Origin of the sequence: Brevibacterium sp. ZH18 (assembly GCF_022748595.1) — a bacterium.
Taxonomy (GTDB): Bacteria; Actinomycetota; Actinomycetes; order Actinomycetales; family Brevibacteriaceae; genus Brevibacterium.
Genome location: NZ_JALDSX010000024.1, coordinates 1 through 54,043, shown reverse-complemented (window position 1 = coordinate 54,043; position 54,043 = coordinate 1). Strand labels below are relative to the sequence as shown.

At 64.5% G+C, this 54,043-nt stretch carries 47 protein-coding genes; 6 read left to right on the top strand and 41 right to left on the bottom strand.

Features of this window, described 5'->3' with window-relative positions:
* Window positions 1-135 precede the first annotated feature (135 nt).
* Entirely contained in the window at window positions 136-2,103 is a 1,968-nt protein-coding gene (locus tag MPN20_RS10380) for an ATP-dependent DNA helicase (protein ID WP_242781821.1), read from the bottom strand.
* Window positions 2,100-3,575 carry a GTPase HflX gene (hflX, locus tag MPN20_RS10375; RefSeq protein ID WP_242781819.1) on the bottom strand — a complete coding sequence of 492 codons (1,476 nt, stop codon included), beginning with the start codon at window positions 3,573-3,575 and terminating at the stop codon, window positions 2,100-2,102. The genes MPN20_RS10380 and hflX overlap by 4 nt, the downstream gene beginning before the upstream one ends.
* Before the next feature lie 110 nt (window positions 3,576-3,685).
* On the opposite strand from hflX, the gene MPN20_RS10370 reads away from it, so the two are divergent.
* Window positions 3,686-4,300, top strand: a complete 615-nt coding sequence (locus tag MPN20_RS10370) for a methyltransferase (RefSeq protein WP_242781811.1) — start codon at window positions 3,686-3,688, stop codon at window positions 4,298-4,300.
* A 43-nt stretch (window positions 4,301-4,343) separates the two neighbouring features.
* Here the strand turns inward: MPN20_RS10370 and dapF are convergent, their stop codons facing one another.
* The 19 genes from dapF to MPN20_RS10275 all read right to left on the bottom strand — a co-directional run bounded on the left by dapF (window position 4,344) and on the right by MPN20_RS10275 (window position 27,565).
* The gene (gene dapF / locus MPN20_RS10365; protein ID WP_242781809.1) at window positions 4,344-5,330 is read right to left on the bottom strand and encodes a diaminopimelate epimerase; all 987 of its coding nucleotides are present in this window, start codon (window positions 5,328-5,330) and stop codon (window positions 4,344-4,346) included.
* 9 nt (window positions 5,331-5,339) lie between these two features.
* Window positions 5,340-6,257 (bottom strand): tRNA (adenosine(37)-N6)-dimethylallyltransferase MiaA, encoded by a 918-nt coding sequence (gene miaA, locus MPN20_RS10360; RefSeq protein WP_242781807.1) that lies wholly within the window; start codon window positions 6,255-6,257, stop codon window positions 5,340-5,342.
* Between the two features lie 12 nt (window positions 6,258-6,269).
* Entirely contained in the window at window positions 6,270-6,923 is a 654-nt protein-coding gene (locus MPN20_RS10355) for a hypothetical protein (protein WP_242781805.1), read from the bottom strand.
* Between the two features lies 1 nt (window position 6,924).
* Window positions 6,925-8,421 (bottom strand): tRNA (N6-isopentenyl adenosine(37)-C2)-methylthiotransferase MiaB, encoded by a 1,497-nt coding sequence (gene miaB, locus MPN20_RS10350; protein WP_242781803.1) that lies wholly within the window; start codon window positions 8,419-8,421, stop codon window positions 6,925-6,927.
* Window positions 8,422-8,460: 39 nt separating this feature from the next.
* A complete protein-coding gene (locus MPN20_RS10345; RefSeq protein WP_242781802.1) occupies window positions 8,461-9,243 on the bottom strand; it encodes a regulatory protein RecX in 783 nt (260 codons plus the stop codon).
* A gap of 34 nt (window positions 9,244-9,277) precedes the next feature.
* On the bottom strand, window positions 9,278-10,384 hold the full coding sequence (gene recA, locus MPN20_RS10340; RefSeq protein WP_242781801.1) for a recombinase RecA: 1,107 nt from the start codon (window positions 10,382-10,384) through the stop codon (window positions 9,278-9,280).
* A gap of 238 nt (window positions 10,385-10,622) precedes the next feature.
* Complete coding sequence (locus MPN20_RS10335) at window positions 10,623-10,850, bottom strand: DUF3046 domain-containing protein (protein ID WP_242781793.1); 228 nt, start codon at window positions 10,848-10,850, stop codon at window positions 10,623-10,625.
* Entirely contained in the window at window positions 10,850-11,182 is a 333-nt protein-coding gene (locus MPN20_RS10330; protein ID WP_347566822.1) for a helix-turn-helix transcriptional regulator, read from the bottom strand. The genes MPN20_RS10335 and MPN20_RS10330 overlap by 1 nt, the downstream gene beginning before the upstream one ends.
* 174 nt (window positions 11,183-11,356) lie before the next feature.
* A complete protein-coding gene (locus tag MPN20_RS10325; protein ID WP_242781789.1) occupies window positions 11,357-11,893 on the bottom strand; it encodes a CinA family protein in 537 nt (178 codons plus the stop codon).
* Between the two features lie 4 nt (window positions 11,894-11,897).
* Window positions 11,898-12,620, bottom strand: coding sequence for a CDP-diacylglycerol--glycerol-3-phosphate 3-phosphatidyltransferase (gene pgsA, locus MPN20_RS10320; RefSeq protein WP_242781787.1), 723 nt, complete (start codon window positions 12,618-12,620; stop codon window positions 11,898-11,900).
* 124 nt (window positions 12,621-12,744) lie between these two features.
* On the bottom strand, window positions 12,745-15,555 hold the full coding sequence (locus tag MPN20_RS10315) for a DNA translocase FtsK (protein ID WP_347566821.1): 2,811 nt from the start codon (window positions 15,553-15,555) through the stop codon (window positions 12,745-12,747).
* A 226-nt stretch (window positions 15,556-15,781) separates the two neighbouring features.
* On the bottom strand, window positions 15,782-17,269 hold the full coding sequence (locus tag MPN20_RS10310; RefSeq protein ID WP_242781783.1) for a heterodisulfide reductase-related iron-sulfur binding cluster: 1,488 nt from the start codon (window positions 17,267-17,269) through the stop codon (window positions 15,782-15,784).
* The gene (locus MPN20_RS10305) at window positions 17,269-18,420 is read right to left on the bottom strand and encodes an FAD-binding oxidoreductase (RefSeq protein WP_242781781.1); all 1,152 of its coding nucleotides are present in this window, start codon (window positions 18,418-18,420) and stop codon (window positions 17,269-17,271) included. The genes MPN20_RS10310 and MPN20_RS10305 overlap by 1 nt, the downstream gene beginning before the upstream one ends.
* Window positions 18,417-19,877 (bottom strand): FAD-linked oxidase C-terminal domain-containing protein, encoded by a 1,461-nt coding sequence (locus MPN20_RS10300; protein WP_242781779.1) that lies wholly within the window; start codon window positions 19,875-19,877, stop codon window positions 18,417-18,419. The genes MPN20_RS10305 and MPN20_RS10300 overlap by 4 nt, the downstream gene beginning before the upstream one ends.
* 154 nt (window positions 19,878-20,031) lie before the next feature.
* Window positions 20,032-21,636 (bottom strand): malate synthase A, encoded by a 1,605-nt coding sequence (aceB, locus tag MPN20_RS10295; protein WP_242781777.1) that lies wholly within the window; start codon window positions 21,634-21,636, stop codon window positions 20,032-20,034.
* A 238-nt stretch (window positions 21,637-21,874) separates the two neighbouring features.
* Complete coding sequence (locus tag MPN20_RS10290) at window positions 21,875-23,521, bottom strand: ribonuclease J (protein WP_242781824.1); 1,647 nt, start codon at window positions 23,519-23,521, stop codon at window positions 21,875-21,877.
* A gap of 34 nt (window positions 23,522-23,555) precedes the next feature.
* Window positions 23,556-24,479 carry a 4-hydroxy-tetrahydrodipicolinate synthase gene (dapA, locus tag MPN20_RS10285; protein ID WP_242781775.1) on the bottom strand — a complete coding sequence of 308 codons (924 nt, stop codon included), beginning with the start codon at window positions 24,477-24,479 and terminating at the stop codon, window positions 23,556-23,558.
* Between the two features lie 130 nt (window positions 24,480-24,609).
* Window positions 24,610-26,592: an FAD-dependent oxidoreductase gene (locus MPN20_RS10280; RefSeq protein WP_242781773.1), complete on the bottom strand. Its 1,983-nt coding sequence runs from the start codon at window positions 26,590-26,592 to the stop codon at window positions 24,610-24,612.
* A gap of 91 nt (window positions 26,593-26,683) precedes the next feature.
* Complete coding sequence (locus MPN20_RS10275; protein ID WP_242781771.1) at window positions 26,684-27,565, bottom strand: neutral zinc metallopeptidase; 882 nt, start codon at window positions 27,563-27,565, stop codon at window positions 26,684-26,686.
* Between the two features lie 104 nt (window positions 27,566-27,669).
* On the opposite strand from MPN20_RS10275, the gene MPN20_RS10270 reads away from it, so the two are divergent.
* Window positions 27,670-28,947: a heparan-alpha-glucosaminide N-acetyltransferase domain-containing protein gene (locus MPN20_RS10270; protein WP_242781769.1), complete on the top strand. Its 1,278-nt coding sequence runs from the start codon at window positions 27,670-27,672 to the stop codon at window positions 28,945-28,947.
* A 33-nt stretch (window positions 28,948-28,980) separates the two neighbouring features.
* Here MPN20_RS10270 and MPN20_RS10265 read toward each other — a convergent pair whose 3' ends face one another.
* From MPN20_RS10265 to MPN20_RS10190, 16 genes are all read right to left on the bottom strand, one after another.
* Window positions 28,981-29,439: a tetratricopeptide repeat protein gene (locus MPN20_RS10265; RefSeq protein WP_242781768.1), complete on the bottom strand. Its 459-nt coding sequence runs from the start codon at window positions 29,437-29,439 to the stop codon at window positions 28,981-28,983.
* Complete coding sequence (gene dapB, locus MPN20_RS10260) at window positions 29,439-30,185, bottom strand: 4-hydroxy-tetrahydrodipicolinate reductase (RefSeq protein WP_242781766.1); 747 nt, start codon at window positions 30,183-30,185, stop codon at window positions 29,439-29,441. Before dapB ends, MPN20_RS10265 begins: the two co-directional genes overlap by 1 nt.
* Before the next feature lie 285 nt (window positions 30,186-30,470).
* Window positions 30,471-31,097 carry a superoxide dismutase gene (locus tag MPN20_RS10255; protein ID WP_242781761.1) on the bottom strand — a complete coding sequence of 209 codons (627 nt, stop codon included), beginning with the start codon at window positions 31,095-31,097 and terminating at the stop codon, window positions 30,471-30,473.
* 289 nt (window positions 31,098-31,386) lie between these two features.
* Entirely contained in the window at window positions 31,387-32,727 is a 1,341-nt protein-coding gene (locus MPN20_RS10250) for a pitrilysin family protein (RefSeq protein ID WP_242781759.1), read from the bottom strand.
* Window positions 32,728-32,795: 68 nt separating this feature from the next.
* The gene (locus MPN20_RS10245; protein WP_242781757.1) at window positions 32,796-35,024 is read right to left on the bottom strand and encodes a polyribonucleotide nucleotidyltransferase; all 2,229 of its coding nucleotides are present in this window, start codon (window positions 35,022-35,024) and stop codon (window positions 32,796-32,798) included.
* A 378-nt stretch (window positions 35,025-35,402) separates the two neighbouring features.
* The gene (rpsO, locus tag MPN20_RS10240) at window positions 35,403-35,672 is read right to left on the bottom strand and encodes a 30S ribosomal protein S15 (RefSeq protein ID WP_242781755.1); all 270 of its coding nucleotides are present in this window, start codon (window positions 35,670-35,672) and stop codon (window positions 35,403-35,405) included.
* A 92-nt stretch (window positions 35,673-35,764) separates the two neighbouring features.
* Window positions 35,765-36,703, bottom strand: a complete 939-nt coding sequence (locus MPN20_RS10235) for a bifunctional riboflavin kinase/FAD synthetase (RefSeq protein ID WP_242781753.1) — start codon at window positions 36,701-36,703, stop codon at window positions 35,765-35,767.
* A 73-nt stretch (window positions 36,704-36,776) separates the two neighbouring features.
* The gene (locus MPN20_RS10230; RefSeq protein ID WP_242781751.1) at window positions 36,777-37,148 is read right to left on the bottom strand and encodes a hypothetical protein; all 372 of its coding nucleotides are present in this window, start codon (window positions 37,146-37,148) and stop codon (window positions 36,777-36,779) included.
* Entirely contained in the window at window positions 37,138-37,803 is a 666-nt protein-coding gene (locus tag MPN20_RS10225; protein WP_242781749.1) for a hypothetical protein, read from the bottom strand. Before MPN20_RS10225 ends, MPN20_RS10230 begins: the two co-directional genes overlap by 11 nt.
* A gap of 88 nt (window positions 37,804-37,891) precedes the next feature.
* On the bottom strand, window positions 37,892-38,857 hold the full coding sequence (gene truB, locus MPN20_RS10220) for a tRNA pseudouridine(55) synthase TruB (RefSeq protein ID WP_242781745.1): 966 nt from the start codon (window positions 38,855-38,857) through the stop codon (window positions 37,892-37,894).
* Between the two features lie 13 nt (window positions 38,858-38,870).
* A complete protein-coding gene (locus tag MPN20_RS10215; RefSeq protein WP_242781744.1) occupies window positions 38,871-39,767 on the bottom strand; it encodes a ligand-binding protein SH3 in 897 nt (298 codons plus the stop codon).
* A gap of 127 nt (window positions 39,768-39,894) precedes the next feature.
* On the bottom strand, window positions 39,895-40,323 hold the full coding sequence (gene rbfA, locus MPN20_RS10210) for a 30S ribosome-binding factor RbfA (protein WP_242781743.1): 429 nt from the start codon (window positions 40,321-40,323) through the stop codon (window positions 39,895-39,897).
* A gap of 364 nt (window positions 40,324-40,687) precedes the next feature.
* Window positions 40,688-43,678 carry a translation initiation factor IF-2 gene (gene infB / locus MPN20_RS10205; RefSeq protein ID WP_242781742.1) on the bottom strand — a complete coding sequence of 997 codons (2,991 nt, stop codon included), beginning with the start codon at window positions 43,676-43,678 and terminating at the stop codon, window positions 40,688-40,690.
* A 131-nt stretch (window positions 43,679-43,809) separates the two neighbouring features.
* Window positions 43,810-44,085 carry a YlxR family protein gene (locus tag MPN20_RS10200; protein ID WP_347566820.1) on the bottom strand — a complete coding sequence of 92 codons (276 nt, stop codon included), beginning with the start codon at window positions 44,083-44,085 and terminating at the stop codon, window positions 43,810-43,812.
* Window positions 44,086-44,156: 71 nt separating this feature from the next.
* Window positions 44,157-45,119 (bottom strand): transcription termination factor NusA, encoded by a 963-nt coding sequence (gene nusA, locus MPN20_RS10195; protein ID WP_242781738.1) that lies wholly within the window; start codon window positions 45,117-45,119, stop codon window positions 44,157-44,159.
* 102 nt (window positions 45,120-45,221) lie between these two features.
* The gene (locus tag MPN20_RS10190; protein ID WP_242781736.1) at window positions 45,222-45,686 is read right to left on the bottom strand and encodes a ribosome assembly cofactor RimP; all 465 of its coding nucleotides are present in this window, start codon (window positions 45,684-45,686) and stop codon (window positions 45,222-45,224) included.
* A 144-nt stretch (window positions 45,687-45,830) separates the two neighbouring features.
* On the opposite strand from MPN20_RS10190, the gene MPN20_RS10185 reads away from it, so the two are divergent.
* Both MPN20_RS10185 and MPN20_RS10180 read left to right on the top strand, forming a co-directional pair.
* Entirely contained in the window at window positions 45,831-46,829 is a 999-nt protein-coding gene (locus tag MPN20_RS10185; RefSeq protein WP_242781734.1) for a hypothetical protein, read from the top strand.
* The gene (locus MPN20_RS10180) at window positions 46,826-47,845 is read left to right on the top strand and encodes an aminoglycoside phosphotransferase family protein (RefSeq protein WP_242781733.1); all 1,020 of its coding nucleotides are present in this window, start codon (window positions 46,826-46,828) and stop codon (window positions 47,843-47,845) included. The genes MPN20_RS10185 and MPN20_RS10180 overlap by 4 nt, the downstream gene beginning before the upstream one ends.
* A 178-nt stretch (window positions 47,846-48,023) precedes the next feature.
* Here MPN20_RS10180 and MPN20_RS10175 read toward each other — a convergent pair whose 3' ends face one another.
* From MPN20_RS10175 to MPN20_RS10160, 4 genes are all read right to left on the bottom strand, one after another.
* Window positions 48,024-48,737 carry a DDE-type integrase/transposase/recombinase gene (locus tag MPN20_RS10175; RefSeq protein ID WP_242781731.1) on the bottom strand — a complete coding sequence of 238 codons (714 nt, stop codon included), beginning with the start codon at window positions 48,735-48,737 and terminating at the stop codon, window positions 48,024-48,026.
* Window positions 48,738-49,060: 323 nt separating this feature from the next.
* Entirely contained in the window at window positions 49,061-49,513 is a 453-nt protein-coding gene (locus MPN20_RS10170; RefSeq protein WP_242781729.1) for a hypothetical protein, read from the bottom strand.
* Between the two features lie 313 nt (window positions 49,514-49,826).
* The gene (locus MPN20_RS10165; protein ID WP_242781823.1) at window positions 49,827-50,633 is read right to left on the bottom strand and encodes a TSUP family transporter; all 807 of its coding nucleotides are present in this window, start codon (window positions 50,631-50,633) and stop codon (window positions 49,827-49,829) included.
* Between the two features lie 13 nt (window positions 50,634-50,646).
* Window positions 50,647-52,581: a proline--tRNA ligase gene (locus tag MPN20_RS10160; protein ID WP_242781727.1), complete on the bottom strand. Its 1,935-nt coding sequence runs from the start codon at window positions 52,579-52,581 to the stop codon at window positions 50,647-50,649.
* Window positions 52,582-52,743: 162 nt separating this feature from the next.
* Here MPN20_RS10160 and MPN20_RS10155 point away from each other — a divergent pair, with 162 nt between their 5' ends.
* A complete protein-coding gene (locus MPN20_RS10155; RefSeq protein WP_242781725.1) occupies window positions 52,744-53,523 on the top strand; it encodes an NUDIX hydrolase in 780 nt (259 codons plus the stop codon).
* A complete protein-coding gene (locus tag MPN20_RS10150) occupies window positions 53,513-53,941 on the top strand; it encodes an RNA-binding S4 domain-containing protein (protein WP_242781723.1) in 429 nt (142 codons plus the stop codon). Before MPN20_RS10155 ends, MPN20_RS10150 begins: the two co-directional genes overlap by 11 nt.
* Window positions 53,942-54,043: the final 102 nt, after the last annotated feature.

Here is a 54,043-nt window from a genome sequence, read left to right as displayed (position 1 = left end):
GCCCACGATCGTTGTCGATCGTGGGCACACTGTTTTTCTGCTGGTGGATCGTTGCGGCCGACATCTCACTCCGGCCGACGTCACACTCCGCCCTACGTCTCGGTCCTGGCTAATGTCTCGGTCCTGCCCGGTGACTCACTCCGGCTTGGTGGCCAACCGTCCGAGGCTGGCCTTCACAAGAGCCGAATCCGTGGTCGGCCACATGTTCGGCATGGAGTTCACGAGGTACCCGGCATAACGAGCCGAGCGCAGCCGGGAGTCGAGCACGGCAACGACTCCCCTATCCGACGTTGTTCGAATCAGGCGACCGGCTCCCTGCGCCAACCGCAGCGCGGCGTGTGTGGCACTCACGGCCATGAATCCATTGACACCCCGGTTGTCGGCGTCGCGTGACCGAGCCTGCATCAGAGGATCATCGGGACGCGGGAACGGGAGTCTGTCGATGATGACGAGGCGATTCGTCCTTCCCGGCACGTCGACTCCCTGCCACAACGACATGGTTCCGAACAGGCATGCTTCGTCATCGGCGGTGAACTGAGAGACCAGGGACGGCAGTCCGTCATCTCCCTGCAGGAGGATCGGAAGGTTGAGTTTCGTGCGCAGATGCTCGGCCGCTGCAGTCGCGGCAGCACGGGAGGAGAACAGTCCGAGTGCTCCCCCGCCGGAGGCTGTGACCAGCTCCACGAGTTCGTCGAGGGCCTGTTCGCTCAAACCGCTGCGACCGGGCCGCGGCAGGTGGGCTGCCACGTAGAGAATGCCCTGCTTGCCGTAATCGAACGGCGATCCGACATCGAGGCTGTCCCATTTCGGCGCATCGGGTCCGAAGAGTCCCAGCGAAGCGGCGACAGCGTCGAAGTTTCCGCCCAACGACAGCGTCGCCGAGGTGGCCACGACTGTCGACTCCACGAAGATACCCGAACGCATTGTCCCGGCCACGCTCAAGGGAGCGACGACGAGGTTCGTCGTCTCCTTCTCCCGAAACGTATTCCGGCTCACCCAGATGACGTCGTTCTTGCCCGGATCACAGAACCGCTCGGCGAGTTCGAAGATCTCCTGACAGCGAGCCTTCGCCATCTGTCGCCCGGCGTCCGAGTCCTCAGTCTTGCCGCCGATGTCGTTGATGATCTGCCGGGACGAGTCACGGATCTGTGCCACAGCCAGCCCCAGTGTCTCGCTCATCGTCAGGATGAGACCCTCACTGATGCCGCTGAGCGCGCGCTCCAGTGCGGCGCCGGCGGAATCGAGGAGCGCAACGACACCGTCTTGGACGATCGTGTGTTTGCGCACCGAGCTGGTGGCCGCAGACAGCATGCTGGTGTTGAGCTGGCCCGACAGCGCACTCGTGACTCTGTCCTTGAGCTCGTGGGCCTCGTCGATGATGATGACGTCGTGTTCGGGCAGCACGTTGCTCTCCCCGAAGGCGTCGATGGCCAGGAGCGCGTGGTTGGTCACGACGATGTCGGCCTCGGCCGCGTTGTTGCGCGCCAACTCTGCGAAGCATTCGGTGTAGAGCGGACAGTTCGATCCCAGGCAGTCGAAGGAGTTCACTGAGACGTGCGACCAGGCTCGGTCGCTGACACCGGGCAGCAAGTCATCGCGGTCGCCGGTCTCCGTCGTCTTCTCCCACGTGCGGATTCGTTGGATCTCATCGCCCAGCCCCGAGCGGTCAGTGGGCTTTCGTCCCGCTTCCGCATCGGCCCCGAGGTCGAAGAGCATGCCCTCCCCCTCGTCGGGATACCCGCCGGAGAGCTTGTGCTTGCAGACATAGTTGCGTCGCCCCTTGAGCAGAGCGGCACGTGGAAGTGGATCCAGGGTCTTCTTCACGGCTTTGAACAGGCGTGGAAGGTCTCGATGGATGATCTGCGTCTGCAGTGCCAAGGTGGCTGTCGAGACGATCACCCGCCCGCCGGTACGGCTGGCGTACTCGGCGGCCGGGACCAGGTAGGCCAACGACTTTCCGGTGCCCGTTCCCGCCTGGACGAGCAGATGGATCTTCTTGTCCACCGCCGAGGCGACCGCTTGGGCCATGTCCGACTGACCTTGTCTGGTCGAACCGCCGATGGCACCGACGGCGGATTCGAGCAGGTCTTCGACCGAGCTCACTCGTCGAAAACCAGGTCCGGACGTCGGAATTCCTCAAGTTCTGCCGCCAGGTCCGCTGGGACCTTCGCCTGCATACCTGTGCCACCGAGGCTGTGCTCTTCGTGTTCGACCGTGCCCAGGGCATAGATCTTCGACACCAGGTCGCCGCGTTCGTAGGGAACGAGCACCGTGATCTCGATATTCGGCGACGGGAGCATGTCTTCGATGGTCTCGACGAGACCGGTGATGCCGTCCTTGGTGTACGCCGAGACGAACGCCGCATGGGGGTACTCGGCGCGCAGACCGGTGACCACAGCTTCCTCGGCGATGTCCGTCTTGTTGAAGACGAGCAGCTCGGGGATATCTCCGGTCTCGACCTCTTTGAGCACTTCCCTGACCGCAGCGATCTGTCCGTGCGGATCGGGGTGAGAGGCATCGACGACGTGGAGAAGCAGATCCGAATCCGAGGCCTCTTCCAAGGTCGAACGGAAGGCTTCGACCAGCTGGTGCGGAAGGTTGCGCACGAAACCGACGGTGTCGGTATAGGTGAAGGTGATGCCGTCAGCGGTCCGGGACTGCCTGACCGTGGGGTCAAGGGTCGCGAACAGCGCATTCTGAACCATCACCTCGGCGTCGGTGAGCCGGTTGAGGAGGGAGGACTTGCCCGCGTTCGTGTACCCGACGATCGCCACCGACGGGATGTGGTTGCGGGCGCGGTTCTTCCGTTTCGTCGTGCGCGAGGGTGCCATCGCGGTGATCTGCTTGCGCAGCTTCGACATTCTCGCGCGGATTCGCCGCCGATCGAGTTCGATCTTCGTCTCGCCTGGACCGCGTGAGCCGATTCCGGCACCGCCGGCGACGCGGCCGCCAGCCTGACGGGACAACGATTCGCCCCAGCCGCGCAGGCGCGGGAGCAGATATTCGAGCTGGGCCAGCTCGACCTGAGCTTTGCCCTCTCGTGACTTCGCATGCTGGGCGAAGATATCAAGGATGAGCGCCACGCGATCGACGACCTTGACCTTGATGACGTCCTCGAGCCCGCGTCGCTGGCTGGGCGCGAGTTCGGAGTCGATGATCACGGTGTCCGCGCCGACGGACGCGACGATCTCAGCAAGCTCTGCCGCTTTGCCCTTGCCCAGGTACGTTCCGGGGTCCGGGTTCTCGCGACGTTGCACGATGGCGTCGAGGACCTCAGAGCCGGCGGTCTCAGCGAGTGCCGCGAGCTCCCTGATCGAGTTCTCGGCTTCAGCCAAAGTGGTGTTCCACAGACCGGCGAGGACGACTCTCTCGAGCCTGATCTGGCGGTATTCGACCTCGGTGACATCTTCGAGCTCAGTGGACAGACCGGCGACTCGAGTGAGAGCCGCTCGCTCTGCCAGATCGAACTGTGAGTCGTCATCGACTTGTGAATCGTTGGTACCCAAGGCCTGGGCACCTCGTGCGAGGACGCGGTCGAGCATTGCGTCCCGACGCTCTTTATCAGTGGACGTCATTCATTCCTTTGTTCGCTTTCACCCGCCGCGGCATTCCTGTCAAGCGGCGAGTTTCCGCTCAGATTTGAGCGGTGTCCATCAATTCTCCCACAGCCGTCTAAACTGTAACGGTGTCAGAGCACTATTTCACCGAATCCCCGACCAGCGACGCGAAGACCCGTGAACTCTCACTCGAGCTCGCCGGCCATCAGGTCACCGTCGAAACCGCGTCGGGCACGTTTTCGCCCACTCGCCTGGACCTGGGAACCGCGGTCCTCCTGCGACATCTGCCAGCTCCCGAGCCCGGCGATCTCCTCGATCTGGGGTGCGGCTGGGGTCCGATCGCTTTGGACGCTGCACTCGAGGCCAAGGACACCGAGGTGGATGTGCGGGTCTGGGCACTCGACGTCAACTCCCGGTCCCTGGACACCACCCGTAAGAATGCCCAGCGACTGGGTCTGTCGTCGATTAGCCCAGTCACCGCGGCAGAGATTCCTGCTGACCTCGAATTCCAAACGATTCGTTCGAACCCGCCGATCCGCGTGGGCAAAGAAGCCCTCCACGACCTGCTGACCACCTGGATTCCCCGGCTGGCTCCTGGAGGCCGAGCCGATCTGGTGGTATCGAAGAACCTCGGCGCCGATTCGCTGCACACGTGGCTGATCGACACCCTCGGCGAGGGCTTCGACGTGGTCCGCACCGGATCGTCGAAGGGCTACCGAGTACTCACCGTCCACCGCGACTGACGACTGAGTCGGGCAGCTCAGCTGATCGTGCGCGAGAGCCCGCTTAGCTGATTGTGCCGGCAGCGACAAGCACGGCTGGACCCGACAGCGTGACGTTGCCGTGGGTGCCGTCCTCATCCGGGGTGATTCCGATCCGCAGCTGACCGCCTGGGACGTCGACTCGCCACTGCAGAGGCGACTGGGGCCCTGCCCAATGGTGCGCAGCGATGGCGGCTGCGCAGGCGCCTGTGCCGCAGGAGCGAGTCTCTCCGACGCCGCGTTCGAACACACGCATACGCAGGGCGCCCTCTCCCCCGGACACATCGCTGCGAGCCGGTTCCATGACGATGTATTCGACGTTGGCACCGTGGGCGGGTACTGGGTCGAGGACCGGTGCGTCTCGTAGTTCGGCTGCTTCGAGCTCACCGACTTCGGCAAGGGCGACGACCGTGTGCGGGTTGCCCGTGTCGACGTTGAGGCCGGGTCGTGCCACCTCGATGCCCGAGGTGGTGACGAGGACCGCGTCACCGTCGTCCAGCGCCCACCGGCCCATATCGACCGTGTACCAGGCGTCGGCGGCAGAGCCAGGGCCTGTTCGTCCGCTTGCGACACCGTCGCCGGTCTGCACTCCGAGTGCCGGGTTGAGAGTCGTGCGGACGACTTTGATTCCGTCTCGAGTGCCGACTCTGATCTCGCCGGCGTCGGCGGGCACGCGCCCGGTCTCCACCAGCGCATGGGCGAAGACGCGAACGCCGTTGCCGCACATCTCTGACAGGCTGCCGTCGTTGTTGTAGTAGTCCATGAACCACTCTGCACCGGCTTCTGCCTGCTCGAGTGCGCCGGGGATTCCGCTGGCCGCCGAGCGCACGATCCGGATGATGCCGTCGCCGCCGAGGCCGGTGCGACGATCGGCCAGGAGTGCGACGGTTTCAGGGTGCATCTCCAACGCACTGTCATCGTCGCTCAGCAGCACGAAGTCGTTCTGTGTGCCGTGCCCTTTGAAGAAGGCGGTGTCGGCAATGGCTGCGAATGGAGATTCGGAAGTGCTCATGAAACTATCCTATCGGCCGTCGATGATGGTGAACGCATGGACGAAGTTCGACTCGGGGTCGCCAGCACTGGCATCGATCCAGGCGATGCGCGGGTCACGGCGGAACCAGGTGTCCTGCCGCCTCGCGAACTGACGCGTCCTGATGATCGTCTGTTCCTGCGCAGATTCCTGATCGACCTTGCCTGCCAGGAAGTCCTGGATCTGGGCGTATCCGATCGCCCGCGATGCTGTCCGACCGTGGGCGAGGCCTCTGTCGAGGAGTCTGATGACTTCATCGACCCACCCTTGGCGCCACATCGTGTGGACCCGGTCGGCCACCCGAGCATGCAGCGTCGCGCGGTCGACGCTGAGTCCGAGGTGGATCGTGGGCTCGATCTCCTGATAGTCGGGCAGCTGAGCACTGAAGGGCCTGCCGGTGATCTCGATGACCTCAAGCGCCCTGACGATGCGGCGCTGATCGTTCGGCGTGATCTTCTCTGCGGCTGCAGGGTCGAGGTCCTGCAGGCGGCGATGCTGAGCCCAGCGGTCTGCCTCAACCTCCCCTTCGAGGCGTGCACGCACCTGCGCATCGGTGCCGGGGAACTCCATGTGATCGGTCGCGGCCCGCGCGTAGAGGCCCGAACCGCCCACGAGGATCGGACGACGTCCACGGGATCGGATGTCCACGATCGCCTCCCGCGCCTGAGTCTGAAAGGTCTGGACATTCGCGTCATCGGTCACGTCGAGGATGTCGATGAGGTGATGCGGAATGCCGCGGCGCTCGGAGAGCGGCAGCTTGGCAGTCCCAATGTCCATGCCTCGATAGAACTGCATCGAATCCGTGTTGATGATCTCCCCGCCGAGGCGCTCGGCTAGGTCGAGGGCAAGCTCGGATTTGCCGGTCGCAGTCGACCCGACAATGGTGATGACCGGTTCGTTCGCGCTCATCGGATGCCCCTTTCAGTACGTTCCGGCTGCGCACAGCGAGCGAACTTCATGCAGATCTACGTCAAAGACGACGTCGAAACCGCCGAAGTCGGTGTCCGACTCCAGAAGCTGTCGGGCTGCGGATTCGAGGAGTGTGAGATCAGCGTGGACCTCGTGACCGGTTGCCGCTGCCTGGAGCACGCCGCGCGGGTCGCCGGCCCTCAGCGCCGCGATGAGCTTCTCCTCGGCCTCAGCCGCGCCGGGCACAGGAGCCAGCGGCGCATCCTCGGAGGCTGCCACGGAGAGGTCGATCGGGATCAGCAGGTTCTCACTGCTGCCCAGGGGCCCAAGCCGTACTCCGGCGGCATCGGCATGCAGATATGCCACAGCCACGCCCGGATGGGCCTTTTCGCTGGTCTCACGATCAGCAGCGCTGAGGGCATTCACGGCCTCCACCCATGCCTGACCATCGAGCCGTAGCCCAGTGCGAGCCTCGATGCCGCGGTCGATGCCCAGGCCGCCCAGACCAGCAACTGGAGGAAGTGCTTCGATGGGCAGAGCCCAATCCGGGCGCCGACGGAGAACATCCTCGATCGCCGAGCGCAGTTCAGCGGTCCTGGACGTCTCACTGCGGTCGATGTCGTGCAGCAGAACGGGAGCCGCAGGGATGATGGCAAATGATCCCATCTCAGCCGCGGGGGCGGAGCGTCGGCATTCCCAGGTTCGTGGAACCGCCTGCGCTCTGACCCGGGGCAGGGATGCCGCAGCTGTCGGCCTGTGCCCTGTCATATGCGTCGCCGGCACGCGATCGACGGAGCGCGAATCCGGAATCGGCGAGGAGGAAGTAGGGCTTGGCCTCGGTCACAGTGGCGGTGACGAAATCGCCGGGGCGTGGGAGCGACTCTCCTTCGGGGATGCCGACGTGGACGAGCCTGTTGTCGGCCGAGCGGCCGGTGAGCCGAGGCGAGTCGTCGTGGGGCAGAGTCGTGACGAGCACTTCAACCTCACGGCCGATCTGCGCGGTGTTCTCCTCCCAGGCGATCTCGTCCTGGAGGGCGGTGAGCCGTTCGAATCGCTCCTGCACGACCTCTTTGGGGATCTGATCGTCCATCGTCGCCGCCGGAGTGCCCGGGCGGATCGAGTACTGGAAGGTGAATGCTTGGGAGAACCGGGCGCGACGGACGATGTCCATCGTGCCTTGGAAGTCCTCTTCGGTCTCACCGGGGAAGCCGACGATGATGTCGGTGGTGATGGCGGCGTTGGGGATGCGCTCACGGACGTTGTCGAGGATGCGCATGAAACGGCTCGTGCGGTAGGAGCGGCGCATGGCCTTGAGGATGGAGTCCGAGCCAGACTGCAGCGGCATGTGCAGCTGCGGCATCACTGTCGGCGTCTCAGCCATCGCGTCGATGACGTCGTTGGAGAACGAAGCCGGGTGCGGGCTCGTGAAGCGGACGCGTTCGATTCCCTCCACTTTTCCCACGGCACGCAGGAGCTTGGCGAATGCGCCTTTGTCTCTGAATTCCGCACCGTAGGAGTTGACGTTCTGACCCAGCAGCGTGACTTCGACGACGCCGTCGGCCACCAGTGCTTCGACCTCGGCAAGTATGTCGCCGGGCCTGCGGTCCTTCTCCTTGCCGCGGAGACTGGGCACGATGCAGAACGTGCAAGAGTTATTGCATCCGACAGAGATCGAGACCCAGCCGGAGTGCTGTGATTCGCGTCGACTCGGCAGGGTCGAGGGGAACACGTCGAGGCTTTCGAGGATCTCGACTTGGGCCTCCTGGTTGTGCCGGGCCCGTTCGAGCAGCGCCGGCAGGGAACCCATGTTGTGTGTGCCGAAGACGACATCGACCCATGGAGCCTTCTTGACGATCGTGTCGCGGTCCTTCTGCGCCATGCATCCGCCGACAGCGATCTGGAAGTTGGGATTGCGCTCCTTGACGTGGGCGAGCTGACCCAGGTTGCCGTAGAGGCGGTTGTCCGCGTTCTCTCGCACGGCACACGTGTTGAACACGACGACATCGGCCTGGTCGTCGCTGGCAGCGGGCACGTAGCCCGCATCGTCGAGGAGTCCGGATAGACGTTCGGAGTCGTGCACGTTCATCTGGCAGCCGTAGGTCTTGACCTCGTAGCTGCGCTGCGTGTTCTCGGTCGAGGTCGGTGAGTCAATCAGTTCAGTCATGGCGCCATCATTCTATCCGCTCAGCGGAGTTTCGAGGCCTCAGTCCTCGGCGAGTACTTCGCGGGTGACCTTGATACAGATCGAGGAGGAGAAACCGCGGCGGGCGAGCATACCGAGGATGCGGCGTTCGCGCACCTCATAATCGAGCTGCCGGGTCGAGGCGGCCTTCTTCTCTGCAACCTGACGGGCCAGGTCTTCCTCACCGTCGACCTCGTCGACGGCGTCAGAGATGAGTTCTGGCGAAATGCCCCTCTTCTTCAGCTCACGTTTGAGCACGGAGCGGGAGAGTTTGCGCCGCTCGCGGTGAGCGCGGACATACCGGTGAGCGAACTCTTCGTCATTGAGCAGTTTGGACTTCTGCAGCTTCGCGATGAGATCGTCGACAGCATCGGAAAGGTAGTCGCGCTTGATCAGTTTCTCGCGCAGTTCTGCACTCGCATGGTCACGCATGGCCAGCATGTTCATGGCCGTCTTCTTCGCCTTCGCATACGACGTGTCGTAGTCGGGCTCTTCGTCATCGCCGTCAGTGTCGAACGACAGTGCATCCGCGAATGACGGCACGTCATCGGACAGTGTCTCGTTACCGGACGACGTATCGCCGGCTGCATCCGCAGTTGAGGCTGACAACCGCCTCGAACGAGAACGTGCGCCGGAACCCGAGTCGGAGCCCGAGCCGGAATCGAGGTCGGGATCCGACTGGAGGCTGAAGAAGCCGGATTCCCCGTCCGCGTGCCGTTGATCGATCTCGTCGATGGCCTGACGGAGTTCGGTGAGTTGGTCTGCCTGCGCAGGCGGACCCGCCGAGTCGCGATTCACGGGCATCGACTCGACGGGTCCACTCTCACAGTCCTGGCGGTCAGGAGACTTCGACGTCATTCGACTGTGGTGTCTCGGCGGTTGCGTCCCCTGCTGCCTCAGCGTCGGCTTCGGGCTCGTCGACCTTGATCAGGCCCATCTTGTGCTTGATCTTGAGCTCGATCTCCTCAGCCAGGCCTGGGTTGTCGCAGAGGAAGGTTCGCACCTTCTCCTTGCCCTGTCCGAGCTGGTCCCCGTCGTAGGTGAACCATGAGCCGGATTTGCGAATGATCCCGTTGTCAACGCCCATATCGATGAGGCTGCCTTCGCGGGAGATTCCGTGGCCGTAGAGAATATCGAACTCGGCCTGCTTGAACGGTGGCGCGATCTTATTCTTGACGATCTTGGCGCGAGTCCTGTTGCCGACCGCGTCCTGACCCTCTTTCAGGGTCTCGATGCGACGGACGTCGATGCGCACCGAGGCGTAGAACTTCAGGGCCTTGCCGCCCGAGGTCGTCTCGGGTGATCCGAAGAAGACGCCGACCTTCTCACGCAGCTGGTTGATGAAAATCGCGGTGGTCTTAGACTGCGCCAGAGCACCTGTGATCTTGCGCAGCGCCTGCGACATCAGTCGAGCCTGGAGGCCGACGTGGCTGTCGCCCATCTCGCCTTCGATTTCGGCCTTCGGCACGAGCGCCGCGACCGAGTCGATGACGATGACATCGAGTGCGCCTGAGCGGATGAGCATGTCGGCGATCTCGAGGGCCTGCTCACCGGTGTCCGGCTGTGACACGAGCAGCTGGTCGGTGTCGACTCCCAGCTTCGCCGCGTAGTCGGGATCGAGAGCGTGCTCAGCATCGATGAAGGCTGCGATTCCGCCGGCTTTCTGCGCGTTCGCGACAGCGTGCAGGGCAACCGTCGTCTTACCGGATGATTCCGGTCCGTAGATCTCAACGACGCGACCGCGCGGCAGACCGCCGATGCCCAAAGCGATGTCGAGGGCGATCGAACCGGTCGGAATGCAGGCGATCGGCTCGCGGATTCCGTCGCCAAGGCGCATGATCGCGCCCTTGCCGTAGTTGCGGTCGATCTGCCCCAGCGCGGCGTCGAGCGCCTTCGAGCGGTCGCCGCCGGTTGGGATCTGCAGGTTCTTGGGTGTACGAGCCATGATCTCTCCTAAAGTGTCGTTTTCCTTTGAGACCAAGGCTAGAAGATGGCACTGACATAACGACAGAGGAACGCATTCCCCCGTGGATAACCAGCCACTCATGATCACAGGTCCCGTGAATCATTACCAGCATAACCGACATGGGAACAAGTGTTCTATATATCGGCGCGTGTCGCGTCCTCGGCCACGCCTGAGGCGATGAAGCCGCCAGTCAGCCCGGAGCTAAAACAGCCTGGAGCTAGAACGGTCTGGAGCGCGGCTTCTCTTTGCCGAGGCGGCGTGACTCGGGCACTCCGCTCGCGTCGCAGACGGCAGTCCAGATGTCGCGAGGTTCGATACCTGCTGCGAAGGCCTCTTCGGCGGTGCGCGAACCCAGGCTGCTCAGAGCCAGGTCGGTATGCAGGGATGCTGCTCGAGCCTCGCCGAATTCCTCGTTCATGAGGATCCAGTAAAGAGTGTGGCGCATCAGGGTTTGGCGGCCAGGCGCGGTGCGGAATATCCGCCACGGCGACCCAAGATCTTATCCGAGAGCTCCTGCGGGATGGTATCCGGAATCTGGACACCCTCTTCGAGCGCGAAGCGGTCGGAGACTGCGGTCAGCAGAGACGACAGCGGCAGATCGAGCGCTTCGCAGATGGCCGAGAGCAGCTCTGAGGAAGCTTCCTTCTGTCCGCGTTCGATCTCGCTGAGGTACCCCAACGAGACGCTGGCTCCCATGGAGACATCGCGGAGCGTGCGGCCCTGGCGGCGGCGGGCGGAACGAAGTGCGTCACCGATTTCTACTCTCAGTAACATGATGTGTCCCTCCCTTTGTCTGCGCGAACCGTCTTGATCGTTGCCTCAACTTTACAGCCCGGTCGCGACCGAGCGCCAACCTGGGTGCCTTGCCTGTCGGTTTTGCCAGTCCATTCGAAGGAACTGGTCCGTGTTCGTCCAAGTGTCATCACTCGGTCAACCGCCCCAGCATCGAACTTATTCCGTCGGGGCTCCCGCGGCGTCGGCGTCTCCACCAGCACCGAACGTCAGATGGGTGACGAATTCGTCGAGGTTCGTCAACATCGCGGACACGGTGGCGCTGCGGATTGCTTCTCTGTCGCCGGAGAACCGATGCTCGAAGACCTTGGCCTTCCCGGCAAAGGCGATGGCGGTGTAGACGAGACCGACGTCCTTGCCGTCCTGGGGATCGGGTCCTGCCACACCGGTGCAGGAGACGCCGATGTCCGCAACGCACTTCCGCGCAGCTCCGGCCGCCATCTGTGCGGCGACGACCGGATCGACCGGGCCGGTCTCCTCAAGATGATCGGCATCGACACCGGCGAGGCTGGACTTGAGGTCGGTCGCGTACGTGACCAGTCCACCGCGCACGACTGCTGAAGCTCCTGGGACGTCGACGAGGCTGGCGACGAATCGTCCTCCGGTCAGCGATTCCGCCGAGGCGAGAGAGAGGCCCATCCGAGTGCAGGTGCTGATGACGTGCTGGCTGAGCGTGAAGAGTTCGGGATCACTCATCGGCTCACCGAGTGTGCGGATCGACCGGACCGCTGCCACCGACCGGACCGCTGCCTGCCTGGCCGTCAGCCGGGCCATTGCGATTCCCGGAGGACTCCCCCGCGTGTGAGTCCTTGGCGAGCTTCGCCGCCTGGAGACAGTAGTCGATGCCGGTCACGACGGTGATGACGATCGCGGCGGCCATGATCAGCCACGCGAGGATGAGGACGACGAAGGTCACTGCCTCGGGGACGATGTGGGCCAGCGGACGCAGGAGCAGGAACAGACCGATCGCCACGGTCTGCACGACGGTCTTGATCTTGCCGCCGCGCGAGGCGGGCATCACGGCGATGCGGATCATGAAGAATCGCAGCACCGTGATGCCGAGCTCGCGAACAAGGATGATGACGGGGACCCACCAGGGGATCTCCGCAATGATGGCCAGGCCGATGAGCGCGGCGGCCATGAGCGATTTGTCCGCGATCGGGTCGGCGATCTTGCCGAAGTTCGTCACGAGATTGTATTTGCGGGCAAGATCCCCATCGAGCTTGTCCGTGGCCATGGCGAGCAGGAAGACGCCCAGCGCCCACCACCTCGTGGTCATGTCCTGTCCCCCATCGGCCAGGAGCAGGATGAGGAAGACAGGCACGAGCAGAATGCGCACGACTGTCAGGGCGTTGGGAAGGTTCCAGGGACTCGGCTCGGCCGCGACCTGTCCTGTAGGGCTGTTGTCTGCTCGATCACTCACCACTCAAGCCTATCCGAGTGACATGTGAAAGGCGGCATGAGAAAGGCGTGGAGCCGACCTGCCGTCTCCAGCAGTCGACTCCACGCCTCACGCATGTCCGGCGCTGACGCCGGCTCGTCTGCACTCAGTGTCCGGTGAGCTCCCAGGCATCCTCGCCGCTGGCCTCGACGACCTCGAGTCCTGTCTCCGGGTCGACGCCTCCGACGTCGAGGTCAGCGGCATGGCCGACCCCGGTGGCATAGCGGTCCGTATACCCGGACTGCGAACCCGCAGCCTGTTGTCCGGAGGCCTGCGGAACAGGCGTTGCGCTCGATGCGCCGAAGTCTTCGAACTCCTCGTCGAAGTCACCGGCAGCGGAGACCGCATAGCCGTCGGTCCTGCCCTGACGTCCGGAGCCATCCGCCTGACCAGCGCCGCCCGGAGTCGGTGCCTGGTCCGGCGAGTCGTCCGGAGGCGTCTCGCCCTTGATGATGGCGAGTGTTCCGGGAAGGTCTTCCGGACGGACCAGGACGTCGCGGGCCTTCGAACCCTCGGAGGGTCCGACGATTCCGCGCGATTCCATGAGGTCCATGAGTCGACCGGCCTTGGCGAATCCGACGCGCAGCTTGCGCTGGAGCATCGAGGTCGACCCGAACTGTGTGGTGACCACCTGCTCGGCGGCCTGAAGCAGCAGCTCGAGGTCGTCGCCGATCTCCTCGTCGATCTGCTTCGTCGGCTTCTCGACCGCGACGTCTTCGCGGTAGTTCGGCTTGAGCTGACCTTTGACGTGGTCGACGACCTTCTCGATCTCGGACTCGTTGACCCAGGCACCCTGGACGCGCATCGGCTTCGCCGCCCCCATGGGCAGGAACAGGGCGTCACCCTGACCGATGAGCTTCTCAGCACCAGGCTGGTCGAGCACGACTCGCGAGTCGGCCAGCGATGAGGTCGCGAACGCCAGGCGCGAGGGCACGTTGGCCTTGATCAGACCGGTGACGACGTCGACGCTGGGGCGCTGTGTGGCGAGCACCAGGTGGATACCGGCCGCACGGGCCAGCTGGGTGATGCGCTGGATCGACGCCTCGACGTCGCGCGGGGCGACCATCATCAGGTCGGCGAGCTCGTCGACGACGACCAGCAGGTACGGGTAGGGCTGGAGCACGCGCTCCGATCCCGCCGGAACCTGGACGCGTCCCTCGCGGACGGCCTTGTTGAATTCCTTGATGTGCTTGAACCCGAAGTTCGCGAGGTCGTCGTAGCGGGCGTCCATCTCACGCACGACCCATTCGAGCGCCTCGGCGGCTTTCTTCGGGTTCGTGATGATCGGGGTGATCAGGTGCGGGATGCCTTCATAGATCGTCAGCTCCACGCGCTTGGGGTCGACGAGGATCATGCGCACCTCGTCGGGCGTGGCACGCATCATGATCGAGGTGATCATGGAGTTCACGAAGCTCGACTTACCGGCACCGGTGGCACCGGCGACCAGGAGGTGAGGCATCTTCGACAGGTCAGCGACGACGAATCCGCCCTCGACGTCCTTGCCCACACCCATGACCATCGGGTGCTCGGTTTTGCGCGCGGCCTTCGACCGCAGCACATCGCCGAGGGCAACGTTCTCACGGTCGGAGTTCGGAATCTCGATGCCGATGGCCTTCTTGCCGGGGATCGGCGAGAGGATGCGGACATCGGCGCTGGCCACCGCGTAGGCAATGTTCTTGGACAGCGCCGTGACTTTCTCGACCTTCGTGCCGGCGCCCAGCTCCACCTCGTAGCGGGTGACCGTTGGTCCCCGCGAGAAGCCGGTGACCTGGGCGTCGATCTTGAACTGGTCGAGCACGTCGCGCAGGGCCTCGACGACCCTGTCGTTGGCCTCGGAGCGCTCCTTCGCAGGAGGACCGGGCAGAAGGTTGTCCGAGGCGGGCAGCGTGTAGGTGACGTCCCCGGCCAAGGTCAGCTGCTCCACGCGTTCGGGCAGCTGCTCGGTCGGTGGGGGCGCCGGGTTGCTCGTCGCGGGAACAGGCGCCGAGGCGGCACCCGGCTTGGGCTTGTGCGCCACCGTGGCGGCGTCGTCGTCCATCCCGATGGTCTTCTTCAGCGCTGCGGTCTCCCGCTCGGCCTTGGTCGGGCGACGTTCGCCGGGCTTGAACTTCGGCTCGGTTTCGATGACCGTCGTGTCGGCCTCTTCGTCGCTGACGTCGTTCTCGTGGATGTAGGCCTTGTCGTAGGCCTTGTCCGCGATATCGTCGTCAACCGATGATGGGGAGTCGACCCCGGGGATCTCGGTCTTCTTCTTCCGGCTCCGACGCTTGCTGCCCATTACGGGTTTGAGGCTCGAGGTCCGAGCGTTGTCGGCGACGAGATCGGTCGGGTTGCCGTCGGCATCCACCTCGCCGGTCTTCTCCGGGCGGGCTCCCCCGGTCAGGCGCAGGTAGAGGTCCGTCAGTCTCTGGGGAATCGCCCGTACGGGTGTCGCGGTGATGACCAGCAGGGAGAAGAGGCCGAGCAGGACCAGGAGCGGGACTGCCACGTAGATCGTGGTCGCTGTGACCAAGGGTGAGGAGATGACGAAGCCGAGGGCTCCGCCGCCGTTGGCCATGGCCTCTCGCGAATTCACGAAGCTGGGATTGCCGGCGGCGATGTGCGCCAGGCCGGAGGCCGCGAGGAGGGCGAAGATGAGACCGATGAGGATCCGGTTGTTGCCCCGGTTGTCGTCTCCGCGCAGGAACAGGCGGATCGCGTATCCGGTGAAGATCGCCGGCAGTGCCAGGGCCACGCGGCCGAAGGTGCCTTCGACGATATTGCGGACGATGTCGCTGATCGCGCCCGGGATGTTCCACCATTCGAATGCCGCGATGATGATCGAGAGCCCGATCAGGAAGAACGCAGACCCGTCCCTCTTCGTCGGTGAATCGGTCGGTTCGTCACTGAGTGTCTTTCGCGCACGGTTTCCGGCCATGTGGGCCACTCCCCTCCACGCACCGGTGACAACGTTTGTCCCGGGGTCTTCTGTCCCCGCTTGTCCGGTGCGACCAGCATTTTTGCGCGCTGGGCGTTTCCCGGTACCAGAAGCGGGGGAAGTCGTTCTGGTCGCCATGGTTCTCATCTTAGGGCGATTATGCGGTCCTGCCCAGTAAATCCGCAGGGTTCGGCGCGCCGAAACCTCGCCCCAAGAGGCCGATATCTCACCGCGAGAGCAGGTCAGAGGCTCCGGCTCCGGTCAGCGAGGCGTCGAGGAGTTCGATCGTGTGAGCGGTCGGCAGGGTGTCCTCTCCACGCCTGCGCAAAGCGTCGGTGACCTGGAGCAGACAACCCGGGTTGCCGGTGACGACGAGGTCGGCTTTGGTAGCAGCGATGTTCGTCGCCTTCTTGTCGCCGAGTTCACGGGCCGCCTCTGGCCGCACGAGGTTGTAGATGCCCGCCGATCCGCAGCACGTGTCCGCATCCCGGATCGGTGCGATCTCGAGTCCTGGGATCTGCCCGAGCAGCTCGCGCGGCGGATTGCGCACACCCTGGGCATGCGAGAGGTGGCAGGCGTCGTGATAGGCCACCCGCAGGTCACCGTTGGTGCCAGCAGCGTCGGCCACGGGATGGCGCGGGGCTTCGGGTCCGAGTTCGACGAGGATCTCGGTCACGTCCCGCACTTTGCCGGCAAGCACCTCGGCGCGGTCGGCATAAAGGGGATCATTAGCGAGGATGTCCGCATACTCCTTCATCGTCGACCCGCATCCTGCGGAGTTGACGACGAGGTAGTCGACCTCGGCCGACTCGAACGTGTCGACGATCCGGCGGGCGAAGTCCTCCCCCTCCTCGGCACGACCGGCGTGGACCGACAGGGCCCCGCAGCATCCTTGGGACTTCGGGACGACGACCTCGCAACCCTCCATGTTGAGCACACGCGCGGTTGCGGCATTGACCTGCGGATAGAAGGTGCGCTGGACGCAGCCCAGCAGCATCCCCACACGAGACCGGACGGGCAGGGCCTGGCCCTCGGCGGTCCGCGGAAGACTGACCTCGGGGATCGTGACGTTTCTGGTCACCGGCGGGGCGATGGCCTCCATCGTCGCCAAGGTGGGTGAGAGCCGCTCGAGGATCTTCGACTTCCGCACCAGCGAGGACAGACCGGTGCGCTGGTAGAGCTTGAGCGGGCCCAGCAGCGCCTTGAGCCTGTCCGGGTAGGGAAAGAGCTGGAAGATCGCTTCGCGCAGGCCATTCTCTGCACGGCTGCGGTGGTGCTTGCCGTTGCGTTCGACCTGACCGCGCGTGGCCTCGATGAGCTTGTCGTACTGGACGCCGGACGGGCAGGCGGTCACACAGGCCATGCAGCCCAGGCACGCATCGAAGTGCTCGACCATCGCAGCGTTCATCGGCCCGTTCTCCAGACCCTCCTGCATCAGGTAGATGCGTCCGCGCGGAGAATCCTCCTCCCGGCCCCACAACTGATAGGTGGGGCAGGCAGGAAGGCAGAATCCGCAGTGGACACAGTCGGAGATAAGACTCGGGTCCGGCGGGTTGAACACGTCGAAGGCCGAGTGGTCGATGGCAGGCGGTGCCATCTGCATGGTCGCCTGGCCGGCCGAAGCCATCGTGACTTCGGCCGGTGTCGGTCCGGTCGTTTCACTGGGCGCTGCGCCACCTTGGCAGCCGCCTGCACCACCGCACTCACATGACATCACAATCCTCCAGTTCCGCGTCCGGGTGAAAGCAGACCGTCCGGGTCGAACTGGTCCTTGATCGTGCGCATCAGCCCGAACCCGGGGATGTCGCCCCAGACATCGACCTCATCCCACACCGCAGGAGGTGCGCACAGCACAGTCGCAATCAGCTGCTTCCGGTCCCAGGTCCGCAGATGTTCGAGAACCACGCGAGTCGCGATCGCAGGGTCCGTGTCGGGGGCGCCGACACCGAGATCGAAGACTCCCATGGCGGACCCCCGCAGCTGGATCGGATAGCCGATGGCGTCCTCGAGCCGGGCGATCTGCGCCACCAGCTCCGGCACCAGCGCAGGTGAGACCGAGGCCCGTATCGTCACAGGTGCCTGAGCCCGCCGTGCCCACCAGCTCGGTTCGAAGCCCGACTTCGCGCCGGGGTTGGCCTCGATGATCTGCCGGGTTCGGGACTCGACGGACTCAGGGAGGCCTTCGACCATGACGACGGTCGTTGCCTGGGCACCCGGGGACCGGTCGATTTCGACTGCCGCCGGCGCCACCTGGGAGCCGAGGACTCCGAGCGCAGCCTCGGCGCCGGGAATCTCAACGAAACCCTGGGCCTGGGCCTTCGGATACAGCCGGATCGCGGCACTCGCGATGATCCCCAGCGTGCCCCAGGACCCGGTCATGAGCTTCGACAGATCGTAGCCGGCCACGTTCTTCACAACCTTGCCCCCGGCCTTCGCGATGGTGCCGTCGGCGAGGACGACGGTGATGCCGAGGACGACCTCGCGCAGTGGCAGGCGGCCGATTCGTCGTGGCCCCACGGCCCGGGTGGCGATGGCGCCGCCCAACGTCGACCCGGAATCGACCCGATCCGCGGGAAAGTCCGAGAGGAGTTCCTGGTCCCCGGTTTCAGCGACGTCCTTAAGGTCGGCGATCCTCGCCCCCGCCTCGGCGACCATGATGAGGTCCCCCGGCGAATGCTCGATCACTCGGTTGAGTCCGCTCATGTCGATCAGGAGGCTCGGGGTGTCACCCGGCGGATGGTCGTCGAGGGCGCTCCCGCCGCCGTAGACCGCGACGGTCCTGCCGTCGGCGTGGGCCTGGGAGACGAGTTCGGAGAGTTCGCCAATGCTCTCGGGGCGAACGAGCCTGGGCAGCGTCTGAGTCAAAACAGCTCCGCCTTTCCTGCCGCCTGCAGGGGGTGCTCCCCCGATGTCCGCCGAGGCGGTTCGCCACAGAGTCGGGGCGTCGGGAAGATCTTGCCGGGGTTCGACAGGTGGTCCGGGTCGAAAGCACAGCGCAGGATCTGCATCGTGTCGAGGTCCTCGTTCGTGAACATTCGGGGCATGAATTTCGCTTTGTCCGACCCCACGCCGTGCTCGCCGGTGATCGACCCGCCTTCGCTCAGGCACAGGTCGAGGATGCGCCCCGAGGCGGTCTCTGCCAGTTCGGTCTGTCCCTCTTTCGAGCCGTCGAAGAGGACCAGCGGGTGAAGGTTTCCGTCGCCGGCGTGGAAGACGTTGGCGACCCTGACGCCGCACTCCTCGGCGATTCGGGAGATCGAGGACAGCACCGGGCCCAGCCTGGACCGCGGAATCACACCGTCCTGGACGATGTAATCGGGGCTGATGCGTCCGACCGCTGCGAAGGCGGACTTGCGGCCCTTCCAGATCAGACCGCGCTCGGCATCGTCGACGGCGACCCTGACCTCTCCGGCACCGTGATCGCGGGCACGGGCGATGACCGTCTCCCGTTCGAGTTCGACGTCGATGGCCGGTCCGTCGAGCTCGACGACGAGGACAGCTCCGGCTCCTTGCGGATAGTTGCAGGCCACCGCCTTCTCCGCGGCCTCGATGGCCAGTGCGTCCATCATCTCGATGGCGGCGGGCATGATGCCTGCGGAGATGATGTCGCTGACCGCCTGGCCGGCCGCGTCGGTCGATTCGAAGCCGATGAGCAGCGTCTCCACGGCTTCGGGCAGCCGAGTCAGGCGCACGGTCACCTCGGTGACGATGCCCAGAGTTCCCTCGGACCCGCAGAGCACACCGAGGAGGTCGAAGCCGGGATATTCGGGTGCGTCGCCGCCGATCTCGACGATCTCCCCCTGTGCGGTGACCAAGGTCAGGCCGGTGACGTGGTTGGTGGTGAAGCCGTATTTGAGGCAGTGCGCCCCACCGGAGTTCTCGGCCACGTTGCCGCCGATCGAGCACACGCTCTGGCTCGAGGGGTCCGGGGCGAAATAGTATCCGTCGGGATTGGCCTCATTGGAGAGATTGAGGTTGATCACCCCTGGCTGCACGATTGCACGCTGGGCCAGCGGATCGATATCGAGGATGTCTCGCATCGTCGACATGACGATGAGCACGCCCTCGGCGTGCGGCTGGGCGCCTCCGGACAGGCCTGTGCCCGAACCGCGGGCGACGAAGGGAACATCGAACTCATGGCAGGCACGCACGGTCAGGGCCACCTCGGCGGTCGAGGTGACGCGCACGACGAGCGCTGGAACGGTCTTATGCACGGCCAGGCCGTCGCACTCGTAGGTCCGCCGCTCGGTCTCGTCGGTGACGATCGCACCGGCCGCCAGATGCGGCTCGATTCGGCCGAGGACCGCGTCGATCCGGTTCATGACCACTCCCGCCCGAGTTGCACTGTCACGTCGCTGTGCTTCTGCACCTTTGCATCGTTGTCCACGAGCTTAACGAAGAACGTCCCCGAAAATGTGCTCTGCAGCACATTTTTCGGAGACGTTCTGCGTGGTGAGACTCCTGACCCAGATCGGATCAGGGCATGCGGGCGTAGGCCGGCAGGGTGAGGAAGTCGACGTATTCGTCGGCCACGGCCACGGACAGGAAGGTGTCCGTGGCGTCCTTCCAATCGGATTCCTCACCGGGCAGCTTTGCGACCTCTTCGGCCACGATCTGGCGCACGAGGTCGCCGGTGACGGTGACTCCGGTGTCGAGTTCGACTCCGGCGTCCATCCACTGCCAGACCTGCGAACGCGAGATCTCAGCGGTGGCCGCATCCTCCATGAGTCCATGGATGGCCACGGCGCCGTTGCCCTCGAGCCAGGCGCGCAGGTACTGGATGCCGACATTGATATTGGTGCGCAGTCCCTTCTCCGTCATGGAGCCCGGGGTCGACTTCACATCGAGGAGATCTGCCGCGGTCACGGAGACGTCCTCGCGCTTGTTCTCGATCTGGTTGGGGTTCTCGCCCAGCGTTTCGGTGAAGACTTCCTTGCACAGGGAGACCATACCGGGGTGGGCCACCCAGGAGCCGTCGAAGCCCTTGCTGGCCTCACGGGACTTGTCTTCGCGGACCTTGCTGAACGCAGCTTCGTTCTCGTCCTTGTCCTTCGAAGGCACGAAGGCACTCATGCCGCCGATCGCGTGAGCACCGCGCTTGTGGCAGGTGTGCACGAGGAGTTCGGTGTAGGCGCGCATGAACGGCACCGTCATCGTGACATCCGAACGGTCAGGCAGCAGGTAGTCGGAGCCGCGGGACCGGAAGTTCTTGATCACGGAGAAGATGTAGTCCCAGCGACCGGCGTTGAGTCCCGAGGAGTGCTCACGCAGTTCGTAGAGGATCTCCTCCATCTCGAAGGCCGCGGGGTAAGTTTCGATGAGCACGGTCGCGCGGATCGTGCCGCGAGCCAGGCCGAAGGCATCCTCGGCATGGTCGAAGACCTGGTTCCACAGACGAGCCTCGAGGTGCGACTCCATCTTCGGCAGGTAGAAGTACGGGCCTTTGCCCTTCTCGATCTGGATCTGCCCTGCAGTGGAGAAGTAGAGAGCGAAGTCCACGAGCGAACCCGAGGTCTCTTCGCCGTCGATGCGGATGTGCTTCTCCGGCATGTGCCAGCCGCGAGGACGCACGACGATCGTCGGCAGCTCCTCGTCGGGGGCCAGCGTGTACGACTTACCCTCAGGTGAGGTGAAGTCGATCTCGCGGTTCAGGGAGTCGAGCAGGTTGATCTGGCCGCCGATGACCGAGTCCCACTGCGGGGTGTTCGCGTCTTCCTGGTCGGCCAACCACACCTTGGCGCCGGAGTTCAGCGCGTTGATCGTCATCTTCTTGTACGTGGGGCCGGTGACCTCGACGCGGCGGTCTTCGAGGCCGGGAGCCGGCGGTGCGACCTGCCAGCTCGGGTCATTGCGGATCTCGGCGGTCTCGGGAAGGAAGTCGAGGTTCGCGCCGGCTGCGATCTCGGCTTGGCGCACCTTGCGGGCTTCCAGACGCTCGAGTCGGGTTCCGTTGAACTTGCGGTGCAGTTCTGCGATGAGTTCGAGTGCCTTGGGGGTGAGCACCTTCTCTGCCCCGTCCGGCAGCTCTCCGGTGATCTCCATGCCTGCTGGGATGTCCAAGCTCTCAATTTGTGCAGTCATCGGTCGTTCTCCTTAGTCAGCACCTCTACGGTGCGTCGCTGATCGCTGGGCAACGGGGTTTTGCCTGCGAAACTTTCGCATCGTGAAATTGTTTGTTCACACACCGAAAGAATAGGACGTGACGCACCTCTCGTCAAACCCCTCTCCCGTCGTGAGACGAGCCGTCAGCGAAACGAAAACCGCCCGCAGGCACCCAGGAGAGGGCGCACCGCGGGCGGCAATTCGATGACCGGGTAACTCAGACGATGACGACCATCGGCACGATCATCGGCTTGCGACGCAGCTTCGATGACGCCCAGCGCCCGACCGTGCGGCGCACGACCTGCTGGAGCTGGTACTGGTCGGTGTTTCCGTCCTTGAGGGCATCCTCGACGGCCTTCGTGACCTTCGGCATGATCGAGTCGAAAACGTCGTCGGACTCGGCCACACCGCGGGCGTGGATCTCGGGTCCGGCGATGAGCGACTTGGACTGGCTGTTGATGGCCATGAAGATCGTGACGAAGCCTTCGCCCGAGAGCACGAGACGGTCCTTGAGGTCCGCCTCGGTGATCTCACCGACAGACGAGCCGTCGACGAAGACGAAGTTGCAGTCCACTGCACCCACAACCTCGGCGTGGCCGTCCTTGAGGTCGACAACCCAACCGTCATCAGCGAGGACGATGTTGTTCGGATCGACTCCGGTCGCCTCGGCGTGCCTGGCGTTGGCCAGCATGTGCCGCCATTCTCCGTGGACAGGCATGACGCCGCGGGGCTGGACGATGTTGTAGCAGTAGAGCAGCTCGCCGCCGGAGGCGTGGCCGGACACGTGGATCTTCGCATCGGCCTTCGAGATGACACGGGCACCGAGCTTCATCAGGCCGTTGATGACCTTGAACACGGAGTTCTCGTTGCCGGGGATGAGCGAGGAGGCGAGGATGACGGTGTCGCCGTCGCCCACCTCGACGCGGTGGGAGCGGTTGGCCATGCGCGAGAGCGCGGCCATCGGCTCACCCTGCGAACCGGTGCACATGAGCACGACCTGGTCGTCGGGCAGCTTGTCGACCTCTTTGATGTCGATGAGCGCACCCTTCGGCACGTTGAGGTAACCGAGGTCCTCGGCGATCTTCATGTTGCGCACCATCGACCGGCCGACGAGAGCGACCTTGCGGCCGTGCGCATCAGCGGCGTTGAGCACCTGCTGCACGCGGTGGATGTGCGAGGAGAACGAGGCGACGATGATCCGTCGTTCAGCGTGGCCGAAGAGGTTCTCGAGGACGGGCCCGATGTCCTTTTCCAGAGCGGTGAACCCGGGGACCTCGGCGTTCGTCGAGTCCGTCATGAACAGGTCGACGCCTTCCTCGCCGAGGCGGGCGAAGGCACGCAGGTCCGTGATCCTGCCGTCGAGCGGCAGCTGGTCCATCTTGAAGTCACCGGTGTGGAGGATGTTGCCGGCGCCGGTGCGGATGAAGACGGCGAGCGCGTCGGGGATCGAGTGGTTGACGGCGACGAATTCGAGGTCGAAGGGACCCAGCTGATCGACGTCATCTTCTTTCACCACGCGGGTGATCGGCTTGATCCGGTGTTCTTTGAGCTTGGCCTCGATGAGCGCGATCGTCAGGTTCGACCCGAGGATCGGAATATCGCCCTTGCGGCGCAGCAGGTAGGGCACTGCACCGATGTGGTCTTCGTGCCCGTGGGTCAGGACGAGTCCGACGATGTCGTCGAGACGATCATCGAGGTACGAGAAGTCAGGGAGGATGAGGTCGACGCCCGGCTGGTCCTCTTCAGGGAAGAGCACGCCGCAGTCGACGATGAGAAGTTTGCCGTGGTACTCGAACACGGTCATGTTGCGACCGACCTCGCCGAGTCCGCCGAGAGCGACGATGCGGACCGCTTCCCGATCCATCTTCGGCGGCAGCTTGAGTTCTTGGGTCAATGCATTATTCACTGAGGTAACCACTCCTGGTCAATTGGGCGGTCACGAATGCCATCTGTTCCTCATCTGCTGGGAGCAGCGGCAATCGCGTACCGCGGTTGTCAAGTATTCCTTGGGCCTGCAATGCGGCCTTCGCCGAGAGGACACCCGGCATGTGATTCATGAGCGCGTCGACCATGTCTGCGGTTTCGAATGCGAGCGCGCGGGCTGTACTCAGATCGTTGTCGGCCACGGCCTTGACCATGGCGGCGAACTTGTCGGTGCACACGTGCCCGGCCACCGACACGACGCCGAGGGCGCCGATGGACAGCAGCGGCAGGTTGAGCGCGTCTTCACCTGAGTAGTAGACGAGTGACGAATGGTTCATCACCTGCATCGAGGCGAAGAGGTCGCCCTTCGCGTCCTTGACCGCGAGGATGTTCGGATGGTCTGCGAGTTCGAGCAGAGTCGCCGTGGTGATCGGCACTCCCGAACGTCCGGGAATGTCGTAGAGCATGACGGGCAGGTCGGTCGAATCCGCGGCCGCACGCATGTGGGCTGCGATCGCCGGCTGGGTCGGCTTCGAGTAGTACGGGGTGACGATGAGGATGCCATCGGCTCCGGCCGCCGCCGAGCGCTGGCTCAGGTCGATCGTGTGCGCGGTGACGTTGTTGCCGGCACCGGCGATGATCCTGGCTCGTGAGCCGACGACGCCGCGCACGACGTGGAGGAGTTCGATTTTCTCATCGTCGGTCGTCGTCGGTGATTCGCCGGTGGTTCCCGACACCACGAGCATGTCGTTGCCCATATCGACGAGGTGGCTCGCCACCTTCTCCACAGCCGGATAGTCAATGCTTCCATCGTCCTTGAACGGCGTCACCATAGCCGTGCCGACGGTACCGAAAGCATCTATTGCAGCAGTCGCTGCGCTGTCACCGAGAATCGCCATGGTTCAAGGATACCGCCCGAAGTCCACGACTGCCGCAGCGGCCATGCGCGCGCCACCGGTCGATTGTATGTCGGCATCTGACTCACCCGACCTCGCACGCGACTGCGCGCCCCGCTCCTGCACCAGCTCCTCAGACGACTTCGGCCAGCGCGCTCGCCGCCGTCAGCCCCTCGAACACCGCTTCCTCCACGGTTCGCGGGGCCACAGCGTCGCCGATGGTCCGCACCGAGGCGCGCCCGAAGTCCAGATCGGGCGTCACCGATCGTGGCGCTCCGGAGACGACCGTGGCAGCGATCCCGTCGACTTCGTGCACGATCTCACACAGCGTCGACTGCAGATAGCCGGTTTGGCCGTCGACTCCGACCAGACGGGCATCGTTGAGGAAGTCGACGCCTGCCCGCAGCGCCTGGGACACCAGCAGGGTCCGCGTGTACTGCTGGATCGCGGCTCCTGCGAAGTTCGCAGCGGTGGCCAAGGTCACCCGCGTTCCAGCCTCGGCCAGACGCAGCGCGATGCCCAACCCGATCCAGTCCCCCTTCCAATCGGTGACGAGGATCCGGCCGCGCGGCAGGTCCGGTTCCGTACTCAGATAGTCCCTGGCCCCGATGACGACGGCGTCGTCGTCGATCTCGAGGTGCGGCATCCGCTGCCTCGCCCCGGTGGCAATGATCACATGCTCAGGTGCGATCTCGTCGACGATCGTCTGGGTCACCGGGGTCGAGGTGCGGATGTCCACGCCGGCCCGTTGCGCCTCGGCGCTCAGGTTCGTCGCGGCTCCCCCGAACTCGGAACGATAGGGCAGCATCTGCGCCAGCAGAACGGCCCCGCCGAGGTGGGGCTCGCGTTCGCAGAGAACGACGTCATCGCCCTGTTCGGCTGCCACCGCTGCGGCTTTGAGCCCGGCCGGTCCCCCGCCGATGACGAGGATCCGTCGTCGGGTGCGTACGCTCGGCCGCGGCAGGAACGTGCGCTCTCGGCCCGATTCCGGATATTGGATGCAGGAGATGGGCACACCCTGCTGGAAGTGGCCGATGCACGCCTGGTTGCAGCCGATGCAGGCGCGGATCTCGTCGACGGCGTCGCGTTGGGCCTTGCCCGCCATCTCCGGGTCGCAGATCATGGCCCGGGTCATGACCGCCATATCGGTCCGGCCCTCGGCAATCGCCCTCTCCGCCTCATGCGGTTGGTTGATCCGGCCGGCGACCATGACCGGTTTGTCGGTGATCTTCTTGACCTGCTCGGACAGATTCGCCGCATACGCGGCTGCGATCTGCATCGAGGGCACGATGTGCACGGCTCCCTGCAGGGTCGAGGAGTCTCCGGCGGTGATCGAGAAGTAGTCGAGGCAGTCTGTGCCCCCGGTCGTCAGCGCGTCGAGATGCTCGATGAGGTCGAGGACCTCGGCGGCGACGAGCCCGTCCTCGGTCTTCTCCTCCCCCGAGATCCGCAGGCCCACCACGACGTCAGGTCCTACTGCCGCACGGACCCCGGCGACCACCTCGGCGAGGAAGCGACGACGATTGGCCGGACTGCCACCGTATTCGTCGGTGCGGGTGTTGATGCGCGGATTGAAGAACTGGATGGGCAGATACCCGTGGCTGGCCACGATCTCGACGCCGTCGATTCCCGCATCGGTGATGCGTTTCGCGGCCGCAGCGTACCCGGCGATGATGTCCTTGATCGTCGCGGTGTTCAGGGCCTCTGGAACGAGCGAGAAGCGTTCCTGCGGTTCATCGCTGGGAGCCACTGCGCGGGGAGCCATTCCGCGCTCTCCGTCCATGACCTCACGCCCCGGGTGGAAGAGCTGGGCGAAGATGGTCGCACCGTGACGGTGGACCGCCTCGGCGACGGACGTGTATCCGGCCACCGCCGAGTCGTCGGTGGCCATGAGCACATGGTTCGTGTACCGGGCGGTCTCGTGTACGCCCGATACCTGGAGGACGATGAGTCCGCAGCCTCCGGCCGCCCGCGCCTGGTGATAGGCGATGAGGTCCTCGCCGATGCTCCCGTGATCGTCGAGAACCGTGTCGTGGCCCGAGGAGACGATGCGATTGCGGATCGTGCGAGGCCCCAGAGTGATGGGTTCGAACAGGTGCGGGAACAATTGGGACATCATCGTCCTAGATGTAGGTGGAGAATGCCTGACCCACCATCTGTATCACGATGCCTCTCAGATGGTTAGGGACAGCAGCCGGACCGCCCGGTCAGAGGTCGCGACCCGAGGGCTTGAAGGTGTCGCAGCTGCCGAGACCCTCTTCGTATCCGGCGCTGAACCATTTCTGACGCTGCTCGCTCGAACCGTGGGTGAAGCTCTCCGGATTGACCGAGCCGGACTGTTCCTGGATGTGGTCATCGCCGACGACGAAGGCCGCGTTGAGCGCATCCTTGAGTTGCGCTTTGGTGGGAGTTTCGAGGTAAGGGGTGCCGTTGTCATCCGTCAGCGTGGTCACGTCGCCCAGCCAGGCACCGGCGTAGCAGTCGGCCTGAAGTTCGGTGCGCACGCTGTTGCTCGCGGCTCCGGTGCCGTCGTTCGGGTGGTCGCTCATCGTGCCGGTGATGTTCTGGATGTGGTGGCCCCATTCGTGGCCCACGATGTAGAGCTGCGCGAGCTCTCCCGCCGAGGCGCCGAACTGGTCGCGCATGAGATCGAAGAAGGTGGGGTCGATGTAGACGCCCTGCTCGGGTGGGCAGTAGAAGGGGCCGACCGCGTTCGAGGCGGTGCCGCACTGCGTCGAGGTCTGACCGTCGACGACGGTGAGCTGAGGCGGCTGGTAGCCGTCGACGTGCTGTTCCCAGTAGTCGTCGAGGACAACCTGGGCTCCGGCCATCCGGCAGTCCGTGGACGCATTGGCGTCTTCGCCAGTGTCGCATTGGGCCAGACTCTGCCCGTTCGAAGACTGCGATCCCTGGTCGCCCCCGCCCAGGCCGTCGCCCATGAGTCCGGTGACGTCGACGCCGAGGAGCGGGCCGATGAGGAAGACGAGGAGTCCGACGACGCCGATGCCGCCGCCTCCGACGATGGCCGTGTTGCGTCCCCGTCGACTCGTCTTGTGGCTGCTGATGTCAGCATTCGGATTGAAGGTCATAGCCATAAAGATACAACGCGATCGCGGCGATGGAGCGGATGCGAGCCGATCACGGTTGGGATGGCCTCCAGCGGAGGGCGACCCGACCGTGTGAGAATCGTTCCATGAGCACTCACCGCCCCACCGCCTCGGCGACGGTCCTGGGACGACTGGCCCCTCCCGGACGGCTCATCGCCCTCGACGTCGCCCGCGGGATCGCCCTATTCGCTATGATGATCACCCACATCATCGCTCTCTCCGATGCCGACGGGATGCCGACGTGGGCCGCGGTCTTCGCCGGTCGCGCCTCGGCGCTGTTCGCTGTTCTGGCCGGATGCTCCCTGGTGCTGTCCACGCGCTCGCGGCTCTTGGTGTCCGGGCGTCTGCGCGATACCGCGCCGAGCGTGCTCATCCGAGCTGCGGCGATCGTCCTCATCGGACTGTGCCTGGGCACGGTGTCGGGTCTGCTCGCGGTGATCCTCGTCAATTACGGCGTCATGTTTGCGATCGCTGTGCTGTTCCTGCGTCTGCGGGCGCGGACCCTTTTCGTCATCTCCCTGGCGTGGATGGTCCTCAGCCCTGTCATCTCGATGCTCATCCGCAGCGAGCTCGGGCTCGAATCCGAGTACCTGTCGATGTCGTTCTTCGATCTGGCGACGCCTGCGGCGATGCTGCGCGAACTGCTGCTGACCGGCTACTACCCGATCCTGCAGTGGCTGTCCTTCATTCTGTTGGGCATGGCTGTGGCGAAGGTCGAGATCGCCAGGCACCTGATGTCACTCTTCGCTGCCGGGCTCGGATTGATCCTGCTGGGCAGAGGCGTCTCGTGGCTGCTGCTCACCTTCGCCGGCGGCGGTTCTGCCCTGGTGCGGGTGTCGCAGCTGTACGGGACGGATCTCAAAGCGGCGCTGTTCACCGGCAGCTACGGGGTCACTCCGACGACCTCGTGGTGGTGGTTGGCGATCGCGGGTCCGCATTCGGGGACGCCGTTCGATCTGCTCTCGACGGCAGGGACGGCTGTGACGGCCATCGTCGCCTGTCAGGCGATCGTGATGCTGCTGGACCGGCGGACGTGGGTGCTCGCGCCGTTGAGTGCACCGGGTTCCATGCCGTTGAGTGTGTATTCCGGCCACGTCGTCCTGCTCGAAATGACCCGCCCCTGGGCGCTGGGGACATCGGCGTCAGGTGAGGGCACGAGCGGCGCTCAGATGAGCGAGCTCCTCATCCATGTGGCGGTGTTCGTCATGCTCGCGCTCGGGTGGAAGGTCGCCGTCAGCTCGCGCGGACCCTTGGAGTCGGGGATCGCCGCGATCATCAGAATTGCCACGCCGGTGCCTGCCGCGCTGCCTGCCGCGCGAGATGCGCGGGATGCGCGGGATGCGCGGGATGCGCGGGGCGAGTAGCCGCGCGAGATGCGCGGGGCGAATAGTCGGCCCTCAGGACGCCTGCTTGACGCCTGCCTGGTAGAGGCTGATGGCTTTGCGCATCGTCGAGCGGGCACGCTTCCGGTCACCGCACGCGTCGTAAGCGCAGGAGAGCCGGAACCATGAGCGCCAGTCCTCGGGAGCGGCCTCGGCTTCAGCCTGGTACTTTCCGAACTCCTCATCGGCAGCTTCGCGGATGATGCGCCCGCCGGGTGTGCGCGGCAGGTCGTCGACTGGCAGTCCGCCCTCTGCCCCGAGGATGCGGGCAAGTTTCTCCGTGCGCGCGCCGAACATGAGTTCGACGATCAGCGTCCATGCGCCGATGATGGGCAGCACGAAGAGTGCGGCACCCATGAGACGAGGAATTAGATCCGGTTCCCGCACGAGGATCCACGCACGCTGTCCCATGATGGCGAAGTAGAAGACGAGTACGACGGAGACGACGATCGCCCCGATCTTGCCTTTCGACATCAGAGGTCGAGCATGTTCTCGAGGCCGTGGATGAGCCCCGTGTATCCGTCGATCGACCGGACCGCGGTGACGATGCCCGGCATGAACGCCGAGGTGGAGTGCGAGTCCGTGCGAATCGTCAGGGCTTCGCCGTCGGACCCGAAATGGATCTCCTCGGAGGCGTTCATGCCCTGCTGGCGGATGGCGTGGACGTGGATGCCGTCGATGACTGCACCCCTGGCGCCCTGCGGGTCGGACTCGGTGGAGTCGGGCACTGCCGGAAGACCAGCATCCTTGCGGGCGGCCGCGATCCGCTGGGCGGTGTGGTTGGCTGTGCCGGATGGGGCGTCGAGTTTGCGGGTGTGGTGGATCTCGACCACCTCGGCGGAGTCGAAATACGGTGCCGCCAGCTCGGCGAAGCGCATCGCCAGGACCGCGCCGATCGAGAAGTTCGGGGCGATGAGGACAGCGGTGTCCGAGTGTGCGGTGAGGAGGTCTTCGAGGCCGGAGAGGCTCTCGGCCGTCCAACCGGTGGTGCCCACGACGGTGTCGATGTCGTGTTCGATGAGGAAGCGCACGTTGGCCTCAGTGGACTTCGGCACTGTCAGTTCGACGGCGACGTCGACGTTCTGCTCCAGCAGGGTCTCCAGCGAATCGCTGCTGCCGAGCGCGGCGACGAGTTCGAGCCCGTCAGCCTCGTTGATCGCATCGACGGCCTGGGATCCCATCCGGCCCTTAGCTCCGATGACGGCTACGCGAATGCTCATATCCTCTGACTCCTTGCTCGACGATCTCCGCAGGCCAGTCTAACGACTCCCCCGCGCCCGCCGCTCACCAGGTGGCGCGACAGACAGTCGATAGCCGGCACGCCCCAGCCTCAGCAACCTTTCCGTCATCGAGCAACGTGCAGACTGGTTGCTCGATGACGGAAGGGTTGCCAGCTTCGACTCGCCCCTCTGCGCAAACGCCGACGGCGGCCCGGCCACCCTGCGTGGGTGCCGAACCGCCGTCGGAATGAAGCTACTGTGCGCTTCGACGATCAGTGTCGCTGATCAGCCGAGGAGCAGACCCTTGGTCTGAGCCACTGCGCGGTCGAAGCATGCACCGGCGTCTGCCCAGTTCACGATGTTCCACCAGGCCTTGACGTAGTCAGGCTTGACGTTCTGGTAGTCGAGGTAGAAGGCGTGCTCCCACATATCGAGCTGGAGAACCGGAGTTCCGCCGAGCTGGATGTCCGACTGCTGGTCCTTGAGCTGTTCGATGAAGAGGTTTCCACCGAGCTGATCGTAGACGAGGACGGCCCAGCCGGAGCCCTGGATCGTGGTGGCTGCCGTGGTGAAGTGCTCACGGAACTTGTCGAACGAACCGAACTGGTCGTCGATGGCCGCTGCGAGCTCGCCGACCGGCTTGTCGCCACCGTCTGGAGACATGTTGTTCCAGAAGATCGAGTGGTTGACGTGTCCGCCGAGGTTGAACGCGAGGTCGCGAGTCAGCTTCGGCACGCTGGCGAGGTTGCCGCTCTCGCGGGCTTCAGCCAACTGCTCAACGGCGGTGTTGGCGCCCTTGACGTAGGTTGCGTGGTGCTTGTCGTGGTGCAGCTCCATGATGCGAGCCGAGATGTGCGGCTCAAGTGCGGAGTAGTCGTAGGGCAGTTCCGGAAGGACATACTGCTCAGCCATGAAATTCCTCCTGAAGAGAATTGATGTCCGCCAATGTCGGCGGCTTCATTTCGACCCTATAGCAGGGTCTCATCTCGGACAACACGGTAATCGTGAGGACTATTCCAGATGACGCCAAGTGACCTCGGAAAAGGCTGTCGGAAAGGTGCGAGGCGCGCAGCTGGTTCACAGCGGCGCGCCTCGCATCCGAACATCAGGTCCTCCCTGCTCGGCAGGTTCGGCCCGGAGCGGTCTCGTCCTCAGGACAGTTCAGACGTCTCGTCCTCAGGACAGTTCAGACGTCTCGTCCTCAGGACAGTTCGACGCTGGCCTGCGGACCGATCAATGACAGGGCCCGTGGCCGTGCCAGCAGCTCACCGGCCATCGTCTGCACCTGATCGGCTGTGACCGACCGAACGCGGTTGATGAGGTCCAGTGGTGCTTCGAGCGGGATTCCGAAGATCTCGGACCTGGCCAATCGGTTCATCCGCGCGGCAGAGGACTCGAGGCCGAGGACCATCGATCCTGACAGCTGCGAGACGATCTCATCCAGCTCGGATTGGCTCGGCGCGCTCTGCGCCAACCTGTCCCACTCCGCCAGGGCCAGATCCACAACAGCCTGACCATTCTCCGGCGTACACCCGGCATAGATCCCGAATGTTCCGAAGTCGGTGAACTGGCTGGCTGCGCAGTTCACGGCGTAGGCCAGTCCACGCTCCTCACGGACGCTCTGGAACAGCCGCGACGACATTCCGCCGCCGAGCATCGTCAGCAGCACCGAATAGACGAAACGATCCGGATGCCCCTCTTCGAGGCCTTCGCAGCCGAGCAGAATGCCCAACTGCTCGGTGTCCTTGATCGTGTGCGAACGCCCCGAATGGAAGGTGGGCAGTTCACGACTCGCCCGCGTCTCATGCAGACGATCCGCGATTCGCGCCGAGGTACCGGTGCCGGACAGCCCGGTGCCGGACAGCCCGGTGCTGGACGCTTCAGTGCCGGATGCTCCAGCCCCAGCTGCTTCGGCTCCGGCTTCGGCTCCGGCCAAACCGGTCCCGGTTGCCTCAGCTTCGACCAGCGCAGCCTCGACCATTGCCACGACCTCGTCATGCGTGGCACCACCAGCAGCAGCGACCACCAGCCGAGGCGCGACATACGTCGTCGAATAGTGCTCGAGCAGGGTGTGGTGGCCCAGCACGCGGATCTGGTCCTTCGTCGCCCCGACCGGGCGCGCCAAAGGGTGCGGGCCGAAGACGAGTGCGTCAAAGTCATCGAAGAGCACATCACCGGGGTCATCGGCTGACATCGCCAGCTCCTCGATGATCACGCCGCGTTCACGTTCGAACTCTTCCTCGTCGAGGCGAGAGTTCGAGACCATATCGACGAGCAGCGCTGTGATGTCGGGCAGATCCGTCACGAGGCACCTGGAGTAGTAGCAGGTGAGCTCCTTGGCCGTGATGGCGTTGGAATCCCCGCCGGTGCGGTCGAAGGCCGCAGCAATCGACTTCGCGTCCTTCGTCGCCGTGCCCTTGAAGAGCATGTGTTCGAGGAAGTGAGTCGATCCGGCAGTGCCGATCTCCTCATCGCGCGAGCCCGCTGCGACCCAGACACCGATCGTCTCCGAAGCCAGTCCGGGCATGTGTTCAGTGGTCACCGTTAAACCACCGGGGAGGACAGACCGATCGATTCGGCTGTCCTCCCCGGTGTGTGAGTCTGTGAGGATCAGTTGTCTGATCCTTCATCGGACTGGTCTGACTCGTCGGAGTCATCGCCGACCGGCGAGAGCGACAGCTTGCCGCGATCGTCGATCTTCGTGATCTCGACCTGAATCTTCTGGCCCACACCGACGACGTCCTCGACGTCCTCGACGCGCTTGCCATCGTTGAGCTTGCGCAGCTCGGAGATGTGCAGCAGGCCGTCCTTGCCCGGTGTCAGGGAGACGAATGCGCCGAAGCTCATCGTCTTCACGACGGTTCCGAGGTAGCGTTCGCCGACCTCGGGAACCTGTGGGTTGGCGATCGCATTGATCATCGAACGAGCAGCCTCGGCGGCCGGTCCATCGGTAGCGCCGATGAGCACGGTTCCGTCGTCTTCGATGCTGATGTCAGCCCCGGTGTCTTCCTGGATCTGGTTGATCATCTTGCCCTTGGGGCCGATGACCTCACCGATCTTGTCGACGGGGATGTTGACCGAGATGATGCGCGGTGCGGTCGGTGCCATCTCAGCCGGAGCGTCGATAGCCTCGGCGATGACGTCGAGGATGACCATGCGAGCTTCGTGAGCCTGCTTGAGCGCGGCACCCAGCACCGAGGCGGGAAGGCCGTCGAGCTTCGTGTCGAGCTGGATCGCAGTGATGAAGTCACGCGTACCGGCAACCTTGAAGTCCATGTCGCCGAAGGCATCTTCAGCACCGAGGATGTCGGTCAGAGCCGCGTACGCGGTCTGCTCGCCATTGTCGGTGGAGATGACGTCGGAGACGAGTCCCATGGCGATGCCGGCGACGGGAGCCTGCAGCGGCACACCGGCCGAGAGCATGGCCAGCGTCGAGGCACAGACCGAGCCCATCGAGGTCGAACCGTTGGATCCGAGTGCCTCGGAGACCTCACGGATCGCGTAGGGGAAGTCCTCGCGCTTCGGCAGGACCGGAACGAGTGCGCGCTCAGCGAGGGCACCGTGTCCGATCTCGCGGCGCTTCGGGCTGCCCACACGACCGGTCTCGCCGACCGAGTAGGGCGGGAAGTTGTAGTGGTGGATGTAGCGCTTGGACTTCACCGGCGACAGCGAGTCGATCTGCTGCTCGAGCTTGAGCATGTTCAGCGTGGTGATGCCCAGGATCTGGGTCTCGCCGCGCTCGAAGATCGCCGATCCGTGCACGCGCGGGATGACGTTGGTCTCTGCGGTCAGCGGACGAATGTCCTTGAGACCGCGACCGTCGATGCGGACCTGCTCGGTGAGGATGCGCTTGCGCACGACCTGCTTGGTCAGAGCGTTGAGGGCTCCGGCGATCTCTTTCTCGCGTCCCGCGAAGCGCTCGCCGAGCTTGTCGAAGAGCTCGGACAGCAGAACTTCGCCTGCAGCTTCGCGTTCCTGCTTGTCAGCGATCTGGAAGTTCTCGGTCTGCTTGGCCTCGGCGAGTTCGCGCACGGCTTCGTAGACGTCGTCCTCGTAGTCACGAAAGACCGGGAACTCGACGGCGGGCTTGGCAGCCTGATCGGCGAGATCGGACTGTGCGCGGCAGAGTTCGCGGATGAACGGCTTGGCGGCTTCGAGTCCCTCGGCCACGACCTCTTCGGTCGGTGCTGTGGCACCGGTCTTGATGCGGTCGATGGCGTTGTCGGTGGCTTCGGCCTCGACCATCATGATGGCGACGTCGTCACCGACGACGCGACCGGCGACGACCATGTTGAACACGGCATCGTCGAGCTGCGAGTGGTTCGGGAATGCGACCCACTGGCCGTCGATGAGCGCGATGCGCACACCGCCGATGGGGCCGGAGAACGGCAGACCCGAGAGCTGGGTCGACATCGAGGCGGCGTTGATGGCCAGCGCATCGTAGATGTGGTCGGGGTGGACCGACATGACGGTGACGACGACCTGGACCTCGTTGCGCAGGCCCTTGACGAAGGACGGACGCAGCGGGCGGTCGATGAGGCGGCAGGTGAGGACCGCGTCGGTCGAGGGGCGTGCTTCGCGGCGGAAGAACGATCCCGGGATGCGTCCGGCAGCGTACATGCGCTCTTCGACGTCAACGGTGAGGGGGAAGAAGTCGAAGCCCTCACGAGGGTGCTTGCCCGCCGAGGTGGCTGAGAGCAGCATGGTCTCGTCGTCGAGGTAGGCGATGGCCGAACCTGCGGCCTGCTGGGCCAGACGGCCGGTTTCGAAGCGGATGGTGTGTGAACCGAAGCTGCCATTGTCAATGTGCGCTACGGCGGATTGAGGGTTGAGTCCCACGTATTCTCCTTGTGTGTTCCGGTGCGCGGACACCCTCGTGATAGGAGGGTGGAAGCCCACGCCGATCCGGCGGATACTGACTTGGACATCCCATGGATCCAAGCCGGTCATCGATCGGGGCCCACGGAACCGGCGCTCGAATGCGCGCGTCCTTCCGGAAGCCACTACCGAGGACCGAAACGTCCATGGCATGATTGTCCACTTCGAAGTCTACCGCAGTTGCCCTGACAAACCCGAGAGACTCGTGCCACCGGCCTCAGACACGACGAAGCGCCCCACACGAAGAGTGTGGGGCGCTTGACGTTGTCTGCGTCCGACGCGGACTCGAGCGAGCCGGTCGAATCAGAACTGCCGGACCTCAGTGGGTCCGAGCTGAAATCAGCGACGCAGGCCGAGGCGCTTGATCAGCGTACGGTAACGCTCGATCTCGACCTTCTGCAGGTACTTGAGCATACGACGGCGCTTGCCGACGAGGAGCAGCAGGCCACGACGTGAGTGGTGGTCGTGCTTGTGATCCTTGAAGTGCTCGGTGAGCTCGGTGATCCGGCGGGTGAGCAGCGCAACCTGGACCTCCGGAGAACCGGTGTCGCCCTCGTGAGTTGCATATTCCTTGATGACTTCTTGCTTTTCAGCAGTACTGAGAGCCATGGAGTTCTCCTTCTGATCGTTGCGCGGCGCCGAGACATGTCAGTCTCAGCACTATCGAACCGCGGCCGGTGAAAACGGCAACGTTCAGTTTATCAGGTGTGGAGCACCTCGCGCACATCGGCAATATCCTCGTGCATCTTCACGACGAGGTCGTCCATGCCGGTAAACGTCACCTGACCGCGGATGCGAGCGACGAAGTCGAGGGTCATGTGCTGCTCGTAGACGTCGAATTCGCCGAATTCCTTGTCGAGGACATAGGCCTCGACGCGACGCATGTTGCCCTTGAACGTGGGATTCGTCCCCACGGAGATCGCGGCCGGGAAGGCCTGCGCCTCGTCCGAGAACGTCGCCCATCCGGCGTAGACACCGTCGGCGGGAACGAGCCCCTGGGCGTCTTCGGAAAGATTCGCCGTCGGGAACCCCAGGTCGCGACCACGGGCATCGCCGTGGACGACCGTGCCCTCGACCCGGTGATAGCGGCCCAGCTGATCGGCCGCCTCGGCGACATCACCGGCAACGATCTGGTCACGGATCCGGGACGAGGAATACCGTCCCCCGCGTCCGACCTCTTCGATCGTCTCGGTCCGGAAACCGAATTTCTCGCCGAGGCTGCGCAGAGTGTCGATGGTGCCTTCGTTGTTCTTGCCGAACCTCACGTCCTCGCCGACGACGACGAGTTCGGCGTTGAGCGCCTCGACAAAGTAGGTGCGCACGAAGTCCTCGGCGGACTGTGCCGCAAAATCGAGGTCGTAGTGCTGGACGAACAGGGCATCGATGCCGGTCTCGGCGATGAGCGCGGCCTTCTGATCCGTACTCGTGATCATCAGCGTCGGCTCAGCGGAGCGGTGGACCGTGCGCGGATGCGGGTCGAAGGTCATCGCCAGGGAGCGCAGAGACTGCTCTGCGGCGCGTGCCGCGACAGCTTGGAGGACGGTTTGGTGGCCACGGTGGACGCCGTCGAAGTTGCCTAAGGTGATGACGGTGCCGACATCGTCGGTCCCGACCTCATTCAGTCCGTGATAAAGCTCCACTCGACGCTTGCTCCTTCCGTGCACCGACTCAGGTTATCTCAGAGATGAACACGGGCGCTAACCCGAAGGCCCTTCAGGCAACGACAGCCCAGCCGAGCACTCCGGCCAGGGCGGCGATCGCGATCGAGACGAAGGTGCCGATGATGAATCTCTCGCCTGCGGCGGCGGAGGATTTGATCTCGGCGAAGCGCCCGAGACCCTTCACCGCCACGACGATCGCCATCAGCTCCGGCCGGCCGAGGACGATGGCTCCGGCGACCAGGGCACGCTCGACGATGCCGATCCACATTCCACCCCGCAGGACTTCGATCTCCTCGCTGCCGGTACGGGCGGGCTTCGAGCCTGGCCCGGCATGGGTCATCCGCAGAAACAGCGGGACGAGGGGGTAGCCGCCGGCGGCGGCCACGACGGCCGCGAGCACGGCAATGAGAACGTCAAACCACATGGGCGTCTCCTGACTGGGAAGCGTGGGGCGCCGCCCGGGATCCGCGGGAGCGCTCCCCCGCTGCCTGAGCGTCGGCCTGGGACAGTTGGATGCTCGACAGTGCTTGGCCGCCGGCGATGATCTCGACGCTGCCGAGAGACAGAACTCTCGAGACCGCCTGCTGGGAGACGTCGAAGTGCTCAGCGATGTCTGTCTGAGTGGACTCGGGATGGTCGAGTCGGTAGGCGATGTAGCGCCGCGACTGGGTCCTGATGGTGTCGATGGTTCTGACCATCAGACGCAATGCGGCCTCGGCCAGATATCCGCCGTCACCGCCTGCGTCCTCAGAACCGGTGTCGACGACGAGATGAGCGGGCGCGTTCTTCGCCGCTTCGACTGCGCGCCGGGCGGCATAGAAGGCCTCTCCCCTGCCTTCGACCGTCGAGGGCGGCAGAGGCTCCCCCACCGGTCCGATGCCGATGCCGATGTGCCATCCGGCCTGCATCGCCATGATCCGCACAGCCAGAGTCACCTGTTCGGCGTCGTCGAGGACTCCCTGGATCTCGTCGCCGATCGTGCGCTCGAAGTCACGTACGGTAGCGATGTCGGCAAGCGCGTCGAGGAGGCCAGGCACTGCGTCGGGAGCCGTGCGCGATCCCTGCTGGTCGATGGTCATGACGTACATGGTTCAAGTACACCAGACAGAATCCGCAAATACAACATATTTCATTGTATTTCTTGATTACAAGTGAATCGCTTGATTATCAGGCGAGGTCGATGGCGAAGGCTGTCAGGGACTTCAGGCCACCGTCAGCACGCATTTCGGCGATCGACACCAGCTCGTCGCCGGAGATGACGGCGACCTCACCGGATTCCGGCGATCGGGTCTCTCGCCCCTCGGTGCCAGGCGCGTTCGATGCCTCACCCGAGACCTGGGTTGAGGTGATGATCTTGCCCTGCATGAGGGCCTTGGCCTCGGCGGCGTCGACGTGCACCGTCGGCAGAAGGGTGCGCGCCACCTCGGCGAGGGAGAGCATCCGGGGCGCATCGGTGTCGAGGTCGGCGGGGATCGTCACCGCATCAGCGATGTCGAAGGCCCCCACCCGGGTCCGACGCAGTGCCGTGAGATGACCATGGACGCCGAGGCGGCCCCCCAGATCGCGCGCCAGTGCACGAACGTAGGTGCCCGAGGAGCAGTCGACCTCGACGTCGACGTCGATATGGCCCTCGGCGGCCGCGAACCGCATGTCGCGGATCGTGAACTTCGAAATCTGAACGCGACGAGCTTTGAGCTCGACCTCTTCACCGGCGCGCACACGCGCATAGGAGCGCCGGCCGTCGACCTTGATCGCGGAGACGGCGCTGGGGACCTGATCGATGTCGCCCGTGAGCGCTGCGACACCAGCCTCGATGTCAGCAGTGCCCACCGCGGCCAGAACGGCGGGGTCGGCGAACCTGTCGGGTTCGGAATCAGCGTCGTCGGTGGGAGTCGCCGACCCGAGACGGATCGTCGCCAGATAGGTCTTGGAGACACCCGTGATGTAGCCGAGCAGTTTGGTTCCCCGGCCGAGGCCGAGCACGAGTACACCTGTGGCCATCGGATCGAGGGTGCCGGCATGGCCGACCTTGCGCGTGCCGTACCAGCGGCGGATGCGGGATACGACACCGTGGGATGTCAGACCCTGGGCCTTGTCGCAGACGAGAACGCCCTGAGGCGCAGAATCACTCACCAGTGGGACGCGCTCAGTTGAAGGACGCGTGAACGTGGTCGAAGTGGTTGTCCGTCGCTGATCCGCGGTCTTCCATGCTCTTCCAGCCGCGTCCCGGCATCCAGATGCGCTGCTCCCAGATGACGTACTTGACGTTGAGTGAGCTCTGGTTCTTGATCAGGTAATCGGCGATCCGATCACCGGTCGAACCGGTGATCATGATGTCGACGGCTTCACCGGTGTAGTGGTCCGAGCTGCCTGAGCCCGGGCGGCGGCCGCCGAAGGTCTTGACCTCGGGGAACTTCGCACACACAGCACGGTAGCCGTTGACGGCGTTCGGGAGGAGACCGGACTCAATCGAGGACGAAACGCTACACGGTTCGTTCGATACGCCGGAGTCGGAGCCCTTGCCGGAGTCGGAGCCTTTGTCGGAGGAGCCGCCCTTGTCGGACGAGCCGGAATCCTTCGTCGAAGCCGCGGACTTCTTGCCGCTCGACTGGGCGTCCGCCTTCGGTGAGGGCTTGGGAGCCTTCACATCGAGAGTCGTCTTCGACTGCTTGTTCTTGTACTTCGGATCGTTCTTGATGTCTTTGAGGTACTCGTCGCCGGCTTTTTCGCGCTTGGCGTCGATCTCATCCTGGCTGACTGCCGAGGGACTCGACTGCTCCTGCGTTGTGGACGAAGCCTCGGTCGTAACATTGCCGGTATCAGGAGGTCCCATGACGACGGTCGAACCGACGACAGCCGCGGTGGCCGCGGCGGGAACTGCGATTGCAGCAACGACGGGGCGCTGCTTGACGGTGGCCAGAACGGAGGTCGCCGTCGATGGCACATCAGCGGAGTGCCGACCAGCTGAGCGCTTGCTCGCGGGAGTCAGATCCCGGAACAGCTGCTTGGCGAAGCCAGGCTTTGGCGAAGAGTGCTTACCCAATACAGAAATCCCTTAACAGAGTCGTAATCATTTCGTTACCAGAAAAAGTCTAAGGCATCCTCGAAAGATAACAAAACTGTTACGTGAAGTTTTTTTCGACAGTGAGCGAAGTCTCTGCAGCGTCGACTCAGTCTTCCGGCTCGGCCTTCTTGTACGGATCCTCGTCACCGGCGGGCTTTGCGCCCTTGGCGAGGCTCGCGATGCGTGCGTCGTTCTCGGCCGCTTTCGCGAGAAGACCGTCGAGATGGGCTGCCGCCTCAGGGACGGCATCGGCGATGAATTCGAGGCTCGGAGTCAGACGGATCGTCAGACCCTTGCCGACCTCTGACCGGATGAAGCCCTTTGCCGACTCCAGTGCACGGCCAGTGGACTCGAGGTCCGAGCCGTCGCCGAAGACCGTGTAGAAGATCGAAGCGTGCTGCAGGTCGCCGGTCACACGCACGTCGGTGACCGTGACGAACCCGAGACGAGGGTCTTTGAGTCTGCGCTCGATCGTGCTGGCGACGATGACCTTGATCTGGTCAGCGATCTTGCGTGCCCGAGTTGCATCTGCCATGGTGTCTTCCTTTTGCGTGTGGTGTGACTCGTGTCTGGTGTGACTGACGTGTGGTGTGGCTGGTGGCCGGTTTGGCTTGTGTCTGGTGTGGCTTGGTATCGGTGTGACTCGTGTCTGGTGTGGCTGGTGGCCGGTGTGACTGACGTGTGGTGTGACTCGTGGCCGGTGCGGCGGAACTGCCGCAGCTTCTAGCCGAGGAGGTCCGGAGTCGATTCTCTCATTGCAGGGTCTCCCCTGCAGCGGGAATCGGCCTATTCCGCAAACCGGGTCCTGGCCGGTTCACGCACAGCGGGTGGTCATGGTCTATGCCACCCGGCTGCGCACGAACTGTCCAGAACCCGGTCCGCGGAGAGTGAGACGTCGATCAGTCGCGAGGCTTCTCTTGCATCTCGACGGTCTCGATGATGTCTCCGATCTGCAGGTCGTTGAAGCTGCCGAGTCCGATACCGCACTCGTAGCCTTCGCGAACCTCGGTGGCGTCGTCCTTGAAACGACGCAGCGACTCGATCTTGACCTTGTCGCCGACGACGACGCCATCGCGGGTGACGCGTGCAGACGCGTTCCTCGTGATGTGCCCGTCGCGGACGATGGAGCCGGCGATGTTGCCGAACTTCGAGGACCGGAAGATCTCGCGGATCTCCGCAGTACCTGTCTGGACCTCTTCGAACTCCGGCTTGAGCATGCCCTTGAGCGAGCTCTCGATGTCGTCGATCGCCTGGTAGATGACCGAGTAGTAACGGACATCGACGCCTTCGCGTTCGGCCAGGTCGCGTGCTTTCGCTTCCGGACGGACGTTGAAGCCGAGGACGATCGCGTTGTCGACCGTGGCCAGGTTGATGTCGTTCTCCGTGATCGCACCCACACCGCGGTGGATGATGCGCAGGTCGACGTCGTCGCCCACATCGATCTTGAGCAGCGAATCCTCCAGCGCTTCGACAGCACCCGAGACGTCGCCCTTGAGGATGAGGTTGAGCATGTCGACCTTGCCCTCGGCGAGTGCCTTTGTGAAGTCCTCGAGGCTGATGCGCTTACGACCGCGAGCCTGAGCGGCATTGCGCTCGATGGCGTCACGCTTCTCAGCGATCTGACGGGCTGTGCGGTCGTCATCGGTGGAGATGAACGTATCGCCGGCGCGCGGCACAGAGGACAGACCCAGCACCTGGACGGGACGCGATGGACCCGCCTCGTCGACGATGTTGCCGTTCTCATCGAACATCGCACGGACACGGCCGTAGGCAGTGCCGCAGACGATGGCATCGCCCTGGCGCAGTGTGCCGGAGTCCACGAGCACGGTCGCAACCGCACCGCGGCCCTTGTCCAGCTTGGCTTCGATCGCGATGCCGCGAGCCGACTTGTTGGGGTTCGCCCGCAGGTCGAGTGCAGCATCGGTGGTCAGCAACACGGATTCGAGCAGCTGGTCGATGCCCTCACGCTTGAGCGCAGAGATCGGCACGAACATGGTCTCGCCGCCGTATTCTTCGGCAACCAGGTTGTACTCGGTCAGCTGCTGCATCACCTTCGCAGGGTTGGCGCCTTCCTTATCGATCTTGTTGACCGCGACCACGATCGGCACATTCGCCGCCTGAGCGTGGTTGAGCGCTTCAACGGTCTGCGGCATCACGCCGTCATCAGCCGCGACCACGAGGATCGCGAGGTCAGTCGACTTCGCACCGCGGGCACGCATGGCGGTGAACGCCTCGTGACCCGGTGTATCGAGGAACGTGATCTTGCGATCTATTCCCTCATGTTCGACCTCGGCCTGGTAGGCGCCGATGTGCTGCGTGATTCCGCCGGCCTCGCGACCCGCCACGTTCGCAGAGCGAATCGCATCGAGCAGCTTGGTCTTACCGTGGTCGACGTGACCCATGACGGTGACGACCGGTGGGCGTGCTGCGAGATCTTCGTCGTCTTCCTCAGCGGCTTCCGCGTCGAGGTCGATGTCGAAGGTCTCGAGGAGCTCACGGTCCTCGTCCTCGGGAGAGACGATCTCGATCTTGTAGCCGAGCTCCTCGCCGAGGACCTGGAATGTGCCCTCGTCGAGCGACTGGGTGATGGTCGCCATCTCGCCGAGGTGGAAGAGCACCGTGACGAGGTTCGTCGGATCGGTGTTGATCTTCTCAGCGAAGTCAGCCAAGGACGAACCGCGACGCAGGCGCAACGGGGTGTTGCCGTCGCCGCGAGGTACGGATACGCCGCCGACCGACGGTGCCTGCATCTGCTCGAGTTCAGCGCGCTTGGCCCGCTTGGACTTGCGTCCCTTCTGACGAGGTCCGCCGCCACGGCCGAAAGCACCCTGTGTGCTTCCGCGACCGCGACCTGAGCCACGACCACCTGGGCCGCCGCCTGGTCCGCGACGACCTGCCGGTGCTGCGCCCGGTGCGCCGGGTGCTCCACCGGTTCCGCCTGCGGGTGCGTTTCCGCGACCTCCGCCTCGACCGCGGCCGGGGGCCGGCTTGTTGAGTGCGGAGTTCTTCATCATCGACGGGTTCGGGCGAGGAGCGCCCGGACGAGGTCCGGCTGCTCCAGCCTCACCGGCTGGGCGAGGAGGCTTCTGGTCTGGCTTCGGCATTCCCTGCGAGTTCGCAAATGGGTTGTTGCCGGGACGACCGCCTGATTCGCCTGGGCGGCTGCCGGACTTGGGTCCGCCACGGCCGCCTGGCTTCGGCATTCCCTGCGAGGGTGCGAAGGGGTTGTTGCCCGGGCGAGCGGCTGAACGGCCGCCCGGCTTGGCAGCACCGGGCTTGGCAGCTCCGGGCTTCGCGGCGGCAGCAGGCTTCGGGGCAGCACCCGGCTTGGGTGCTCCCGGGCGTGCTGCGGGCTTGGCCTTCTCGGCTGAGGAGTCAGCACTGGCAACAGCATCAGCAGATGCGGTGCTGGTCTCAGTCGCATCGGCAGCAGCGGCTGCAGGCTTGGCCTCAGCAGCCGGTTTCGCCTCGGCAGCCGGCTTGGCTACAGCGGCTGGCTTGGCTGCAGTCTTCGCACTGGACTTCGCGGCAGGTTTGGTCTCTGCTGCGTCGGTCGGAGATGCCTTGGCTGCGGGCTTGGCTGCGGCGGCTGGCTTGGCTGCAGGCTTCGCACCGGGCTTGGGCGCGCCTGGCTTCGCGGCCGACTTGGCACCTGTTGACGGCTTTGGTGCTGCCTTCTTCTCGGCGGAATCGCCTGAGGTCTTCTTGTCGTCGCCCGACTTCGCTGGTGCGGAGTCGGCGAATGCTTCCTTCACCCGACGTACGACGGGTGCCTCGAGTGTCGAGGACGCTGAGCGAACGAATTCGCCCATGTCCCGCAGCTTCTCGAGGACGATCTTGCTGGTTGTGTCGAGCTCTTTCGCGAGCTCATGAACACGGGGCTTTGCCACAGTTCTCCTGTCCGGGTTCCTTCCCGGTCAGGAAAGAACCTCATCAATGAAGAGCAGTTCTCATTTCACTGCTCTTTCGAATTCCGTTTGGGTGTCATCGTGCGACACTCACAACTTGTCATCCATTCGGGCTACCCGCTCTTCTTGGGTTCGTGATCCATCCTCGGAAGATCCGAGGCGGTGACCTTCGTTCGAAAGGCTCGAGCAAAGGGTGCGGCAGTCAGTGCCTTCTTCAGGCAGCTGGCTTCCGGATGCACCCACGCTCCTCGTCCCGGCAGTGTCGCTGACACATCGTGGACGATGGCTGGGTGCTGATCCGGACGAATCACAAAGCGTGTGAGTTCGTCCCGATCGGCCTTTTTCCTGCAGGCGATGCACGTCCTTCGAGGTGCTCCGCCGACATTCACAGTAATCAATTCTACAGCACTTCTGTCCCACCCGCGCCACAGGCCCAGGTGGGACAGATCACTCACACAAGCTACTCCGCAGCGACGATGTCGATCTTCCAGCCCGTGAGCTTGGCCGCAAGTCGAGCGTTCTGGCCCTCTTTGCCGATGGCCAGCGACAGCTGGTCACGGGGGACGATGGCACGCGACTCCTGGGCCACCGGATCGAGGATGTCGACCCTGACCGTCTTCGCCGGTGAAAGCGCATGTCCGATGAACTTCGCCGGGTCGTCGCTGTAGTCGACGATGTCGATCTTCTCCTGCCCCAGTTCGTTCATCACCGAGCGCACGCGTGAACCGAGTTCACCGATGCACGAACCCTTCGCGTTGACTCCGGGCTTCGTCGCGCGCACCGCCAGCTTGGAGCGGTGACCCGCCTCGCGAGCCAGGGACACGATCTCGACCGTGCCATCGGCGATCTCCGGCGCTTCGTGGGCGAAGAGTCGGCGCACGAGGTTCGGGTGCGTGCGGGAGACGGTGACCGAGGTGCCTTTGGGTCCCTTGTGGACGTCTGCGATGTAGACGCGCAGCCGCGTGCCGTGCTTGTACTGCTCGCCGGGGACCTGCTCGTGCGGAGGCAGGACGGCTTCGACCTCGCCCAGGTCGACCTGGACCATCTGCGGGTCTCTGCCCTGCTGGATGGTGCCGGAGACGATCTCACCTTCACGGCCCTTGAAATTGCCGAGCACGGACTCGTCTTCGACGTCGCGCAGACGCTGGTGGATGACCTGACGCGCGGTCTGGGCGGCGATGCGCCCGAAGCCGGTGGGGGTGTCGTCGAATTCGCCGATCGGGTTGTCGTCGTTGTCGAATTCGACGGCGAGGATGCGGACTTCACCGGTCGCCTTGTCCAGTTCGGCGCGGGCGTCGGGCCAGGCGCCTTCAGTCTTCTGATAGGCCAGGAACAGTGCCTGTTCGATGAGTTCGATCAGCGTGTCGAGCGGAATCTCCCGCTCTCGCTCGATGATGCGCAGAACACTGAGGTCGATATCCACGGTCTATATCCTCTCCGGCTCACTCGAGCATTGAATTGTCTGTCTTCACTTGTGCAGCCGTACGTCTTTTATGCAGGCGCAACAGTCTATCCCAGATTACGCTCACCGAAATCGGAGTTCGACCTGGGCTTTGACGATGTCGTCGAGAGAAATGCTGCGTTTCTCCTTGCTGGCGGGGTCGGTGCCCGTGATCGAGGTCTCCCCGACTTCTTCGAGGTCGAGCTTGAACGACTCCCGCTTCGTCGTGATCTCGAGTCGGCGTCCGAGGACCCGCTTGAAGTGTCGCGGGACTTCGAGGTTCCTCGTCGCTCCGGGGCTGGTGACCTCGAGCTGGTAGGGCTTGTCCCGGAAGATCTCGACCTCGTCAAGCGTGTCGCCGACGATTCGGCTCGACTCCGAGATCCGTTCCATCGACATCGGCTCCGTGCTCGTTTCGTCGAGATCGACGACGACGGTCAGTGCTCGCCGCTGCCCGGCGGCGACTGCCTTCACGGATTCCAGGTAGTACCCCGAGTCTGCCAGCGGTTCCCGCAGCAGCTCCTTGATCTGAGCCACGTCCTCATCCATGTGTCCTCCTGTCCTCGTCCGCCACCGGTGACGCCCTATGGACTGCGCCCCGCCCGTGAACGTTATGTTTTCCCTGTTGACTGGGTTCGTCCCAGCCTATGCGACTCCCCCGGTCAGCCGGTAGGCATCGGCTAGGATTGGCCCATGCGTTCTCCTGTCAGCCGTCGCTCACTTCTCCTCCTCGGTGGCAGCGGCGCAGGCCTGAGTCTTCTCTCCGCCTGTGGTCTGCGACTCGACACTGCGCCCGACGTTCCCACCCTCGATGCGACGCAGGAGCTGCGCAATCGAATCGCTCGGATCCTGGCGGCGACGACTGCGGGCTCCGGCGATCCTGCGACTGCCGGCGAGGATCTGGCGAAGTTCCGCGATGCTATCGGTCCCGTATGGTCGCCGCCGTCCGAGATGGCAACCCAGGCTCCTCCGACCGAAACCTCCCGCACCTACATCGACGCCGCCGAGGTGGTCTCCTCCGCAGTGTTCGAGGTGATCCCCCAGCTGCGACCGTCGCTGATCCCGGTCCTCGTCGACGTGGCGACGGGGATGACGCTGACGGCAGGAACCCGGAAGGCTGGGCTCATCGACACCGCCGACGGCCTGATCCAGGGCTCCCGGACGGCCGGCGATGATGCCGGCCAGTCGCCGAGTTCCGAGCCGTCCGGCGGCAAGGACTCAACCACCACGAGACGTGAGCACAAAGATTCCGACGGTACTGACAAGGACTCCGGGCACCATAAGATCTGGAACTCGATCCTCGACGCTGCCCGGGCCGCCTCGTACGGCTATGAACGCCTCGCTGTGAAGTTCGACACGAAGTCACCTGAGCGCAAGGGCGCTGTGGCGCGACTGGAATCGTTGGGATCACTGGCCGGCGAGATGCTCGAGAAGCTGGGCGAGTCCGCCGCAGACCCCGACGCTGCCGCGTGGAAGCTCGACCCGAGCCCGACCGATGCCGCCTCCTCGAGTGAGTTGGCACTGTCGCTTGAGGACTCCTTGGCAGCGGCCATCCTTCCGTGGCTGGAGGCCGACCCGCTGGCCACGCTGCGACTGTGGGAGTCTGCTCGGACCCGCACGGTGTTCGCGGATGCGCAGGCCCTGCGCTATTCGTATTCCGGGAAGTCCGGCGTGGCAGAGGCCACGTCATGAAGGTTCCCGACGTTCTCTACCGTGCGACCCGGGACATCATCGGCGAATACCGCACCGATGCCTGGGTTGCGGCGCTGGACTTCATGGCCAATGAGCTCGCCGACCGGTGGAAGTTGCGCTTCGACGATGTTCCCGGCTCACCATGGGCAGGGTGTGAGAGCCTCGTCATTCCCGTCCTCACTCAGGAGCATTACCAGGGTGTGCTCCGGTTCGCAGCCCCCACCTCGGCGCATACGGCCGCGCATGCGCAGGCCCTGCGGGCGCTGAAGATGTGGAACGGCCACGGCGCCGTGCGGGTGATCAGGGACGACCACAGCTTCCGCGCCACTCTCCAGGAGCGGCTGCGGACTCAGGACAATCTCTCCGTGCTGCCGCTGGCCGATGTCCCTCCGGTCTGGGGCGCGCTGCAGCGATCGCTCGAGATCCCTGCAGATTCGGAATTCCTTCGGGTCCAGGACCTCGCGTCCGGATGGTTGGGCACCTTCGACGCGGATGCCTCGCTGCTCACAGGATGGTCGGAGACCGGCCCCGGGGATGCGCTCCTGCTCTCGTTCGCGCGCAATTGGATGCAGACGTTGGCCGCCTCGGACGAGCACTGGCTCATCCACGCCGATCTGCACTACTACAACATCCTCGCGGGCAATCCGGATGCCGCCGGGATCTCGACGTGGAAGGCCATCGATCCGCAGCCGTTGGCCGGACCGACGGCCTACACGATGGCCCCGATCCTGTGGAACCGCCTCGTCGAGATCCCGTCCCAGCACCCTCAGGCCCAAGCAGCCTGGCTGCGCGGATTCGCCACCGACCTGGCCCTGTGCGCGGGGATCGATCCGCAGTACGGCATGGGAGCTGCAGTGGCCCGCGAGGTCACGAACATGTTCTGGTACCTCCGGTCCGCACGCAAGGGATCGCAGGGATCGCTGGCCGACGCCGCGAGGTCCCTGTGGGTGGCACGGGCGCTCTCAGGTGTCGATGTCCTCGGCGTCAATGCCCATTCCCTCAAGCCCATCGGCTGAGAGCCTCCGGGATCCCACTCGACTGCCCCAGCACCGACGCCCGCGCTCTGCCCCAACACCGATGCCCCTGCTCTGCCCCAGAACCGACGCCCGCGCCGATGCCAGCGCCGACGTCTGCGCCGATGCCAGCAACCTTCCGGGCGAGCGTTCGCTGTCAAGCTGTGTTGAGTCACTTCGGTTAAATACAGGTCATTTCTTTCGCTGACAGTCTCTCAGCCTCGGACAGATTGATCCCGACGACGTCATAGGGTGCCGGCGTCGTCGGGTATCGACTGAAACGCGCTCTATTCCTCGTGTAGTACGCCCTCAAAGCAGTATCTCGAACCTCCCACACCTGCTTCCAGGACCCGTCATCAACCTGCGAGGGAGTGAACAACGCGATCCCGGAATGTCGGTGCTCACGGTTGTACCAAACGACGTAACCATCCACGTACTCGCGGGCAGCCTCGACCGACTCGAAGATCCGTGGATACTGCGGCCGATACTTCATCGTGCGAAAGCTTGCCTCGGAAAACGGATTGTCATTGGACACATACGGACGGTTATGAGACAGGCCAACACCCTCGCCGGTGAGGTAGTCACGCAACGCATTCGACGTCATCGCCGGACCAGAATCGGCATGGACGACACCAGGCACACCATGGGCAGCAATCGCGGTACGAAACATCTCTACAGCCATGTGATCACTCTCGCGCTCCTCGACCCGGTACCCCTTGATCTCACGGGAGAAGATATCGATGATCTTGTACGCCTTGAACACCACTCCCGACCAGGTCGAATACAAATCGGTTATATCCCAGGACCACACCTGGCCCGGACCCGTGGCCTTCAATACCGGTACCTGACGAGGGCTGCGTTTGCCCGACTTCTTCGGGATCTGGGGACGCAGCATCTGGTCCTCGATCTCTGCCGCGATGCGCCACCACGACCGCTGGGATGCCAGATACATACCCTGGTCCCACGCCGCGGCATAGGAATGTGACACCGAGTTCCCGCCCGCCCAACCAGCCAGAATCAGACTCCCGATCCGACTTCGGTCCTCCTGACTGATCCGACTCTCATACGCCCGATCAGCCTGATGGATCGGCGCACTCATATAAGGCGGTGGTGCCTGTCGGTTCTGCCACGACCCACGAGAGAGCCCTACCGTTGTCAACGCAGCCCGTTGCGAACCCAGCAGGCCCGTGAGATCGGCCACGAGCGTGTTCTCAAGCGTCAGGAACTCTTGGGCCGCGGGATCGCTGTGGACTGCCCGGGCGCGGACTCGTGCACGTCGCGGTCGTGCAAGAGCCCAATAGCTTTTCCCAACGCATCGGTGGCCTCTTCAAGCCGGTGGATCTGATCAGCCTGGCGATTGATCTCAACATCCTTGGCTGCCAGTTCCTTCTCTTGAGCAGCCAGCTGTGCAGCCAAGTCTTTGTCACGGTTCGGGGCCATAACCTGTGACCGAGTCTTCCGGCGGGAGGGTATCGACATGGTCCCATTCTCTCTCGGGACCAGTCCTCGGTCGAGATCACCGGAAAAGCTTGCTCGCATCCACCGATAGAGCTGCCATTTGGTGAATGACTGCTCCTCGACCCATTGGAGCTTTCTCCCGAATGGGATGGTGTCGTACGCGGCAATGAAGCCGCGGATCTCGTCGCTACTATAGCCACGGGAGACGGTCATGATTCGTCCTCACTTCGATTAGCGGGGTGACTCAAGACCAGTCTGGCAAACGGGGGAGCAGCCACCTTTAGCGGGGTTGCTGAACGCCCGGAAGGTTGCTGAAACGAGCTCCGCGTCCGGCAGCGAGGGCCAGCGCTCTGCCCCTGCTCTCCGCCCCTGCTCGGCTCCGCACCGACGCCCGTGCCGATGCCCGCACCGACGCCCGCGCCGACGCCAGCAACCTTCCGGGCGACGAGCCACCTTCAGCGGGGTTGCTGAACGCCCGGAAGGTTGCTGAAACGAGCTCCGCGTCCAGCAGCGAGGGCCAGCGCGATCAGTGGACGAGGCCTGAGATCACGTCATAGCCGAGTTTGATGATCATCGCGGACACGACGATGACGAACACCACGCGGACGAATCCTGACCCTTTCTTCAGCGCAGTGCGAGCCCCGACGATCCCGCCTGCGACGTTGCCGACAGCGACGATGAGTCCCAGCGCCCACACGACCTGGCCGTCGGGGACGAAATAGACCAGCGCACCGAGGTTCGTCGCCCAGTTGATGACCTTCGCGGTCGCTGAGGCTTGGAGGAACGAGAACCCGATGATCGAGACGAAGGCGATGACGAGGAACGATCCAGTGCCCGGTCCCAGGATTCCGTCGTAGACGCCGATCGCGAACCCGATCAGCCAGGACAGTGCGTGGTGGCGCTTCGACGACTCGCCGAATCGCAGGGTCGCATCGGCGCCGAGGCTGGGGTTGAGCACCGTAAAGAGGCCGACCCCGATGAGCGCGGCGAGGATGATCGGGGTGAAGAGTTCGCTGGGCACGAGCGTGGCCAGCTTCGCGCCGATGACCGCACCGAGGAAGGCCGTGGCCGCGGCCGGAATCGTCGCCGATCTGTCCGGGGTGATCTTGCGCAGATAAGTCACCGCCGAGGCCGTTGTTCCCGCGATCGAGCCGACCTTGTTCGTGGCCACCGCTTGGACCGGGGTCATGCCCGGCACCAGCAGCATCGCCGGGAGCTGGATGAGGCCTCCCCCGCCGACGACGGCGTCGACCCAGCCGGCCAAAAGTCCTGCGCCGAGCAGCCACAGGACCAGGCCGAGAGTGACATCGATGCCGCCGGTGAAAGCCTCCATCACCTGCGCGGTCTCAGTCCGTCAGGGACTGGCCGGCCACGTCCGCTGCAGGTGCCGAGTCAGCGGTGACCCCGTCGACCCCTGCGACCTCGGTGACCCCGGAGACCCCAGTGACCCCAGCGACCGCGGCATCGGCTGCGGCGTTCGCCTGAGCGTATGCGGCACGGACCTTGGCCACGGTGGTGGCGACCACCTCGGCGACGGGCAGCTCTGACTTCTCATCGGCCAGACGATCACGGACCTCGATGGTGCCCTCGGCCAGGCCGCGGCCGACGACGATGACGGTCGGGATGCCGATGAGATCGGCGTCGGCGAACTTGAACCCGGGCGAGACCTTGTTGCGGTCGTCGAGGAGGACGCTGAGTCCTTCGGATTCGAAGGCTGAGGTGAAGTCCTCTGCGGCCTGCGCGATCTCCTCGCTCTTGCCGGCCACGATGATGTGGACGTCGGCCGGGGCCAGGTGCTGGGGCCAGAGGAGGCCCGAGTCCGTGTGGTATTCCTCGGCGATGCAGGCCATGACACGGGTGACGCCGAGGCCGTAGGAGCCCATGGTCACGGTCGTGGCCTTGCCGTTCTTGTCGAGGACCTTGAGGTCGAGGGCCTCGGCGTACTTGCGGCCGAGTTTGAAGATCTGTCCGATCTCAACACCGCGGGCCAGCTCCAGCGGGCCGGAACCATCGGGTGCGGGGTCACCGAGGACCACCTCGGCGGCTTCGATCGTGCCGTCGGCGGTGAAGTCGCGACCCGCGACGAGGTCGAAGACGTGGCGTCCGGGTTCGTTGGCTCCGGTGATCCAACGGGTGCCGTCGACGACGCGGGGGTCGAGGAGGTAGCGGATCTTCGAGGAGCCCTCGAGGCCGAGGACCGGGTGATCGAGGTCGAGTCCGGGACCGATGTAGCCCTTGACCAGCTCCGGGTGGGCGGCAAGGTCCTCGCTGGTGGCGGCTTCGAGGTCGACTTCGCCGTTGCCGAGCATTCCGGTGCCGGCCGCACGGTCGAGGTCGACGGCGCGGTCGCCGGGCAGACCGATGACGATGATCTCGCGGGTGCCGTCGGGGTGGGTGACGGCGCAGACGACGTTCTTGAGCGTGTCGGCGGCGGTCCAGGCGCGGTCCTCGCGGGGGTGGCTCGCGTTCGCGGCATCGACGAGAGTTTCGATGGTCGGGGTCTCGGGTGTGTCCTCGACGTGGGCGGCGGGCGAATCCTCGAACGGGATCGTCTCGGGCACGATCGAGGTCACAGCCTCGACGTTGGCGGCGTATCCGCCCGGCGAGCGCACGAAGGTGTCTTCGCCGACCTCGGAGGGGTAGATGAACTCTTCGGTGCCGGAGCCGCCCATGGCGCCCGGGGTGGCCTTGACTGGCAGGCAGGGCACGCCGAGGCGGGCGAAGGCACGCAGGTAGGCCACACGCATGGCTTCGTAGGAGGCGTCGAGTCCGGCGTCGTCGATGTCGAAGGAGTAGGCGTCCTTCATGATGAATTCGCGACCGCGCAGCAGACCGGCACGGGGGCGGGCCTCGTCGCGGTATTTGGTCTGGACCTGGAAGATCGAGAGGGGAAGGTCCTTGTAGGAGGAGTACAGGTCCTTGACGAGGAGGGTGAAGACCTCTTCGTGTGTGGGCGCGAGGATGTAGTCGTTGTCCTTGCGATCCTTGAGGTGGAACAGGTCGGGCCCGAAGGCTTCCCAGCGTCCCGATGTCCGGTAGGGATCGGCCGGCAGCAGTCCTGGGAAGTGGACTTCCTGCGATCCGGCGCGGTTCATCTCCTCGCGCACGATCTTCTCGATCCGCGACAGGACCTCGAGGCCCAGCGGCAGCCACGTGTAGATTCCCGGTGCTGACCGGCGGATGTAGCCCGCCCGGTGCAGCAGTTTGTGGCTGGCGACCTCGGCGCCGACCGGGTCTTCCTTCTGGGTTCGCACAAACAGGGACGACATGCGCAGGGCCATGGGTGATTCTCCTCAACTTGTCAAGACTCAGATCGAACACTATCGCACGCGAGGATGCACCCGGCAATGCCGGTCTGCCGACGCCGGATTCGTCACCTGGTGGAAGAGAATTAGACTGGTGAGCGTAGCTGTCCACTGTGAGCCTCCCTCGATTCGAAGAGCATGCCTGATTCCACTCAACTTACGCAGTTCCCGCGCCCCTCGGTCGCGGTCGACACTGCGGTCCTCTGCCCCGTTCCCGGGCGCGGCCTCCATGTGCTCCTCACCCATCCCGGCGATGACATCTGGCAGCTGCCCGGGTCGATCCTCCGCCCGGAGGAGAGACTCGCCGAGGCGGTCGCGCGGTGCCTGCGCGAAAAGGCTCGGCTGGTCGACCGTGCCCCGGTCCAGCTCCACGTCTTCGATCAGCCCGATCGTGATGATCGCGGCTGGGTGATCTCCGTGGCGCACCTCGATGTGCTCTCCGCCGCCGACGCCGGCCTCGACGATGAAGGCGCTCAGGACGCGGCAGGCGCAGGTCGACGCAAACTTGTGCCGGTGCATTCGACGCAGGAGCTCAGCTCGGAGCATCAGGAGATCGTGCGCGTCGCCGTGCACCGTCTGCGGTCCCTGCATGAGCGCACGCCGGATCCCTTCGGCCTCCTACCCTCAGAGTTCTCGCTACGGCAGCTGCGCGAACTCCACGAGATCGTCGCAGGCGAGGACCTGCAGGCCGACACCTTCCGCCGCACCATGCTGCCGCTGCTCGACCCCACCGGCCAGGCCGTGACCCAGGGACGAGGCCGTCCCGCTCAGACCTTCACCCGTCGCTCCGAGATCGCGCTGCACCGGGACTCGCGCATCAGCGTGCAGCGCCCCGGCGGCAGTCGCGGGATGCACTCGTGGGCAAACACCGCGGCGAGAGCCGACAATCCGGCGACGGGGACCGACGATGGACATTGATCGCTCTCCGGGCAAGACCGTCCGCGTCGACGTGTGGCTGTGGACGACTCGGATGTTCAAGACACGCAATCTTGCGACTCAGGCGTGCCGCGGCGGCCATGTCCAGGTCGACGGACAGCGGGTCAAAGCCGCGCAGAAGGTCTCGGTCGGTCAGGAAGTGCGCGTTCGTAAGGCCGGCACCGAATTCGTCTGGAAGATCACCGGCTTCATCCCCACCCGCCCGGGGGCGTCCATTGCTGTGCAGTGCTACGAGGATCTCACCCCGCCGCCGGATCCGGCGCTGCGCGGGTTCGTGCCCCGACGGGACAAAGGGCTGGGGCGACCGACGAAGAAGGACCGGCGTGAGATGGAGAAGTTCCTCGGCGACATGGCCAAGCCACACGATCGAGCCGATCCCCGGGACCCCCGCCACCACTGAGTGATCTGGGCAGCCTCAACGAGAGCCAGCCGCCCGCTGGCGGTCGCAGCCTCATCGAAAGCAGACCTCAGCGTCGAGAGCAGACTTCAGGGAGTCTGCTCT

Excerpts from the sequence above, each read along its gene's own strand:
- miaA (WP_242781807.1), bottom strand. The coding sequence starts at position 6,257 with ATGAGCGCGAACGAACCGGTCATCACCATTGTCGGGTCGACTGCGACC.
- MPN20_RS10275 (WP_242781771.1), bottom strand. The coding sequence starts at position 27,565 with ATGACCTTCAATCCGAATGCTGACATCAGCAGCCACAAGACGAGTCGA.
- hflX (WP_242781819.1), bottom strand. The coding sequence starts at position 3,575 with ATGACGTCCACTGATAAAGAGCGTCGGGACGCAATGCTCGACCGCGTC.
- MPN20_RS10185 (WP_242781734.1), top strand. The coding sequence starts at position 45,831 with ATGCGTTCTCCTGTCAGCCGTCGCTCACTTCTCCTCCTCGGTGGCAGC.
- MPN20_RS10265 (WP_242781768.1), bottom strand. The coding sequence starts at position 29,439 with ATGTCGAAAGGCAAGATCGGGGCGATCGTCGTCTCCGTCGTACTCGTC.
- rpsO (WP_242781755.1), bottom strand. The coding sequence starts at position 35,672 with ATGGCTCTCAGTACTGCTGAAAAGCAAGAAGTCATCAAGGAATATGCA.
- dapA (WP_242781775.1), bottom strand. The coding sequence starts at position 24,479 with ATGGCGATTCTCGGTGACAGCGCAGCGACTGCTGCAATAGATGCTTTC.
- dapF (WP_242781809.1), bottom strand. The coding sequence starts at position 5,330 with ATGAGCACTTCCGAATCTCCATTCGCAGCCATTGCCGACACCGCCTTC.
- miaB (WP_242781803.1), bottom strand. The coding sequence starts at position 8,421 with ATGACTGAACTGATTGACTCACCGACCTCGACCGAGAACACGCAGCGC.
- MPN20_RS10155 (WP_242781725.1), top strand. The coding sequence starts at position 52,744 with ATGCCTGATTCCACTCAACTTACGCAGTTCCCGCGCCCCTCGGTCGCG.
- MPN20_RS10280 (WP_242781773.1), bottom strand. The coding sequence starts at position 26,592 with ATGTCCCAATTGTTCCCGCACCTGTTCGAACCCATCACTCTGGGGCCT.
- MPN20_RS10225 (WP_242781749.1), bottom strand. The coding sequence starts at position 37,803 with ATGACCATCGACCAGCAGGGATCGCGCACGGCTCCCGACGCAGTGCCT.
- MPN20_RS10310 (WP_242781783.1), bottom strand. The coding sequence starts at position 17,269 with ATGTCATGTGAGTGCGGTGGTGCAGGCGGCTGCCAAGGTGGCGCAGCG.
- MPN20_RS10270 (WP_242781769.1), top strand. The coding sequence starts at position 27,670 with ATGAGCACTCACCGCCCCACCGCCTCGGCGACGGTCCTGGGACGACTG.
- MPN20_RS10355 (WP_242781805.1), bottom strand. The coding sequence starts at position 6,923 with ATGGGATCATTTGCCATCATCCCTGCGGCTCCCGTTCTGCTGCACGAC.
- MPN20_RS10160 (WP_242781727.1), bottom strand. The coding sequence starts at position 52,581 with ATGGCCCTGCGCATGTCGTCCCTGTTTGTGCGAACCCAGAAGGAAGAC.
- MPN20_RS10345 (WP_242781802.1), bottom strand. The coding sequence starts at position 9,243 with ATGCCCGTGAATCGCGACTCGGCGGGTCCGCCTGCGCAGGCAGACCAA.
- MPN20_RS10230 (WP_242781751.1), bottom strand. The coding sequence starts at position 37,148 with ATGTGGTTTGACGTTCTCATTGCCGTGCTCGCGGCCGTCGTGGCCGCC.
- MPN20_RS10315 (WP_347566821.1), bottom strand. The coding sequence starts at position 15,555 with ATGGCCGGAAACCGTGCGCGAAAGACACTCAGTGACGAACCGACCGAT.
- MPN20_RS10255 (WP_242781761.1), bottom strand. The coding sequence starts at position 31,097 with ATGGCTGAGCAGTATGTCCTTCCGGAACTGCCCTACGACTACTCCGCA.
- dapB (WP_242781766.1), bottom strand. The coding sequence starts at position 30,185 with ATGAGCATTCGCGTAGCCGTCATCGGAGCTAAGGGCCGGATGGGATCC.
- MPN20_RS10150 (WP_242781723.1), top strand. The coding sequence starts at position 53,513 with ATGGACATTGATCGCTCTCCGGGCAAGACCGTCCGCGTCGACGTGTGG.
- MPN20_RS10335 (WP_242781793.1), bottom strand. The coding sequence starts at position 10,850 with ATGCGCCACACTCTTTACTGGATCCTCATGAACGAGGAATTCGGCGAG.
- MPN20_RS10300 (WP_242781779.1), bottom strand. The coding sequence starts at position 19,877 with ATGAACCGGATCGACGCGGTCCTCGGCCGAATCGAGCCGCATCTGGCG.
- MPN20_RS10190 (WP_242781736.1), bottom strand. The coding sequence starts at position 45,686 with ATGGATGAGGACGTGGCTCAGATCAAGGAGCTGCTGCGGGAACCGCTG.
- recA (WP_242781801.1), bottom strand. The coding sequence starts at position 10,384 with ATGGCTCGTACACCCAAGAACCTGCAGATCCCAACCGGCGGCGACCGC.
- rbfA (WP_242781743.1), bottom strand. The coding sequence starts at position 40,323 with ATGGCAGATGCAACTCGGGCACGCAAGATCGCTGACCAGATCAAGGTC.
- aceB (WP_242781777.1), bottom strand. The coding sequence starts at position 21,636 with ATGACTGCACAAATTGAGAGCTTGGACATCCCAGCAGGCATGGAGATC.
- MPN20_RS10290 (WP_242781824.1), bottom strand. The coding sequence starts at position 23,521 with ATGGATCGGGAAGCGGTCCGCATCGTCGCTCTCGGCGGACTCGGCGAG.
- MPN20_RS10180 (WP_242781733.1), top strand. The coding sequence starts at position 46,826 with ATGAAGGTTCCCGACGTTCTCTACCGTGCGACCCGGGACATCATCGGC.
- MPN20_RS10325 (WP_242781789.1), bottom strand. The coding sequence starts at position 11,893 with ATGAGTGATCCCGAACTCTTCACGCTCAGCCAGCACGTCATCAGCACC.
- MPN20_RS10175 (WP_242781731.1), bottom strand. The coding sequence starts at position 48,737 with ATGCTGCGTCCCCAGATCCCGAAGAAGTCGGGCAAACGCAGCCCTCGT.
- MPN20_RS10170 (WP_242781729.1), bottom strand. The coding sequence starts at position 49,513 with ATGACCGTCTCCCGTGGCTATAGTAGCGACGAGATCCGCGGCTTCATT.
- MPN20_RS10165 (WP_242781823.1), bottom strand. The coding sequence starts at position 50,633 with ATGGAGGCTTTCACCGGCGGCATCGATGTCACTCTCGGCCTGGTCCTG.